Here is a 56,252-nt window from a genome sequence, read left to right on the forward strand (position 1 = left end):
CAAAGTTGGCTTAGAAACACTGATTTTTGCAGATGACCGCGAATCCTTAGAGCTCGGTATTGATAGCGCCGCACTTTTGCTAGTTGCACAGATTCGAGATGAGGCGCATCGTTTTGCCATTACCGGCATGCGGGCTAAGCGAGCTAAGGCAAGAACAGTTTCTCGTTTGGAGGAGATTGAAGGTATTGGCGCTAAGCGACGCCAAAAGCTGTTGGCTCGTTTTGGCGGTCTCAAGGGTGTGGCTAATGCCAGCATAGAAGAAATTGCTAGCGTAGAAGGGGTGTCACTCACCTTGGCAGAGCAAATTTACCGCCAATTACACTAGCGGTTGCCTGCCATATTTAGTTTATGCTTATCTAATGCCGTTCAATCTCCCCATTGCCCTTACCTGGTTGCGTGTTGCAGCAATTCCATTGCTGGTGGCAATTTTCTATCTTCCGAGTGATTGGTTTACGCCATTTGAGAAGAACTTGATTGCAGCGATTATCTTTATCTCAGCGGCAATTACCGATTGGTTGGATGGATTTCTTGCGCGCCGTTTAAAACAAGAATCTGCCTTTGGCCAGTTCTTGGATCCAGTTGCCGATAAATTAATTGTTGCGGCGGCATTACTTGTTCTTTTGAATATGGATCGTGTTCAGGTATGGGTTGCCTTAGTGATCATTGGTCGAGAAATCACGATCTCTGCTTTGCGAGAATGGATGGCTTTATTGGGTGCTGGCAAGAGCGTTGCGGTACATATGGTTGGTAAATTAAAAACAACAGCTCAATTGGTGGCAATTCCTTTTTTGCTGCTCAATGACACTTTGTTTGGGTGGTTAGATTGCGCCAGAGTCGGAACTTGGCTCATTTGGGTTGCGGCATTCTTGACGCTTTGGTCGATGTTTTATTACTTGAAAAAAGCCCTGCCGCAACTTGCAGGAAAAATCGACTAATTCCATCTAGACACCACCTGGTATAGCTTTGCGGGTAGGATCAATTCTGAGACTCTGCTGGATCACTTGGAATAATGCTTTCTTTTTGATTGTTTGTTAAACTATCGCCCTGTTATGCGGGAATAGCTCAGCTGGTAGAGCGATACCTTGCCAAGGTATAGGTCGGGAGTTCGAACCTCCTTTCCCGCTCCAAGTTCGATGGGAAGCCCTCAAAAGCTTCCCATTTTTGATTCAGGCATATGGCGCGTTGGCCGAGTGGTTAGGCAGGAGCCTGCAAAGCTTCGTACGGGGGTTCGATTCCCTCACGCGCCTCCAGTAATTTCGCTTGACGAAATAGGTGGAGCACCTAAAATACTTTCAGTCTGTTCCAGAAAGTCACATCACTTTTTTAAAGCGAAAAATGATCAAAATTCACACTCTTAAATTGAGCGCTCTCACATTGTTCATGACAGCATTGCTGGCTGCTTGCGCTAGCTCTGGCGACTCACCAACTGGAACGCAACAGGAAGTGCAAGAAGTTCAGACTCAGCTCTTGGGCGATATGCCTTTGCCTGCTGCATCAAAAATTATTGGCGGGGAGTCGTTGATTATTGGGCGGGGTGATAACTGGGTAGGTCGTGTTGTTCTGTCTGGCGTGCAAACCCCAACTGATATTTATGCCTTTTTCCAGTCAGAATACCCTCGAGCCGGTTGGACAACAGTCAGTGCAGTAAAGTCTAAAACCAGCATTTTGGTCTTTACTAAAGGTGATCGCACTGCTACCGTCGAATTAAATGAAGGTCCTTTGACTGGACCAAAAACCTTGATTACGATTACTTCATCTCCAAAGAATGCCAATGTCGTGGCGCCAAGCAAGCGGTAATCAAGTAGCAAGCAGTCATTAAGAAATCTGCAGGAAATAAAAAGGCCTCCACTGGAGGCCTTTTCTTATGGAGGAATGGGCTTACAAGCCTTCAGCCCTGATGAGGCCTACCGCTTGACCTTCAATTGCGAAGTTCGGTTGACGACTATCGACCACAATATTTTTGAAGTCTGGATTTTCTGCTTGCAACTCAATCACCATGCCGTTAGCTGTTTTCTTTTGCTGCCAGCGTTTGACAGTGACTTCATCATCAAGACGTGCAACAACGATATCGCCGTTACGTACTTCGGTGGTTTTTCTGACAGCTAAATAGTCGCCATCCAAAATGCCCGCATCGCGCATGCTCATCCCTTTTACTTTTAATAAGTAATCAGCGCCTTTGCTAAATAAACTTGGATCAATTGGGACTTGTTTCTCAATGTGCTCAACTGCCATGATCGGTGAACCTGCAGCAACGCGACCAATGAGTGGAAGCGTGAGTTGCTGTAATGCGCCAGATGGTAATGACAATTGACGATATTTGTTTGAGTGTTGTGCTTGATGAAAGCGTTGGGGGATGCGAATACCGCGCGATGTTCCTGGCGTTAGTTCAATATAGCCTTTTTTTGCGAGTGCGCGAAGATGCTCTTCAGCAGCATTTGCAGATGCAAATCCTAATTGCGTGGCAATCTCTGCGCGAGTCGGCGGCAAACCACTCTCATCAATTGCTTTGGTGATCAGTTCCAATATCTCACTCTGGCGTGCAGTGAGTTTGGGGAGGGCAGTTAGCTCCTCTAGATAATCGACTGTATTTATGTCCATACTGGGATTGTATACAGCACTTTTTGATAATTCAAGTAATTTAGGGAGATAATGGGATATGAACTCGATCCATGGTAATACTGAAAATATCCCCCATATTTTGGTTTTGGGGGTAGGTGGAACCATTGCTGGTTTAGCCTCTGATCCTGCCAATCCAACTGCATATCAATCGGGCCAAGTTGGTATTGAGACCCTCTTGGAAAAGATTCAAGAAAGTATTCCAGATGCTGTAAAAATAGTCTCTCAACAGCTGGCCAATATCGATAGTCGTGATCTTAGTGAGGATTTACTCACCCTGATAGGCAATACAGTTAAAGAATCTCTTCAAAATCCTGCTGTAAAAGGTGTAGTGATTACTCATGGCACCGACACCATTGAAGAAACTGGGTTTTTCTTACATGCTACCTGTGGCAGGCTTGCTGAAAAATTAGGCAAAAGGCTGGTCTTAGTCGGCGCCATGTTGCCTGCAAATGCACCTCAAGCAGATGGTCCAGCAAACCTCTTGGATGCCTTGAAATGGACATCAACCGCACCTGAAAACTGTCCTGGAGGGGTATTTGCAGTATTTGCTGGCAAAGTTTGCTTGGCACGGGATTTGGCTAAACGCCATAGTTCGGCGTTAAATGCGCCACTGATGGACTCGCCCAACAGCCCTATAGGCTTGATAAACCCCTCTTGGCTTTCTAGGGTCAAGGCAATTCAGGCTGCCTCAGTTGAGGATTTGCCCATTCCTGAGGTTTGGCCTTGGGTAGATATTCTGACTAGTCACGCTGGAGCGCGGGGGCAGACAATTGAGGCGCTTGTTGGCACAGGTGTCCAGGGCTTGGTTTTGGCTGGGACTGGTTTAGGTGGTTTTCATAAAACTTGGCTTGAGCCTTTGAAAAAGGCTCAAATGCAGGGCATCGCTTTGGTCAGAACGTCCCGAACTGGTGCCGGGGCAACTGTAGCCTCAAAAGATGAGCTTTCTTGTGAACTGGCAGGGGTTCTTTCTGCTCCCAGAGCGAGGATTGCACTGCAGCTGGCTTTAAATGCTGAAAAAGATCACAAAGCAAACCCTAAATCCCTGACTTGGCAGGATTTTTTTGCTAGAATAGCGGTCTTGCCTGAATTTAGGTGAGGACTTAAAAAGTGTTGTGAGCAGTACTTACAATTTGTTACTACCTTGTCACACTGGCGCCAATTTCAAAACCATCAGAAATTGGCAGACGCCCAGGTGACTTAATCCTAAAGGAGTGTTTGATGCGTCATTATGAAATCGTCTTTATCGTCCATCCGGACCAAAGCGAGCAAGTGCCAGCGATGATCGATCGTTACAAAGCTACATTAGCAGCTGCGGGCGGCAAAATTCATCGTATGGAAGACTGGGGTCGTCGTCAGATGGCTTACATGATCGACAAGCTTGCTAAAGCCCACTACGTTTGCATGAACATTGAGTGCGACCAGAAAACTCTGGAAGAACTTGAGCATGCGTTCAAATTTAACGATGCTGTTTTGCGTCACCTCATTATCAAGACTAAGAAAGCTGAAACAGAGCCTTCCATCATGATGAAAGAAGTGCAACGTGAAGAAGCTCGCAAATCAGCTCAAGCTGACGCTCCTGCAGCGGTAGCCTAAGTTAGAAATTTGAAGAGGAATACACAGACTAGAAAACGTATTAGAGAAGCGGGGCGGCGTTGAATCATTTCACTCTCACTGCAATCTTAGTTTCTAAAGACGCGATTCGATTTACACCTGCAGGAATACCAGTGATGCATTGCCAGCTAGAACATCGTGGCGAAGCGAACGAGGTAGGAGTGGCAAGGAAAATTCAGATGAGCGTTGAAGCCATAGCAATTGGTCCCATACAAAAGGATCTAGAGCGAATGGATTTAGGAGTTGAGGCAGTGTTTGAAGGATTCTTAGCACCAAAGACTCTACGTAATCAAAGACTTGTTTTCCATATTACCCATATTCAATTGAAAAATTAAAGAGGAAATCATCATGGCGTTTGGAAAGAAACCCGATTTCAAAAAGAAACCAGCTCAGAACCCATTGTTCAAGCGTAAGCGTTATTGCCGTTTCACTGTTGGTGGCGTTGAGCAAATCGACTACAAAGATGTAGATACATTGAAGGACTTCATTGGTGAAAACGCCAAGATCACTCCTGCTCGTTTGACAGGCACAAAAGCAAAGTATCAGCGTCAGTTAGACACTGCTATCAAGCGTGCTCGTTTCTTGGCTTTGCTGCCATTCTCCGATCAACATAGAAAATAATTGGGAGCCCTCAATGCAAATTATTCTTTTAGAAAAAGTAACCAACTTGGGCAACCTCGGTGACGTCGTTCGCGTTAAAGACGGTTTCGCTCGTAACTTCCTAATCCCGCAACGTAAAGCTCGTCGTGCAACTGAAGCAGCAATCGCTGATTTTGCAATACGTCGTGCCGAGTTAGAAAAATTGGCTGCTGAGAAATTGGCTGCTGCCCAAGCAGTTGGCGTGAAGCTCAAAGACTTGGTTCTCGAAATCGGTCAAAAAGCAGGCGTTGACGGTCGTTTGTTTGGTTCTGTAACTAACCATGACATCGCTGATGCATTGAAAGCGAAAGGCTTCACGATTGAGAAGGCTTCAATTCGTATGCCAACTGGCCCATTGAAAATGGTTGGTGATCATCCTGTTGCGGTTGCTGTACATACCGACGTAGTGGCTGACATCACGATTCGTGTAGTTGGCGAACAAGCTTAAGTTTTAAAACTCAGGCTTTAGGAACTTCGCTAGCCTCATGGCTGAATCCCGTTCACGTTCCGTGACGCTGAATCCCAGCATGATGGGTTCTGGGGATGCAGTCGTGCAGGCCTTAAAAGTTCCGCCGCATTCTGTAGAAGCCGAGCAATCATTGCTCGGCGGTCTACTGATCGATAACTCCTCTTGGGACAACCTGGGTGGGGTCTTAAACGATAAAGATTTCTATCGCCCTGAGCATGCATTGATTTATAAAGTCATTGCACGTTTAGTTAGCGACAACCATCCCGCCGACGTCATTACTGTTCATGATGCAATTAAGTCTGAGCAGGGTGGCGATTTGGTTAGCGTTGATTACCTCAATTCATTAGCGCAGAACACACCGAGTGCGGCGAACATTAAAGGCTACGCCGACATCGTTCGTGACCGCAGCATTCTGCGTCGCTTAATTGAGGTTTCAGACAGTATTGTGAACTCTGCTTTTGTTACAGAGGGCCGTCCAGTGAGAACGCTGTTGGATGAGGCAGAGGCTCGTATTTTGCAAATCGGTGAAGAAGGTAGTCGCAAAGCAGACTACCTCGAGATCGAACCACTCTTACGCTCGGTTGTGGCACGTATTGACGAGCTATACAACCGCCAAGGTGGTAGCGACATCACTGGTATTGCCACAGGCTTTATTGATTTGGATAAGCAAACCAGTGGTCTACAAAAAGGTGACTTAGTCATTGTTGCCGGAAGGCCTTCGATGGGTAAGACGGCTTTTGCATTGAATATTGCCGAGAATGTTGCTCTCGCAGAAGGTTTGCCTGTGGTCGTGTTCTCGATGGAGATGTCAGGTGAACAATTGGCATCACGCCTCCTCGGTTCAGTAGGGCGCGTTGATCAAGGTCGTATGCGTACCGGTAAGCTGCAAGATGATGAGTGGCCACGCGTGACTGATGCAATTGCCCGGTTAAGTAATACACAAATTTTGATTGATGAGACTGGCTCCTTATCAAGTCTAGAGTTGCGCACGCGCGCGCGCCGAATTGCCAGAAACTTTGGCGGCACTCTTGGTTTAGTAGTGATTGACTACTTGCAGTTGATGAGTGGCTCCGGTTCAGAGAACCGCGCAACTGAGATCTCAGAAATCTCCCGCTCCCTTAAATCGCTTGCAAAAGAATTGCAGTGTCCAGTAGTGGCGCTCTCACAGTTAAATCGTGGTTTGGAGCAACGTCCTAACAAGCGCCCAATCATGTCTGACCTGCGCGAGTCAGGCGCGATCGAGCAAGATGCTGACTTGATTATGTTTATTTATCGTGATGAGGTGTATCACCCTGATACTACGACCGATAAAGGTATGGCTGAGATCATTATCGGCAAGCAGCGTAACGGGCCAATTGGTACAGTCAGATTGAGCTGGCAAGGCCCGTATACCAAGTTCGATAACTTAGCGATGGGATCTATCGGCTACTCTTCTGGCGGTTATGAGCCGTTCTAAAATATCGATGAAGAATGAACACATCAAAAAGCCTCGCATTGCGAGGCTTTTTTACTGAGGCAGTGCGCTCAACCGAATTACTTATTTTCCACCTTCACATTTCTTAATGGAAGCAGCTTTAGCAGCGCCATATAGTGGCTTACCATCCTTGCTGACCGCTTTTGCTTCACAATCATTGGGTTTTGCATCGCCCATACATTTTTTAATGGAGGCATCTTTAGCGGCGCCATATAAAGGCTTACCATCCTTGCTCACAGCTTTTGCTTCACAGGCTGCCTGATCGGCAAAAGCATAGGTGGGAAGTGTAAAACTCAATGCGATGCTTAAAGCGATGACGATTTTCTTCATAGTGACCCCTTTTGTGAATACTTCAATGAATGACTTTCTTAAAACGATACTCTAATCAAAATTAAGCTATTGGGAAATATAGGGTAAATGCTATTTACCCTATAGGGATAGAGAGCTTAGGGTGCTATCCGACGAGCCTCAGTAAACTTAGCAGCCCAATAGGGTGCGGTAATGTAGTCAAGCCTTACAGTGCCACCTGCGCTTGGCGCATGCACAAACCTTCCTTGCCCCACATAGATGCCAGCGTGCGAGTATTTTTCACCGGTGGTATTGAAAAACACTAAGTCACCTGGTGCTGGTGGTTGGTTCTCAACACTCCTGCCTTGAGTACTCATTTGTTGGATGGTGCGGGGTAATTTAATATCCGCCGCTTTGTTATAAACATAAACAATGAGGCCGCTGCAATCAAAGCCACCCTTGGGCGTATTGCCCCCATAACGATAGGGAACATCTACTAAGCCTACGGCTGCAATAGAGATATCCTCGGTGCCGACACTAGTGTCTTGTTTGAATTGCGCCACTTTTGATGGGCCTGCTTTACTGCTGAATGTACTGCATCCCGATAATGCCAGGATCGAACAAATAAAAATGCCGCACCCAATGAGAGTGCGGCATGACCGGGTTTGCTTAGAGCGCGTCGGCAGCATGATCCGCAAGACGTGAGCGCTCGCCGCGCGCTAGGGTCACATGGCCGCCATGGCGCCAACCTTTAAAACGGTCAACGACATAAGTAAGACCAGATGAACCTTCCGTCAAGTAAGGTGTATCAATCTGTGCAATATTACCTAGGCAAACAATCTTCGTTCCTGGGCCCGCACGCGTTACGAGGGTTTTCATTTGCTTTGGTGTTAAGTTTTGCGCTTCATCGATGATCACAAATTTACTTACAAAGGTTCTACCGCGCATGAAGTTCATGCTCTTGACTTTAATTCGTGAGCGAATGAGCTCTTGAGTAGCAGCACGACCCCACTCACCAGCATCATCGTTACGTTGCAACACTTCTAGATTGTCATCAAAGGCACCCATCCAAGGTTGCATTTTCTCTTCCTCGGTACCAGGCAAGAAGCCGATATCTTCGCCAACGGGAACGGTGGCGCGGGTAATGATGATCTCGTTATAACGTTTGCTATCTAGGACTTGCTCAAGGCCTGCTGCTAGAGCTAACAAGGTTTTACCGGTACCAGCTTGCCCTAGGAGCGTCACAAAATCTACATCAGGGTTCATTAGCAAGTTCATCGCAAAGTTTTGCTCGCGATTACGTGCAGTAACACTCCATACATTGTTCTTCTGGTGGGAAAAGTCTCTGAGGGTTTGCAAGAGAGCAGTTCTGCCATTGATTTCTCGAACGTGGGCATAGAACGGTGTAGAGCCGTCTGGATTTTCTTGATAAACAAATTGATTGACTAGCATGCTTGGTACAGATGGTCCAGTAACTCTATAGAACATCGTGCCTGATTTTGAATCAGACCAGCTTTCCATATCTTTGCCATGCTTTGGCCAGAAGTCTGCAGGCAATGACATGACGCCTGAGTACATTAAGTCACGATCTTCAAGTACCTGGTCGTTGAAATAATCTTCAGCGGGCAAGCCCAAAGCACGCGCCTTTATACGCATGTTGATGTCTTTGGATACCAAGACTACTTCTTGACCATTGCGCGTTTTTTGAAGTTCGCTAACCACAGCCAAAATCATGTTGTCACCCTTACCTTCGGGCAGTCCCTCTGGCAAAGCTTGAGTAGCAAGTTTGGTTTGGAAATACAGGCGTCCGGAAACATCTTGGTTGCCAAGTTTGTTGAGCGGGATACCGTCATCTAAGGTGCCGCTAGTACCGGCAACCAACTGATCGAGAGAGCGGCTGACAGTACGTGCATTGCGGGCTACTTCGGTCATTCCTTTTTTATGATTGTCCAACTCTTCCAGAGTGGTCATAGGTAAGAAAAGGTCATGCTCCGAGAAGCGGAATAAAGAACTTGGATCATGCATCAAGACGTTGGTATCGAGTACAAATAAACTTGGGGGTCCTGTACGAATGACACGTTTTGGTTTTGCAGGAGTTGCTACATGATTTTCATTTCGGGTGGGGCTGCGGTCTGCTTTAATTTTTTCCAGAGCTACTTCTGCTGCAGATAAATCTTCCTCGACATCGTTTACCCAATCAGAGGTTTCTACCACCACTGGTTTTGCTGGAGCTGGGCGCTTCTTTAAGTCGGGAGTATCTTTCCGACTGAGCTTCACTTGATCAGCAATTTGAGTTGGGATGGGTGGCAATGGCATGCAGGCTCTCCTAAAAGAAAAAACCGCCAAGCGGAGTGCGTTGACGGTTTATTACGAAACTAGTTGCAAGGACTTCAAAAAAACGGAGGGGGTTGCTCCCCGAACCTGACTTCAGATGCTCAGGTTTCTGATTCAAACGGATTGTCAGACTTTCCCGTCGTTTACGGTGCATATGACTTCACTTTACCCCAAATTTTGGGCTTTGCAAGCACCCGAGAACAAATTGTTGCAAAAATTATTTGGTAGCTTGAGCCGCTTGTAATACCTCTGTCACATGACCAGGAACCTTCAGGCCGCGCCACTCTTTTACTAACGTCCCAGTAGAGTCAAATAGGAAGGTGCTGCGCTCAATTCCGCGGACCTGTTTGCCATACATATTCTTCATCTTGATGACTCCAAAGAGTTGACAGAGCTTTTCTTCGGTATCGGCAACTAGTTCAAATGGCAGTTGTAACTTGCTACGGAAATTGTCATGCGACTTGAGACTATCGCGAGAGACGCCAACCACCAAGGTATTTGCTTTAGTAAAGGCTTCGATATTGTCGCGAAACTCACCCGACTCGGCAGTGCAGCCTGGCGTCATATCTTTTGGATAAAAGTAGAGAACCAATTTTTTCCCTTTAGCGGATGCCGGAGAAAAAGTGAGGTTTGATGTCGCCGGAATAGCGCATGTTGGGATTGCTTGGCCGATAGCTACTGTCATGATGATCCTTTGTAATTTGTCTCTTAGTTTTACTTGCTTAATGATGCTGAATAATCAGTTCGCCACTTCGATTGGGTATCTCACCCCAGGTGAGTGGCAACACCGCTATTTTATCCAGTTGATTGGTGGCTTTCCAGGATTGGTGTAACTCGCCCATGGTGACTAGGTCATGACCTTGATTGAGCCATCCAGCCAATAGTTGCTCAAACGCTGGTAGTAGCTTCTGACCCTCTAATTCTGCATGCAGTGTGAAGACTTGGTCATTGGGATTGCTTTGGGTAATTTCAAGGAGTTTTTTGACAGCCCCAAACTCATCGGCATCATCGATCCCGATGAGTTCATCAAAAGTCGGTAGCGTGGTCGGGTACTGCACATGTTTTGCCTTACCTGAAGTAAGTCCTAGGCGATACGGTATCAAGTTCGGCTCTGCTCTTCCGTCAGAGGAATATGTAATCCCCCATTGATCCAGCTGCTCAAAAGCGGCTTCGTTCATTTGCCAGCCTGCTGCACCATAGGTTACTGGAGCGTGACCAAAGATCTCGACAAAGCGATCCCAGCTTTTTTGCATCATCGCCTTAGTCCATCCGGAGTCTTGATTGCGCACAGCATCTTGCCATGCAACGTGGTCCCAAGTGTGTATACCAGTTTCATGTCCAGCTTGATCAATTGCGCGCATTTCTGCAGCTGCTTTTTTACCAATGTCTGGGCCAGGAAGAAGAACGCCATAGAGCAGAGTTTTAATGCCGTAGTGCTCTACGACAGAAGTACGACTCACTTTTTTTAGAAAGCCGGGGCGAAAAACTCTTATTAAGGCCCAGCCAGTATGATCTGGTCCAAGGCTAAATAGGAAGGTGGCCTTTAAGCCAAAACGCTCAAGGGTTCTAGCTAGATTAGGGGCACCTTCTTTGGTGCCACGTAAGGTATCAACATCAACCTTGAGAGCAATCTTAGCCATGAATCCTTGAATCTAGTTCTGATTATTCTTTGTCGACTAAAGAGCGGGCTTTTTCCACGTCTTGACGATAAGCTTCAAAAATATTCTTGAGGGCATCTGCCATTGGCGTAGTCGGTTTCCAACCCAATTCACCCATAGTGTTGTCAATCGCTGGTACGCGGTTCTGAACATCTTGATAGCCTTCGCCGTAATATGCTCCAGAGGTTGTTTCCACTATCTTGACGTTATTCGCTGTTTTGGCGTACTCAGGGATGCTACGGGCAATCTCGAGCATTTGATTTGCTAATTCACGGACAGAGTGATTGTTCTTTGGGTTGCCAATGTTGTAGATCTTGCCATTAGCAACATCATCTTTATTGGCGATGATGCGCATGAGTGCGTCGATACCATCATCAATATAAGTAAAAGCACGTTTCTGTGCGCCACCATCTACTAGATTAATAGGTTCGCCACGCACGATGTGACCCAAGAACTGAGTCACTACGCGGGAGGAGCCTTCTTTTGGTGTGTAGATACTGTCGAGTCCAGGACCAATCCAGTTAAATGGGCGGAAGAGGGTAAAGCGCAAGCCTTCCATACCGTAACCCCAAATCACGCGATCCATCAATTGCTTGGAGCAAGCATAGATCCAGCGGGGTTTATTGATTGGACCGTAAACCATATTTGATTGAGACGGATCAAATTCGCCGTCTTCACACATGCCATAAACCTCAGAGGTCGATGGGAAGACCAGATGCTTTTTATATTTAACAGCAGAGCGCACGATCGGCAGGTTGGCTTCGAAGTCGAGCTCAAATACTTTAAGTGGTTGTTGTACGTAAGTTGCCGGTGTAGCAATCGCAACCAAAGGGAGGATAACGTCGCATTTGCGAATGTGATATTCAACCCACTCTTTATTGATGGTGATATCACCTTCAAAGAAGTGCATGCGAGGGTGATTGATCAAATCACCCAGGCGATCATTCTGCATATCCATGCCATAGACATCCCAATCGGTTGTCTCCAGAATGCGTTTGGAAAGGTGGTGACCGATAAAACCGTTAACACCAAGAATGAGTACTTTTTTCATCTCTACTGCCTCGTTTCAATCTAATTTGTATTTAATGCTTATTTGTTTGCTGGAAACCATTCCAAGACTTCAACTGCTTGGTGGTCGCCACAAATGCCGAATACCCGATTATCAACCACTTGGATACCAGTATCCCTAAGATCGAGCTTGGCTGGAAAGGGGCCTTTCAGGCTAGTGCGGGCTAGGATCATGGTTGCGCCATTGTGCTTAGTAAAGGCGCCTGGATAGGGGGGTGCAACGGCTCTCACGAGGTTATGGACTTGCTGTGCACTCTGATTCCAGTGAATTTGCCCATCAGCAGGCTTTCTGCCGCCAAAATAACTGCCTTTTTGGAGTTCATTGGGCTTGCAGGGAACTTTGCCTTGGAGGAGCTCTGGCAGAACTTGGTTGATCACTGCTACAGCAGCTTCACTGACTTTACCAAAGACATCTGTCGCGGTTTCGTCTGGACCAATGCTGACCTTTGCTTGTCCAACAATGTCACCAGCATCTGGTTTGACTTCCATGACATGGAGGGTGGCACCAGTTTCTGTCTCACCATGCAAGATTGCCCAATTGACTGGAGCTCGACCTCGGTACTTCGGCAGTAATGAGCCATGCATATTGAGTGCGGCAATCTTGGCGCAAGCCAAAATTTGCGCCGGAATCATATGGCGGTAGTAGAAGGAAAAGATATAGTCAGGCGATAGCGCTTGAAGCTTAGGAGTTAAATCATTTAACTCGCTAGCACTTGGCGTGATGTAAGGAATGTTTTTTTCAGTACAGAGTTTGGCGACGCTAGCGAACCAGACATTCTCATTGGGGTCGTCTTCGTGAGTAACTACCAGATCAACTTGGATACCCGCATTAAGAAGTGCTTTGAGGCAATTAACGCCAACATCGTGATATGCGAATACGACAGCGTGCAATTATTTTTTCTCTAAAACGGTTTGCACAACATAACGTGGGCGATTACGGATCTGCTGATAGATGCGGCCAATATATTCACCCAAAAGACCAAGGCCAAAGAGCATTACACCAATTAAGAAGAAAGTGAGTGCAAAGAGGGTGAAGACACCCTCAACCTCGGCACCTAAAACAAAGCGACGCACCAATAGGTATGCAAACAAGCTGCCGGCAGCGAGCGACAGTAACATGCCCAGAATCGAGAAGATCTGCAAGGGCATGATAGAAAAGCCAGTAACCAAATCAAAGTTCAAGCGAATCAGTTGATAGAGGCTGTATTTGGATTCACCAGCGAAGCGCTCTTCATGCTTGACGCTTATTTCAATGGGGTTGGCAGCAAAGGTATAAGCCAGCGCAGGAATAAAGGTATTGTTCTCGTCACATTGACGAACGAGATCAACGATGCGACGGCTATAGCCCCGCAGCATGCAGCCCTGATCGGTCATTGTGATACGGGTAATATTTTCACGTAAACGATTCATCGCGCGTGAGGCAAATTTTCTGAAGAAGCTATCGCGACGATCTGCACGAATAGTGCCGACGTAATCATGACCCTTTAGCAATTGCTCAGTGAGCGCATCAATTTCTTCGGGAGGATTTTGTAAATCTGCATCCAAGGTGATGATGTGTTCACCTTTCGCGTATTCAAAACCAGCCATGATGGCCATGTGCTGGCCAAAGTTGCTATGAAATAACACTGCACGTGTAACGTCAGGACGCAACTCCACTTGTCTAGCCAGAATCCCTGCTGAGCGATCCTTACTGCCATCGTTTACAAAAACAATCTCATATGCAACATTGCGTTTGGTAGCGAGCGCATCTAATGCAGGATAAAGGCGATCAAATAAAGCCTGAAGACCGTCTTCTTCGTTGTAAACGGGAATAACGATGCTGAGTTTTGGATTGGCAGCTAAATTTGCGGTCATGCTGCAATTTTGCCTGATTCTGGGGATTTAACCCAATAAGACTAGTTTTTACGGTGTTTCTTGAGGATTCCGACTAATCCACTGGCTATACGACGAATATCCTCATCAGCCATTCCAGGAAATAGCGGGAGAGTGAGAATAGAGCGACCAATACGTTCTGCAATAGGAGTATCACTCGTTTTATAGCCTTGATCTTTGTACAGAGTAAAGCCGGTGATGGCAGGGTAGTGCACACCAGTGCCAATGCCGAGGGCTTTTAATTCCATCATGACTTGGGCGCGATCACAATTGAGTTGATCTAGTGGCAGCACTACTTGATACATGTGCCAATTACTCTCTGTGAAATTTTCAACTGGAAGCTCTAACTTAAGATGATCCAGGTCTGCAGATTTGAGTTCGGTACGGATCACATCAAAGTATTGATGTGCAAGTGTAGCGCGACGTGTTTGATAAGCTGGCAATTGTTTGAGTTGTTGTAAGCCAATGACCGCATTAACGTCGGTCAAATTATCTTTGCCGCCCAACACATCCACATCCATGCCATCCATGCCTTGACGAGTTAAACCCTGTAGACGAAACTTTTCAGCAAGCTTGGTTTCATCTGCATTATTGAGTACAAGACAACCACCTTCAACCGTACTGAGATTCTTATTGGCTTGGAAACTAAAGCTCACTAGATCACCAAAGCTACCAATCTTCTTGCCTTTCCATTGCGATCCAAACGCTTGTGCAGCATCTTCAATCACGCGCAGCTTGTATTGCTTGGCTAATGCGTAGAGCTGATCCATATCAACTGGTAAGCCAGCCAAATACACTGGCATGATGGCGCGAGTCTTGGGAGTGATTGCAGTAGCTACTTTATTGAGATCAATATTGCGGGTAACAGGATCAATATCCACAAAGACTGGTTTGGCACCAACACTTAAAATCACATTCGAAGTGGCTACCCAAGATATCGGTGTGGTAATTACTTCATCGCCCTCGCCAATACCAGCCACTTGCAATGCAATCTTCATAGTTGCCGTGCCATTAGCAAAACAACGCACCGGGCGACCACCAAAGTAGTCGCTGAGGGCTGCTTCGAACTCCGCTAACTTTGGTCCCGAGGTTACCCACCCCGAGCGCAATACCTCAGCAACGGCATCAATCGTTTCTTGATTAAAGCTGGGGCGCGTAAACGGAATAAATTCGGGAGTAAAAGTAGGTGCAGTGTTTGCCATAATGCTTATATTACTTTGATTGCTGCGAGCTACTTGTAGTTTCTGGATGTTTGACAATCACTCGACGAGAATCACGATCTACTTCTTGCATCGGTATCTTTAAGTCCTGCAGGGCAATATATTGCTCGGGAACCATCAGTGCATAGGCGGTTTGATCTTCTTTCCAACGAGTAATGAAAGCATCGAGGGTCGGCATCCACAGATCAGGTTCTTGATTAACACCAAATTCCAGCTCATCAGGTGATTCGACCATGATCATAGTTCTACCAAGATAAAACGGCACAGTGTGATCTAGTAGGCGCACAGAGTAGAAATTGACTTTTTCTGGAATAGATATTTTGACGCGGTTAACGAGATCAATGCCTGATACTGCACGCCCCAAAGTTTCATGACCAGTTCCAGCGATGATGGCGCACAAGAAAAAGCCACAGGCAAAACTCACAATGCTTTGGATGCCATTGCGTTTAGATTGCAGAGCTGCATACGAGCTAAAGATAATGAGCGCAACTAATGCAGCAATGACCCATTGGGTATATTGCGCATAGGATTCAATTTCATCAGGCCTTGCTTGCTTGCTAATTTCTGATAAGAAGAAAAAGCCTATACAACCCAGCAGAGCAAATCCAAGGGTTTGTAATTTCCAAGGGATTGCCATGGAGTTCGTTTGACCTAATAAACGATCTAAGCGATTACCAATCAATAGGGCTAGTGCAGGAAAGATCGGGATGATATAACCAGGAAGCTTGGAGCGGGACACGCTGAAGAACGCAAAGATCACTACAAACCAGCACACCAGTAACCATCCGCTGGAGAACTCTCGTCTGCGTTCTTGCCAAGCCTGTGTCAGTGCCCCGGGGATTTGTAATACCCAAGGAAGTATGCCGATTAATAGCAGTGGTACGAAGTAATAGATGGGACCAGTTCTACTATGGGCATCCTGTGTAAATCGTTGTAGGTGTTCGTGAATAAAGAAAAATTCTAGGAACTCGGGATTACGTTGTGCCACCAAAATAAACCAAGGTGCTGTAATAGCTAAGAACAAAATCAACCCACTAAACAAACGTAAGCGAGTCCAAATTTTCCAATCCCAAGTGCTAACAGAGTAGGCGATAAAAACCATGGCTGGGATGGCTGCGCCAATCACGCCTTTTGATAAGGTAGCCAGTGCCATAAACACCCAGCAAGCCCACATCCAATTGCGACAACTGGATTTACTCTGAGCAGTTTGTGCCAGCAATAAGCTGCAAAGCGCCGCCACTAAAAAAGAAGAGAGCCCCATGTCGAGAGAATTGAAGTGGCCGCTAATGATCCACATTGGACTTGATGCTAAAACGACTGCAGCCAACCAACCTGCTCTCGTATTAAAGATGCGAGCGCCAGTAAAGCCAATGGCGAGAATGGTCAGAAATCCAGTGAGTGCTGTCCAGAGCCTCGCTTGCCAATCGCCAATACCAAATACTTTAAATGCTGCTGCAGTTGCCCAAGCTTGGAGTGGCGGTTTCTCAAAATACTTGTAGCCGTTGTAGCGCGGTGTTACCCAATCACCAGTGACCAACATCTCTCTGGCGATTTCTGCATAACGTCCTTCATCGGATGGAATGAGGTGGCGATAGTTCAGAGTGCCAAACCAGAGCAGGGCATAAATGAGTATTAACAGCAACATTTTGCTGGGGTGCAGGGCAGAAGATTGCCGAATTTGCCCAAACTGCATTAAGTCGGCTCCACGATCAAGGCTAAGAGGACTTGACGCCCTTCGCCTACCAAGATGTTGTAAGTACGACAGGCAGCTTGAGAATCCATGATTTCAAAGCCAATTTTGGCTTGAATCAGGGCTTTTAGGAGTTCTGGCTTAGGAAAGTGTTGGCGACTGCCGGTCCCAATGAGAATCAATTCAGGCTTGAGATCGACCATTTGGGTGAAATGGCTGGCTTCTAGGTCATCAAAGGACTTTGCGGGCCACTCTGAAATAGCCCCGTCTGAGCTCAATAAGACCGCATGGGCATATGGGACCTTGTTGATCTCTACGTAGCCATCGCCATAGCCGGTAATCGAATTGCCTCCAGAATGGGGGTCAGATTGAAGCTTCAAGTGGACTCTCTGTCATAATTATGTGGATTATAGCTAGCTGTTTTTTCTAAGATTTCAAGAACTTACCCTTTAATTTATTGTGAAACCCATCCTAAAGTCCCAAAAACTCGATAACGTCTGTTACGACATTCGTGGTCCAGTGCTCGAGCTTGCTCAGCGCATGGAGGAAGAAGGTCACAAAATCATCAAATTAAACATCGGAAACGTCGGGGTTTTCGGTTTCGATCCTCCCGAAGAGATTCAGTTGGACATGATCCGCAATTTGAGTAATGCCTCTGCTTATTCTGATTCCAAAGGTATTTTTGCGGCACGTAAGGCCATCATGCAGTACTGCCAAGAAAAGGGTATTCAGGGCGTGGCATTAGATGATGTTTATACCGGTAACGGTGTGTCTGAGCTCATCGTACTTTCCATGAACGCCCTTCTGAATGATGGCGACGAAGTGTTGGTGCCTACGCCAGACTACCCACTATGGACTGCTGCTGTGAGTTTATCCAGCGGCACACCCGTTCATTATCTGTGTGATGAGTCAAAAGATTGGGCGCCAGACTTAAATGATCTGCGCAAAAAAATTACCCATCGTACTAAAGCGATTGTGGTCATTAACCCAAATAATCCAACTGGTGCGATTTATTCTAAAGAAGTGTTGCTTGAGTTGACGCAAATTGCTCGCGAGCACGGTTTAATTTTGTTTGCTGATGAGATTTACGACAAGATGTTGTACGACGGTGAGAAACATATCTCGCTTGCATCCCTGTCTCATGATGTTGTCATCATTACTTTTAACGGGCTATCTAAGAACTACCGCTCATGTGGCTACCGCGCAGGCTGGATGGTAGTTTCTGGTGATAAAGAAATGGTGCGGGACTATATCGAAGGTCTCAATATGTTGGCCTCGATGCGCTTGTGTGCAAATGTACCAGGCCAATACGCAATTCAAACTGCATTAGGCGGATATCAAAGTATTAATGACTTAGTGAGCGAAGGCGGTCGGCTTGCAAAGCAGCGCGATCTTGCTTGGAAACTCATCACAGAAATTCCTGGCGTCACTTGCGTAAAACCCAAGTCAGCTCTGTATTTATTTCCGAAGTTGGATTCTGAGGTTTATCCCATTAAAGATGATCAACAGTTTGTTGCCGATCTTCTTAAAGAGGAAAAGGTATTGTTAGTACAGGGTTCCGGTTTTAACTGGGGTAAACCTGATCACTTCCGCGTAGTGTTCTTACCTCATGAAGATGTGCTCACGGAGGCGATTGGTCGCCTCGCGCGTTTTCTGGAGCGTTATCGCAATAAGCATGGTCGTAAGGCTTCTTCAACCGCTGCAAAGGCATCATGAAACCGATTCAAGTAGGTCTATTAGGTATTGGCACCGTAGGCGGTGGTGTATTCACTGTTCTAGAGCGCAACCAAGACGAAATCACTCGTCGTGCCGGTCGTGGCATTCGCATTCATACTGTTGCTGATCTAAATGTAGAGCGCGCCAAAGAGATCGTGAAAGATCGTGCGCAGATCGTCAACGATGCTCGTGCCGTGATCAATAACCCAGAGATTGATATCGTAGTTGAGCTGATTGGCGGCTATGGCATCGCTAAGGACTTGGTTTTAGAGGCAATTGCAGCTGGCAAACACGTGGTAACGGCTAACAAGGCTTTAATTGCGGTTCATGGCAATGAGATTTTTAAAGCAGCGCACGCCAAGGGTGTGATGGTTGCATTTGAGGCAGCAGTTGCTGGCGGTATTCCGATTATTAAAGCTTTGCGTGAAGGCTTAACGGCCAATCGTATTGAATGGATTGCAGGCATCATCAACGGTACTACCAATTTCATTCTTTCTGAAATGCGGGACAAAGGCTTGGACTTTGAAACCGTTCTCAAAGAGGCGCAACGCTTAGGTTACGCAGAAGCAGATCCAACCTTCGATATTGAAGGTATTGATGCTGCTCATAAAGCAACCATCATGAGTGCAATTGCATTTGGTATTCCAATGCAATTTGATAAGGCACATGTTGAAGGTATTACTAAGCTAGCGGCGATTGATATTCGTTATGCTGAGCAATTGGGTTATCGCATCAAGCTACTCGGTATTGCTAAGAAAACACCAACGGGCGTCGAGTTACGTGTGCATCCCACTTTAATTCCTGCTAAGCGTTTAATTGCAAACGTAGAGGGAGCCATGAATGCGGTCCAAGTATTTGGCGATGCTGTTGGCACTACCCTCTACTACGGTAAAGGTGCTGGTTCAGAGCCAACCGCTTCTGCAGTAATTGCCGACCTGGTTGATATCACTCGTTTATTAAGTGCAGATCCTGAACATCGTGTTCCATACTTGGCGTTCCAACCAGATGCAGTCCAAAACACGCCTATATTACCGATTGGCGAGATCACGACCAGCTACTACTTACGTATGCGCGTTGCTGATCAGGCAGGTGTGCTCGCTGATATTACGAAGATCTTGGCTTCCCATGGCGTTTCTATTGATGCGCTCTTGCAAAAAGAAGCTGATGAAGGTGAAAGTCAGACTGACTTAGTGGCCTTAACTCACGAAACCAAAGAGAAGAACATGCTTGCCGCAATTAAAGAGATTCAGAATCTCAAGACGGTGGCTGGTGAAGTAGTGAAGATTCGTTTAGAAAATCTGTCTTAATTTAATCTATGCGTTACCAATCTACTCGTGGCAATAGCCCAGAACAATCCTTCTTAGAAATTTTGTTAGGTGGGTTGGCGCCAGATGGCGGCCTGTATTTGCCGACGCAATACCCAAAGGTGACTGCGGAGCAGTTAGATTCATGGCGCGATTTATCTTACGCAGACCTAGCCTATGAGGTGTTGAGTTTGTATTGCGACGATATTCCTGAGGCTGATTTGCGCGCACTGCTGCGCAAAACCTATACCGAGCAAGTCTATTGCAATGGTCGTCCACAAGATAATGCAAAAGATATTACGCCTTTGCATTGGTTAGGTGAAGAGCATGGCACACGTATTGGCTTATTGAGTCTCTCTAATGGCCCAACTCTCGCCTTTAAAGATATGGCGATGCAGTTACTCGGCAATCTTTTTGAATACGCGCTAAAGCGTGCTAGCCAGAAACTGAATATCTTGGGTGCCACTTCTGGCGATACTGGTAGTGCTGCCGAATATGCAATGCGTGGCAAAGAGGGCGTGAAGGTATTCATGCTTTCACCGCGCGGCAAGATGAGCGCATTTCAATCTGCCCAAATGTATTCTTTGCAGGACCCCAATATTTTTAACTTAGCAGTAGCCGGAGTCTTTGATGACTGCCAGGATATTGTTAAGGCGGTGAGTAACGACCTTGTTTTTAAAGCTCATCAGCAAATTGGCACCGTGAACTCCATCAATTGGGGGCGCGTTGTTGCGCAGGTGGTGTATTACTTCCAAGGCTATCTACTAGCAACCAACGCTAGCTCTGAAAAAGTCTCCTTTACTGTGCCCTCTGGCAACTTCGGTAATGTTTGCGCTGGTCATATCGCTCGCATGATGGGGTTACCGATTGAGCATTTGATCGTCGCTACAAATGAGAACGATGTACTCGATGAGTTCTTCCGCACTGGTGTTTATCGTGCGCGCAAATCTGCCGAGACTTTGCATACCTCTAGTCCCTCAATGGATATCTCGAAGGCCAGTAACTTTGAGCGTTTTGTATTTGATTTTATGGGTCAAGATGGCAAGGCGACTGCTGCGATGTTTAATCAAGTCGATACTACTGGTGGCTTCGATATCTCTCAAGATGCCATCTTCAAAGAGCTTGGCAAGTATGGGTTCCAATCTGGACGCAGTAATCATGCCAATCGTTTAGAAACGATTCGTGATGTCGACAAACGTTATGGCGTGATGATTGATACTCATACTGCTGATGGTGTCAAAGTAGCGCGTGAGCACTTGCAAGCTGGTATTCCGATGCTAGTGCTGGAGACGGCCTTGCCCATTAAGTTTGAAGAAACGATTCAAGAAGCCTTGGGTCGTCCTGCCGAGTGTCCGCCTGCGTTTAAAGATATCAAATTAAAGCCACAGCGCGTAGAAAATATCAATGCGGATGTAAATCAGGTTAAAGATTTCATTACAGCGCATCTCAACTAGATTTTTTAATCAACACAAAGTAACAACCCATATTGCTATGACTAAGCCACCGATGTTGACTGCGCAGCAGGCTTTAGATCATTTACTCTTCCATGCCAAGCCAGTAGAGGAGAGTGAAAGCATTTCGATGCAAGCAACACTTGGTCGTGTGCTTGCAGAAAACGTCAGTAGCTTGGTGGATGTGCCACCGCTAGATAACACTTCGATGGATGGTTATGCGGTTCGCACTGCGGATACCCAAAATTCTGGAAGTATCCTCAGAATCGCGCAACGCATCCCAGCAGGTTCAGTTGGCATTCAACTAGAGCCTGGTACGGCAGCACGGATTTTTACGGGAGCTCCCATACCTCCTGGCGCTGACGCAGTCGTTATGCAAGAAGATTGTGCCGTTCCTGAAGGGGTAGCGGATCAAGTGCAGGTCAATATTGCTCCAGTATCAGGCCAGTGGATTCGCCGCAAAGGTGAGGATTTAAGCGCTGGCAAAATGGCATTAACTGCTGGAACATATTTGCGCCCTCAAGAGTTGGGTGTAGCAGCATCTGCAGGATTAACTCACTTAAACGTGAAGCGTCGCGTCAAAGTGGCCACCTTTTTTACCGGCGATGAATTAGCCTTACCAGGTGAACCTTTAAAGCCAGGTGGCATCTACAACTCCAATCGCGATACCTTATTAGCCTGTCTCCGATCCTTGGGTTGCGACGCTACCGATTTGGGGATTGTTCCGGATCGTTTGGATGCTACTCGCGCCGCATTGCGCAAAGCAAGTAAAGATCATGATTTGATTATTACTTCAGGTGGCGTGTCTGTTGGCGAAGAAGATCATATTAAGCCTGCAGTGAATGCTGAGGGTAGATTAGATCTTTGGCAGATTGCTATCAAGCCGGGTAAGCCATTAGCATTTGGCGCGGTTCGCAAATCGGATGAGCCAAAAGAGGGTGAGGCTTGGTTTATTGGATTGCCTGGCAACCCAGTATCTAGCTTTGTCACCTTTCTGCTGTTTGTGCGCCCTTTTATTTTGAAGTTGCAGGGGCGTGAGGCTAAGCTGCCACAGTCTTATTTAATGCGTGCTGATTTTGATTGGCTGAAAGCAGATCGTCGTAATGAGTTCTTGCGGGTAAAGATCAATGCAGTGGGCGGTTTAGATGTATTCCCGAACCAAAGTTCTGGAGTGCTCACTAGTGCTTCATGGGGCGATGGCTTGGTAAATTGCCCGCCAGGACAGCCCATCAAAAAGGGTGATATGGTCAAGTACATTCCTTTTGATGCGCTTCTTAAGTAATCGGTTTACGATGCTCTAATGAAACTTGAATTACGATTCTTTGCCTCATTGCGTGAAGCCCTCGAGACTTCGCAAGAAAGCATTGATGCTCCAGCAACCGTTAAGACCATCGCTGATCTCAGAATCTTTCTGGCGCAACGCGGTGGAGCTTGGGCTCAGGCATTGGCCGAAGGAAAAGCGTTGCGTTGCGCACTCAATCAACATATGGTGGATGCAAACACAAGCTTGCAAGAAGGTGCTGAAGTAGCTTTTTTCCCACCGGTGACTGGTGGCTAATATGCCAATCAGAATTCAAGAAAACGATTTTGATCTGAGCGCAGAGATTGCAGCGCTTCGTCAGGATGATCCAAGAGTGGGCGCAGTAGTCACTTTCTTGGGCACTGTCCGCGACATGAATGATGGCAGTCAAGTCAAAGAGATGGCCTTAGAGCATTACCCCGGGATGACCGAAAAGGCCTTAGAAGAAATCATTACTGAAGCTAAAGCACGCTGGGATATTTATCAAGCCTTAGTCATTCATCGAGTTGGTCCGCTATTACCAGAAGATCAAATCGTTTTGGTTGCTGTAACTAGCGCCCATAGAGGGGAGGCTTTTGCTGCTTGTGAATTTATGATGGATTACCTAAAAACTGCCGCCCCATTTTGGAAAAAAGAAGATACTCCTGGGGGTGCTCGCTGGGTAGATGCTCGTGTCACAGATGATGCTGCAATGGCGCGCTGGAAGAAGAATTAAAACCTCTTAAGCCCTATTTAAAAAATCCTAACTTTTCTGATCTTGGCAGTTGTTTTAATTTCATCTCGGCCTTAGAGGCCTCGGAGCGATCTGGGTGCTCTTGGGTCGCCAAGAGGACAACTGGTCTTCGTGATCGGGTGTAGCGAGCGCCTTGCCCTGAATTATGGGCTTCCAGGCGATGCTCCAAGCGATTGGTAATGCCAGCGTAGTAGCTACCGTCTGAGCACTCTAGTAAATAAACAAGCCAAGTCAAAATAGCTCACATTTAGGGTTAAAAAGGGCATAAATAGCCTTGAAATTGTCATTATTGCCCTTATATTCTATAGATAGAAATACATGGAATACATGAGGCATAAAAATGAGAATAGATAAATTAACAACCAAATTTCAAGAGGCTTTAAGTGAAGCGCAAAGCATCGCTTTAGCTAAAGATAATCAATACATCGAGCCACCCCATGTCTTGTTAGCAATGTTGCGTGACTCTGATAGTTCTGCAAAGAGCTTATTAACCCGTGCAGGCGTCAATGTTCCAGGCCTTGAAAAAGGCGTGGAGAAAGTCATTAGCAATTTGCCTGAAGTGCAGGGTACTAGTGGTGAAGTGCAAGTGGGTCGTGATTTGAGTAATTGGCTCAACCTATGCGAAAAAGAGGCGAATAAGCGTAATGATCAATTTATCGCTGGCGAGTTGTTCTTGCTAGTGGTGGCTGATGATAAGGGCGAGCTTGGCAAGGTAGCCCGCGAGAATGGTTTAAATCGTAAATCGTTAGAGGCGGCTATTGATTTAATACGCGGAGGAGAATCAGTGAATAGTGCAGATGCTGAAGGTCAACGTGAAGCCTTAAAAAAATACACAATCGATTTAACTGAGCGCGCTCGTATGGGTAAGCTCGACCCCGTCATTGGTCGTGATGATGAGATTCGTCGCACCATTCAGATCTTGCAACGTCGCGGTAAAAACAACCCAGTGTTGATTGGTGAGCCTGGTGTAGGTAAAACCGCTATTGTGGAAGGCTTGGCACAGCGAATTGTGAATGGCGAAGTACCTGAGACTTTAAAAAATAAACGTGTCTTAGTTTTGGATATGGCTTTGCTATTAGCAGGCGCTAAGTATCGAGGTGAATTTGAAGAGCGTCTGAAAGCGGTCTTGAGTGATGTAGCTAAGGACGAAGGTCAAACCATCATCTTTATCGATGAAATTCATACGATGGTAGGTGCTGGTAAGGGGGATGGCGCAATGGATGCCGGCAATATGCTCAAGCCTGCATTAGCGCGTGGTGAATTGCATTGTATCGGTGCGACCACATTAGATGAATACCGCAAGTACATTGAGAAGGATGCTGCACTCGAGCGCCGCTTCCAAAAAGTGATGGTCGAAGAGCCCAGTGTTGAAGCGACGATTGCGATCTTGCGTGGATTACAGGAACGCTATGAGCTCCATCATGGAATTGAGATTACCGATCCTGCGATCGTTGCTGCTGCAGAGTTATCCCACCGCTATATTACCGATCGTTTCTTGCCAGATAAGGCAATTGATCTGATTGATGAGGCGGGTTCACGTATTCGGATGGAAATTGATTCCAAGCCAGAGGTGATGGATAAGCTAGAGCGCCGATTAATTCAGCTCAAGATTGAGCGTGAGGCCGTTAAGAAGGAAAAAGATGAGGCTTCACAAAAGCGCCTTGCTTTAATTGAAGATGAGATCAAGCGTCTAGGTGCTGAATATGCAGACCTAGAAGAGATCTGGAAAGCAGAGAAGGGTGCTGTATTGGGCGCTGCCAATCTGAAAGAAGAGATTGAGAAAGTGCGCGGAGAAATTGCTAAGTTGCAACGTGAAGGCAAGCTAGAGAAGGTCGCTGAATTGCAATATGGCAAATTGCCAGAGCTTGAAGCGAAGCTTAAATCTGCAACTGCTGCTGAAGCAAAGGGCGGTAAAGACGGCGTTGTCAAGAACAAGTTGTTACGTACTCAAGTAGGCGCAGAAGAAATCGCCGAAGTCGTTTCTCGTGCGACGGGTATTCCGGTATCGAAGATGATGCAAGGTGAACGTGACAAACTTCTCAAGATGGAAGAGTTGCTGCATAAGCGCGTAGTTGGCCAAGAAGAGGCTATCCGTGCAGTATCCGATGCTATCCGTCGCTCGCGCGCTGGCTTGGCTGAAGAGAATCGTCCTTATGGATCATTCTTATTCTTAGGGCCAACAGGTGTTGGTAAGACAGAGCTTTGCAAAGCCTTAGCTGGCTTTTTATTCGATAGTGAAGACCACTTGATTCGGATCGACATGAGTGAGTTCATGGAGAAGCATAGCGTTGCCCGTCTGATTGGCGCGCCTCCAGGCTACGTTGGTTACGAAGAGGGTGGCTACTTAACAGAGCAAGTCCGCCGTCATCCATACAGCGTCATCTTGTTTGATGAAATCGAAAAGGCGCACCCAGATGTCTTTAACGTCCTTTTGCAAGTACTTGATGATGGCCGTTTAACGGATGGTCAAGGCCGCACTGTAGATTTCAAGAACACTGTGATCGTGATGACGAGTAACATTGGCTCTCATTTAATTCAGTCAATGACGGATAAGAAGCAAGCTGAAATTAAAGAAGCCGTATTTGAAGAGTTAAAGAATCATTTCCGTCCAGAGTTCTTAAATCGAATTGATGAGATTGTGGTGTTCCATGGCTTGGACAAAGGTAATATTGCTAATATCGCAAAGATCTTGCTCAAAAACTTATCGGATCGTTTGGCTAAGGTCGATATGCAGCTTGAGGTTAGTGATGCAGCCTTAAGCAAGATTGCGGAAGTCGGTTTTGATCCAGTATTTGGTGCGAGACCACTGAAGCGTGCCATTCAGCAGCATATTGAGAACCCCGTTTCCAAGATGATTTTGGAGGGTAAGTTCGGTCCTAAGGATGTTGTGCCAGTGGATGTGGATAAAAAAGGCGACTTTAGCTTTACTCGTCAGGTTCACTAGTACTCCAATAGTATTTCTGCAGGAATATTCCTGCGCCAGTAAACTCGACACATGACTGTTGCGCTTAGTAGGCGTGCCAGTGATGTCCGGGTGATTGGTCTTATTAGCCTGGCGCACGGCAGCTCACACTTCTTTCATTTAGTTCTTCCTCCCATGTTTCCATGGTTGAAGGACGCATTTGCTCTGAGCTTTGCTGAGCTTGGCTTACTGATGTCCATCTTTTTTGTGGTCTCCTGTGTTGTGCAGGCATCCTCAGGATTTTTAGTCGATCGTATTGGGGCGAGACCAGTTTTATTTGCAGGGGTCGGTTTACTTGCGCTTGCAGCCTTAACGTATTCTCAAAGTAACGGCTATCTCATGTTGATCATGGGCGCTGTCATTGCTGGATGTGGTAACGGCATCTTTCACCCAGTTGATTACACTCTGATCAATCATAAAATTTCTCCACCAAACTTACCTTATGCCTATTCTATGCATGGGGTAACAGGTTATTTGGGATGGGCTGCCGCACCTGCATTTATGGTGGGTATTGCGCAGCTTTCTGACTGGCGTATTGCTTTCCTATCGGCCGCTTTGCTTGAGGCCATCATTCTCATGATTCTTTGGGTTAATAAAAACCAGTTACTAGATAACGTCAAAGAGCGTCATGAGAGTAGCCATGCCAGTGCTCAAGCCGCCAATCCTGGTGGTGCACCAGAGAGTGCATTTGCTTTCTTAAAATTGCCAGCTGTGTGGTTTTGCTGGATGTTCTTTTTTTTCAGCATGGCCTCCACTTCAAGCTTACAGTCTTTTGCCCCAAGCGCACTCTTTAGTATCTATGAGCTGCCATTAACGACGGGTAGTTATTACATTACGCTTCTGGCATTGGGTAGCGCTGGAGGTGTTTTGTTCGGAGGGTATTTAGCTGCTAAATTGCAAGCCCCAGAGCGCATAGTGTCAACTTGTTTATCTGTGACGGTAGTCATGTGCTTGCTGCTAGCTACGGGCTTTATTTCGCTTGAACTGATTCCAATTATTTTCTTTGCGCTAGGCTTTGGATACGGTGTAGTGGCACCATCACGAGATCTATTGGTTAAGAAAGCAACGCCGCAAGGCGTAGCGGGTCGTGTGTATGGGATTGTTTATTCAGGCATTGATTTGGGTGCAGCAGTGGGACCTTTTATCTTCGGCCTCTTTATGGATGCTGGATTGCCGAAAGCCTTATTCATTGGCATTGTGGTGTTTCAGCTGATGATTATTCCCACGGTCTTTAAAGTCTCTTCAGACATTGCTCCTAAAGCAAAATAGCGACTGTTTAATATTTCATGATGTGAAATGTTATTACACTGAGTAAAATGCAGTGCAATATAAACAAGGCAACTCAATTTCGTGCCATGGTTAATCATTTCGTATTACAAAATAAAATTTATAAGTAATTGAATTTAAACAGTTAAATAATTTATATAAAGTTTGTAATTCCCCTTTCCCCCATTTTTTAAACTCTCTAAACTCTTATATAAGACATAAGACTTGAATGGGTCTTAACCGGTCTCAAATTTTGAAGTACTTGTTTAACTTAGGGAGAAAACCATGGCAGATCGCAAAGCAGAAATCGCAGCCTTACAGAAGGATTGGGATACCAACCCACGTTGGAAAGGTATTACTCGTGGTTATACGGCTGAAGATGTTGTCCGTCTTCGTGGCTCATTGAAGATTGAGCACACTTTAGCCAAGCACGGCGCAGAAAGTCTTTGGGAGTTGGTGAATAACGAAGCTTATGTCAACTGTTTGGGAGCCTTGACTGGCGGTCAAGCGATGCAACAAGTGAAAGCTGGTATTCAGGCAATTTACTTATCTGGTTGGCAAGTTGCTGCTGACGGGAATTCATATGCAGCGATGTATCCTGATCAATCCTTATATCCAGTCGATTCAGTTCCAAAAATGGTTGAGCGTATTAATAACTCATTCCAGCGTGCTGATGAAATTCAGACTGCAAAAGGGATCAATAAAGGCGATGTTGGTTATATCGAGTACTTTGCGCCGATCGTTGCTGATGCTGAAGCAGGTTTTGGTGGTGTATTAAATGCGTTTGAACTAAGTAAAGCATTAATTAAACAAGGTGCGGCTGGCGTTCACTTCGAAGACCAATTATCTTCGGTGAAAAAGTGCGGTCACTTAGGTGGCAAAGTATTGTTGCCAACGACAGAGTCTGTACAAAAGTTGATCTCTGCACGTTTAGCTGCTGACGTGATGGGTGTGCCAACGATTATTCTGGCTCGCACTGATGCTGAAGCTGCTGACTTATTGACCTCTGACTATGATGAAAACGATAAGCCATTCTTGACTGGCGAACGTACCCCAGAAGGTTTTTATAAAACACGTAAGGGCTTAGATCAGGCAATCTCACGTGGTCTGGCATATGCTGCATACGCTGATATGGTTTGGTGTGAAACAGGTACGCCTGATCTTGATTTTGCTCGTAAATTTGCTGAAGCCATTCGTGCGAAGTTCCCAGGCAAGATGTTGGCTTATAACTGTTCACCCTCTTTCAACTGGAAGAAAAACTTGGATGATGCAACGATTGCGAAGTTCCAACGTGAGTTGGGTGCAATGGGTTACAAATATCAATTTATTACTCTCGCTGGCATTCACTCGATGTGGTACAACATGTTCGACTTGGCGCAAGACTACTCTAAGCGTGGCATGACTGCTTATGTTGAGAAAGTGCAAGAGCCCGAATTTGCTGCCCGTGACCGTGGTTACACATTCGTTTCACATCAGCAAGAAGTGGGTACCGGCTACTTCGACGATGTCACTACCGTCATTCAAGGTGGTAAGTCTTCTGTGACTGCGTTGACTGGTTCTACTGAAGAAGAGCAATTCCATTAAGAATCCCTAAGCAGTTTTGAAGTAGTAGCACCCTTACTACTGCGGCATCTAAATTACCCCACAAGGGTGACTTAGATGCCGTTTTCGTATACATTCTTCCCATGGCAAATTGCGTACTCTGTAAAGACGATCTCAGACCCGAAGAGGGTGAACTCATTTGGCGCGGTGATGACTGTCGAGTCATTCTGGTGAATGACCCTGATTTGCCAGGATTCTGTCGTGTGATTTGGAATCGGCATATCGCAGAGATGTCAGATCTCACTTATGGTGAGCGTGAGCATGTCATGAGCCTGGTATTTGTAGTTGAAGAGGCAGTGCGTCATGTCATGCATCCAGACAAGGTCAATTTAGCAGCCTTAGGTAATATGGTCCCGCATATTCATTGGCACATCATTCCTAGATACCAAGACGATGCTTTTTTCCCAGCTTCGGCCTGGTCAGCTAGAACTCAAGAGATCTCGAAATCCACATTAGAGAGTAGAAGGGCGCTGTCTAAGCAGCTGCCATTAGCAATTAAAGAGGCAATTTCTCAGTTATATTAGTATTAAATTTAAGCAATACCCTCCCTCATAAAATTCAACTGGAGACAAAAATGAGTTTGCAATTCATAAAGCATTCCAAGTCCTTGATTGCTGTGTTATTTGGCTTTTGGGTTCTGAGCGCTCAAGCCCAAACTAAATGGGATTTGGCAAGCGCCTACCCAGTTAGCAATTTTCATACAGAAAATCTGCAGCAATTAGCTGCTGACGTAGAAAAAGCTACAGGGGGCTCGTTAAAAATTGTTGTGCATCCTAATGGCTCTCTGTTTCCTGCAAATGGAATTAAGCGAGCAGTTCAAACTGGGCAGGCGCAGATGGGAGAGGTTTTAATCTCCGTGCTTGCTAATGAGAATCCGATTTTTGGCGTCGACTCCATTCCATTCTTAGCAACAAGTTATAAAGATTCTGAAAAGCTTTGGAAACTTTCAAAAAATGCCACAGAGTCTGCACTGCAAAAACAGGGTTTGAAAGTAGTTTATGCAGTACCTTGGCCTCCGCAAGGTCTTTACTCCAAAAATCCAATTAACTCCGGCGCTGATATGAAGGGCTTGAAGTGGAGGGCTTACAACCCAGCGACATCGAAGATTGCAGAATTGGTTGGCGCTCAGCCAGTAACAGTTCAGGTTGCTGACTTAGCGCAAGCGATGGCAACAGGAACGATTAATTCAATGATGACTTCTGGTGCTACTGGCGTAGATATTAAAGCTTGGGAGAGCTTAAAGTATTACTATGAAGTTGATGCTTGGTTGCCTAAGAATATTTTGATGATTAATCAAAAAGCTTTTGACTCCTTAGATAAACCCACTCAGACTGCATTATTGAAAGCATGTGCTGAAGCTGAAAAACGGGGCACAAAAGTTTCCGAGGAAAAAACCAAGCTTTACAACGAAACTTTGGCAAAAAATGGCATGCTTGTACAAAAGCCATCCACCCAATTAAAGAATGATCTAGATAGGGTGGGTCGTATTATGGTCGCTGAGTGGATTCGAAGCGCAGGCGATGAGGGTCAAAAAATTATTGAAGACTTTAAGAAATAAAATTGATGCCAGCCTTGCGAAGTCTGTATGGTCGTTTGCTTGATAGCTTAATACATTGGGCCGCCGTTTTGGCGGCCTTATGCATTCTGAGTATTTGTGTTTTGATGGTATCAATGTCGTTATCCCGAGAATTTGGCATTAATCTGCGTGGCGCTGATGATTTGATTGCTTGGTTCTGCGCTGCATCTGCATTTTTAATTTTAGGGCAAACCTTTCAGCATGGCGGTATTGTCAGAGTCGAAATATTTTTAAGTAGACTTGGCCCAATCTGGAAAAATCGCCTGGAGATATTTGGCCTTGCAGTAATGTCTGGATTTTGCTTGTTTGCACTCTTAGCTTTTTCATTATTCGTCTACCAGAGTTGGGAATTTAATGATGTTTCTCAGGGTCAAATCATTGTGCCACTCTGGATTCCTCAGATTTTTGCTGCGCTGGGATGCTTGATATTTTTCTTAGCAGTTTTAGATGAGTTTTTTAGAGTGCTACGTGGAGGTAAACCTCGTTATCAGCAAATGGCTGAGGAGCGTTTAAGCGCTGGCGATTTTGGAGAGACTCTTTGAGTATTACTGTAATCGCATTGATATTGTTGGTATTGATGACCTTCTTATTGCTGATGGGAATTTGGATTCCAGCAGGTGTAGCAATTACGGCTTGGTTTGGCTTAGCTGTCTTTTCTGATAAAGACACCATGATGAATTTGGCTAATGTCTGGTGGAATTCAAGTTCATCCTACACTTTGGCCTCACTTCCATTATTTGTTTGGATGGGAGAAATTTTATTTAGAACAAAGCTCTCAGAACAAATGTTTACTGGATTATCTCCTTGGCTGAATTGGTTGCCAGGTAGGTTGATGCATGTGAATATTTTGGGTTGTGGAATTTTTGGCTCTGTATCTGGATCATCTGCTGCAACGTGCGCGACGATTGCAAAATCTGCTCTGCCTGAATTAACTAAGCGTGGTTATGACGAAAAGATTACCCTGGGGTCCTTATCCTGCGCTGGTACTTTGGGAATTTTGATTCCCCCGTCAATTACGATGGTGGTCTATGCTGTAGCAGCGGATCAATCCATCATTCGTATTTTTTTGGCAGGATTTATACCCGGCGCTATCTTGATGGGCTTATTCTCCGGGTACATCATTGTTTGGGCGCTACTCAATCCCGATAAGACGCCTCCTGCAGAAAGGTATTCTTGGCAGCAGCGCATTCATTCAATTGGGCAATTAATACCCTGTACTGCCTTAATTATCTTTATTGCATGGTTGATGTTGGCTGGATACTCGACTGCAACTGAGGCTGCTGCTTATGGGGTAGTGGGGTCGTTGATTTTAGCGGCAGCTGGCAGAAACTTATCATGGAGTAATTTTTGGCAAAGTCTTCTATCGGCTACAAGGCTGACTGCAATGATTATGTTTGTTTTGGGGGCGACCTCTTTTTTGTCAATTGTCATGAGTTACACCGGAATCCCAAGGGGGCTTGCTGAGTGGGTGCAAAGTATGCACCTTTCACCTTGGGCCCTTATTTTTGTTTTGACAATTATTTACATCTTATTGGGAACGGCATTAGATGGCATTTCAATGATTGCCCTAACAACGGTAACTGTCCTGCCTATGGTTCAGCAGGCTGGATTTGATTTGGTATGGTTTGGGATCTTTATTGTCTTGTTGGTCGAGATTGCAGAAGTGACGCCACCGGTTGGTTTTAACTTATTTGTTTTGCAGAGTATGACCGGCAAGGATAGTAATTACATCGCTAAGGTCTCGCTACCTTTTTTTGGCATGATGGTATTGGCAGTGGCTTTAATCACCATTTGGCCTGATTTGGTGACATGGTTACCCGATCAGTTTTTGCAAAAAGAAATTAAGTAATGCCCGATGGCTTTAAAGAGTTCTCAAAAGTCTTCTAGTGAAATCAATATCTTAGATGTGGGTGATGCAGCCTTCTTAGTCGATTTTCGGGGGCAAAGTAATGCGCTGACTAAAGTTCATCAATTGTGTGAGCTTTTATTGTCCAATTCTCCTCCTTGGTTGCTCGACGTTATTCCGGGTATTGACAGTCTTGTGGTCTGTTTGAATTTTGAAAGCCTTGAATTTGCGCAGACACGTTCGAGTGCGCGGATTGCTTTGCAGGCTGCTCTCAAAGACATTTCCAGCTCAAGTAAATTACCAGAAAAAAATGAGCTGACATATCGTATTCGAGTTTGCTACGACCCTGAGGTGGCTCCTGATTTATTAAGTAGTGCGCAAAAATGTAAGATGACGGTTCGGGAATTTATCAATCGACATAAAAACTCAGAAACATATGTCGACATTTTGGGTTTTATGCCTGGTTTTGCATACTGTAGCGGCTTAGATCCAGCCTTAAGATTGCCTCGCCTTGAATCCCCGCGGACTGCCGTGCCAGCTGGCTCTGTGGCTATTGCTGAGTTACAGACTGGGCTGTATCCAAAATCTACTCCAGGGGGCTGGAACGTTATTGGGAGAACGCCAGATATCTTGTTCGACGCTACAAGAGTGCCACCTAATTTATTGACCCCCGGCGCTCGAGTTGAATTTATTGAGATCAGCTTAGATGAATATAAAAAGATTCAATTAGAGGCAACGCAAAACTCCTTGCAATTAGAAAATTTAGTACTAAGTAAAGTCAATACAGTTGATGTTATTACCTCTGGTACTTTAACCACCATTCAGGATCTTCCGCGCCATGGTTATGCACATTTAGCACTTAGCTCGGGTGGCCCCGTCGATGTAGATAGCGCAGCTTTAGCAAACGCACTCATTGGTAATTCAACAAGTGCCGCAGGGCTGGAGATTACAGGCATTGGGCCTCAATTGTTGTTTCATACTGATACTTGGGTTGCTTGGGTGGGCGCCTATTGTGAGGCGAAAATTGATGGGAGGCGTGTCTTTGGTAATCGCCCAATCCGAATTCATCAGGGTCAAATCCTTCGTTTTTCCTCAATGCAACAAGGCTATAGAATTTTCTTGGCGATTGCTGGAGGCATTCTGACGAAATCTATTCTGGGGGGCGGTAGTTCACATTTGAGTTCGGGTATTGGAAGTAAGCCGATACAAAAAGGGGATGTCCTCTATTTATCGCAACCTCATTATTCTGATGAAAAGCCACTACTAGAAAATATGATGAAGCGTGGTGCGGACTCTACGAAGTGGTTTATTGCTTCTCCAAGCATTCCTACTCATGAAGCTCAATTTATTGCAGCAATCCCAAGCTTGCACTTGGATTTACTCAGTGATCAAGATCAAGAATTGCTTTGGAAGACGGTTTGGACGGTTTCATCGCAAAGTAATCGTATGGGCATGCGATTGGATAGTCACTTCAAAATTTCTAGTTCTATTGCTGGCATACCTTCGCAAGGTATCTGGTTTGGCACGGTTCAGTTACCACCTTCTGGACAGCCAATCTTGATGTTATCCGAACATCAGACTACGGGTGGCTACCCTAGATTATTAGAGGTAGTGCGCTCTGAACGTTCAAAATTGGCACAATTAAAGCCTGGAGATAAATTCCAATTTATAAGAGCTACACTGGAAGATGCCGATAAGATAAATGCTTTGTACTTTGCTAACCAGATTAAAACCTTGAATAATATTGAGTCTGCTCTATTGGGTAAGTTATGACAAAGAAAATTGATCTGAATTGCGATATGGGTGAGGGGTTTGGGGTCTGGCAGATGGGCGATGACTTTTCGCTGCTCGACCACATAGACTCTACCAATATTGCTTGTGGCTGGCATGCTGGTGATCCTGAACGGATGAAAAATTTAGTCGCCGCTGCAATTCAGAAAAATGTTTTTATTGGGGCTCACCCGAGCCTGCCAGACTTAATTGGTTTTGGTCGAAGAGATTTGGCCATTACCCCTAATGACGCCTATAACTACGTGATGTATCAGGCAGGGGCTCTGAAAGCTTTTATTGATTCCATGAATGGCAACTTGCATCATGTCAAGCCACATGGAGCTCTTTATAACCAGGCCGCCAAAGATATAGAGTTGGCTAAAGCAATTGCTCTGGCTGTCAAAGATTTGGGAGGGGATGTCATTTTGTATGGCTTAGCAGGTAGTTGCTATGTTGAAGCTGCAAATGCGGTAGGTGTTCAATTATGGCAAGAGGTTTTTGCGGATAGACGTTATACCTCTCAAGGATATTTAGTGCCACGCTCTGAAGTAGGTGCATTAATAGAGGATGAAGATGAGGCTGCGCAGCAAGCTGTTCGGATGGCTTCTAGCAACGAAGTGCTCTCGATTGATCAAAAGCTTGTCAAGCTACAGGCCGACACACTTTGCATTCATGGAGATGGCCCCTCCGCCCTTGATTTTGCAAGAAAGATCAGATCTTTACTCTGATGCATTAAATTAGTAGAAATTGGGCAAAAAGCTGAAAAGCGGTACCCATAAAAAATAGATGGAGACAGGTAGTGATAGACAAAATCATTCCTAGCGTGGCGCAGGCTGTGCAGGATATTAGTGATGGCTCAACCATTTTGGTTTCGGGTTTTGGTGGTGCAGGCCTCCCCATTTACTTATTGGATGCTTTAGCAGAGCAGGGCGCGAAGAATCTGACGATCGTCAGCAATAATGCCGGCAACTCTGGCATTGGTATATCCAAATTGATTGGAGCTGGACAGGTTAAGAAGATGGTTTGTTCTTTTCCCCGTCAACCAGAATCTGGCGCATTTGATGATCTCTATCGTGCGGGTAAGATTGAATTAGAGCTCGTTCCGCAAGGCACTTTGGCAGAACGTATTCGTGCTGGTGGTGCAGGTATCGGTGGTTTTTATACACCAACGGGCTTTGGTACCGAGCTTGCGAAGGATAAAGATACGCGCGTAATTGACGGTGTGAATCATATTTTTGAAACTGCCATTAAAGCGGACTATGCATTGATAAAAGCTGACAAAGGTGATCGTTGGGGAAATCTAACCTATCACCGTACTGGTCGCAACTTTGGTCCGATTATGGCTACAGCCGCTCGTTGCACCATTGCGCAAGTCAATGAAGTTGTCGAGCTCGGCACATTAGATCCAGAGAATGTAGTGACTCCCGGAATTTTTGTGAAACGCGTGGTACCTGTTGGAGGTAAATCATGATTGATCTCTCTAAAGTACAAAAGCGTTCAACCGCCGACATTGCCAAGCGCATTGTTCAAGATATACCAGACGGTGCTCATGTCAACTTGGGTATTGGTCAGCCCATGACGATTTGTAATTATTTACCTGCAGATAAAGAAATCTTGATGCATTCTGAGAATGGACTGCTTGGTATGGGCCCATTAGCGAAAGACCACGAAATCGATGAAGAGTTGGTGAATGCAGGTAAGCAGCCTGTCACCATGTTACCTGGCGCCTCGCTATGCCATCATGCCGATTCCTTCGTGATGATTCGTGGCGGGCATATTGATATCTGTGTATTGGGTGCCTTTCAAGTTTCTGTCAAAGGCGACATTGCAAACTGGCGAACTGGTGACCCTAAGGCAATTCCAGCGGTGGGTGGTGCAATGGATTTAGCTCTTGGTGCCAAGAAGTTATTTGTGATGATGGAGCACCTAACTAAGTCAGGGGAATCTAAGTTCGTTCAAGAATGCACTTATCCTCTCACTGCTTTGGCAGCGGTAGATTGCATCTACACCGACTTAGCAACGGTTGCTGTAACACCAGAAGGTTTAGTAGCGGTCGATTGGATCGATGGCCTTAGCTTTGAAGAGTTGCAAGAGCTAAGTGGTGTACCAATGCGTCAGCTTGAGAAATAATTTGGTTTCTAGCTTGCAATCTAAAAAGTTTTTCTCAGCCCTGATATTTTGGATGGGATTGAGTTCAGCCTTTGCTGCTGATAGCGTATCCACGTATCCCAATAAACCTATTCATTTAATTGTTGGCTTTTCTCCTGGCGGCTCGGCTGACACGGTAGGGCGCGCCCTGGCGGAGGGCTTATCGAATCGACTGGGGCAAGCTGTTGTGGTTGAGAATAAGGCCGGCGCTAACGGCAATATTGCTGCAGAGTTAGTAGCTCGCTCTGCTCCAGATGGCTATACCTTGTATTTCCCATCCATTGGTCATGCAGTGAATGCGTCTCTGTATAAAAACTTGCCCTATGACCCGGTGAAGGATTTCACAGCCATCGGTGGAGTATTTTCAGCTCCCAATATCCTAATCGTTCCAGCGAACTCACCCTATAAATCAGTTGGTGAATTGATTGCAGCAGCTAGAGCAAACCCTGGCAGACTGACCTTTGCCTCTAGTGGCAGCGGAACATCTGTCCATCTCTCAGCCGTACTATTTGAAAAAATGGCTAAGATTGACATGATTCATGTGCCATACAAAGGCACTGGCAGTGCCATGCCTGATGTGATCTCTGGTCAAGTAGACATGAGTTTTCCGAACTTACCAAGTGGTCTGCCCCATGTGAAGTCGGGTAGTTTAAGAGCGCTAGGGATTACTACTGCAAAACGATCTAGCGCTGCACCCAATATTCCAACCATCGCAGAATCTGGCTTGCCTGGTTATGACATGGCAACCTGGTATGGCTTGGTTACTCCTGCAAACTTACCAGTAGAGATTCGCAATCGCTTGAACAAAGAATTGCAAAGTATTTTGGCGGATCCTAAATTTAAGGATAAGCTGATTGCACAGGGTGCTGATCCTATGCCAGGAACATCCGAACAGTTTTCTGCATTTATTAAAAGTGAAATTGAAAAGTGGCGTAAGCTAATTGCGCAATCACAAATTACGATTGATTAATGATCGATTTAAGAATTTACTAAAGGAAGATTCATGTCATTTACATCGAATGCCTGTATTGCTGGAATATATGAGCATCCCCTCAGGGTAGCGCCCGATCATACGGTTGCTCAGCTGCATGCGGAAGTAGCGCGTGGGGCTTTGCAAGATGCCGGCCTAACACTAGATGATGTTGATGGTTATTTTTGTGCAGGTGACGCGCCTGGTATGGGTCCTGTATCCATGGCAGATTATTTGGGTTTGAAAAAACTCACGTATTTAGATTCAACGGATACTGGCGGATCTTCCTATTTAACCCATGTGAACCATGCCGCTCGTGCGATTGCAACAGGCCAGTGCAAGGTAGCTTTAATTACCTTGGCCGGACGGCCGAAGTCTGAAGGCTCTAGCGGTACACAAGTTCGTAGTCAATGGGCTAGCGCTCCTGATTTTGCTTTTGAAAAACCCTATTCACCAGCGCCATTAAATACTTATGCCATGTGTGCTATGCGCCATATGTATGAGTTTGGCACTACCAGTGAGCAGCTTGCATGGATCAAGGTAGCAGCTTCACATCACGCACAACATAATCCTCATGCAGCATTGAAAGATGTTCTGACTGTTGAGGATGTCTTGAACTCCCCAATGATTGCTGATCCTTTACATCGTGCTGACTGCTGTGTAGTAACAGATAGCGGCGGTGCTTTGGTCGTAGTTCATCCCGATATTGCGAAGACCTTGAAAAAACCGGTAGTGACCATGATGGGCGCCGGTGAAACGACGAAAGGTCAGATGGGTGGCAAGGTCGACCTTACTTATTCTGGGTTAGCTTGGGCTGCACCCTTAGCATTTAAGGAGGCCAAGTTAACACCTGAGAAAATTCGGTATGCATCTATTTATGACAGCTTCACCATTACCGTCCTGATTCAGTTGGAAGATCTGGGGTTCTGTAAGAAGGGTGAGGGTGGCAAGTTTGTTGAAGGTGGTCAATTAATTTCAGGCAAAGGACAGTTAGCTTTTAATACTGATGGAGGCGGCTTATGTAATAACCATCCAGCTAATCGCGGCGGTATGACTAAAGTCATTGAAGCAGTCAGACAGTTGCGTGGTGAAGCGCATCCAGCAGTACAAGTCCCCAATTTAGAGTTTGCACTTGCCTCAGGTATTGGTGGCGCACTGGGTACTCGCCATGGTGCAGCAGTATTAATTTTAGGGAGACTGTCATGAGTCAAGTAAATGAAAAAAATTCGGCTAATACAGAATATCGTTTGCCAAGCCCAATTGCTAATCCTGAAAATAAGGCTTTCCTAGAAGCTGCGCAGAACAACCAATTGGTCTTAAAGCATTGCAATGCTTGCAAAGAAGTGCATTACTATCCACGCACGATTTGTCCGCATTGCGGCAGTAATGATACGACTTGGGTGAAATCTGCCGGCCTGGGTGAAATCTACTCCTATACCGTAATGAGACGTGGTGTCGAAGTGCCGTTTGCGATGGCCTATGTGCGCTTAAATGAGGGCATCTCCATACTGACTCATTTGACTCATTGCGATTTTGATTCGATTCGCGTTGGGCAAAAGGTGAAGGTGGTATTTCAGGAAACACAAGATGGGCAAAAAACCCACCTCTTTGAACCTGTCTAAAAAGGTCAATACCTAAATTAGTCTATTCAGGGCCTCGAGATAGTTCTCGGGGTTCAGTGCTTTACCTTCTCGCTGTGCTTCCCACATAACTTGACCCAAGCATTCCATCATCAAGTGTTGAGCTTCGTGTTCAGAGCCTAATTTCTTACTGAGTTTTTCAGCGATCGCTTTAATGCCAGGTGGTTGATTAATGGAGATCTGTTCGCTAATAGATAAATGCATAGATAGATGCAAGAAGGGATTGGTTTCACCCCGCTCTGGTGTGTAATCTTGCTCTAAGGCAGCTTCAGGATCAGTTAATAATGCGTGGTATTCAGGATGTTGCTCTATCCAGTCGCTAGCAAGTGTCTCCATCGGATCCAGGATGTGGTTCTCAGTTTTCTTTTTCCAGGTATCACAGAAAAAGCGGCGCACTTCTTCACGAGTTGGATTAAATATCGCCACGAACTTTTCCTTTGCCAGTTTTTTGTTTAAAGCCACAGAGTGGCTCGACGATACATTGAGCACACTCAGGATTGCGTGCTTTACAAGTGTATCTGCCATGCAGAATAAGCCAATGATGTGCGTCTAGTAGATACTCCTTAGGCACTCTTTTGAGTAATTGCTCTTCGACTTTGACGACATCTTTACCAGGCGCAAGACCGGTGCGATTAGATACGCGAAAGATATGGGTATCAACCGCAATGGTTGGTTGACCAAAAGCAGTATTCAGAATGACATTCGCTGTTTTTCTGCCAACCCCTGGAAGTGCTTCAAGATCTTCCCGATTTTGTGGGACTTTACCACCATGCTTTTCAATCAATAATTGGCAAGTCTCTTGAATATGTCTGCCTTTAGCATTGAAAAGGCCAATGTGTTGGATGTAAGGACGAACACCTTCTTCACCAAGATCTAAAAGGGCTTGGGGCGTATTGGCAACTTTAAACAACTGCTTGGTTCCCTTGTTTACCGATACGTCGGTTGCTTGAGCTGATAAGAGCACTGCAATCAACAGTTCAAAAGGAGAGCTGTACTCTAATTCGGTAGTAGGTTTGGGGTTGTTGGCTTTGAGCTGTTCAAAGAAAGCGCGCCGCTTATCAAGATTCATCATTTCTGTTGCTGTGCCCTGGCAATCGCTGCCGCAATGATGGCGCGTTTGCGCTCTTGCTCTTTTTCCTCTTGTGCGGTGGTAGGCTGTTCTGCATTGACCGCTACTAATTTAGCTGCCGCTTTTTTGGCTAAACGTTCATCATTCTCTTTTTGCTCACGATCAAGTCTATGTTCGCGGTCGTGATAGCGCTTGCGTGAGAGCTCAGCTAATTCAGGAGCCCAAGCATTCCAACCTGTTGTCTCAGTGACATCAACCATACTGATGCAATCAACGGGGCACGGTGGAATGCAGAGATCACAACCAGTACACCACTCAGTGAGCACCACGTGCATTTGCTTAGATGCGCCCACAATGGCATCAACTGGACAGGCCTGAATACAGAGTGTGCAACCAATACATTTTTGCGGATCAATCAATGCAACCGGTCTAGGACGTTCTTTACCGCACTCTGGATCAATTGTGTCATTAAGATCAAAAGCATCTTGAGGGTAAATGGGTGTCAGAACTTGGCTGAGTCTTTTAATGCCTTCAACACCGCCTGGTGGGCAGCGATTGGGTAGCGCTTCTCCGCTAGCTAAAGCTTCTGCATACCCTCTGCAATCTGGATAGCCACATTTTGTACATTGGGTTTGAGGAAGGAGATCCTCTAGGCGATCCGTGAGCTCGTTCGCCGGTTTTGTTTTCATTGCCTAGAAAGTTTAAAAAGTGAGGGCGTAGACCCCCACTGATGTTGACTTAGTCAGAACCCTCTAGTGCAGGGGGTCTTGCCTTAGTTTTTTTATTCACCACTTGGTGCTCACGAATAAAGTTTTTGATTTTTGGATAAACCTTATTGCGCCAACGACGACCGGCAAAAATACCGTAGTGACCAGCACCAGCGACTTCATAGTGATCTTTATGTTCTTTCGGGATGCCAGCACACAAACCATGCGCAGAACGAGTCTGCCCACTTCCAGAAATATCATCTAACTCACCCTCAACTGTGAGCAGCGCCGTTTTCTGAATATCCTGCGGCTTAACCAGTTCTCCCGCAACCTTCCAAGTACCGTTTGGCAATGCGTAGTCTTGGAATACAGTTTTGATTGTGTCTAAGTAGAACTTCGCATCTAAATCCAATACCGCGTTGTATTCGTCATAAAAGCGAATATGGGATGCAGCATCCTGCTCATCACCCTTCACCAGATTCTGGAAGTAGTCCCAGTGCGATTGGAGGTGATTTTGTGGGTTCATGGCCATAAAGCCAGTGTGCTGTAAGAAGCCTGGGTAAACGCGGCGACCAGCACCCGGATAGGTTGGCGGTACTTTGTAAATCACATGACTTTCAAACCAGTCAAAAGATTTTTGTTCTGCTAAGTTATTTACGGCAGTAGGTGATTTACGAGCATCAATAGGGCCACCCATCATGATCATCGAAGCAGGAGTTACTTCACCAGCAGATGCCATCAATGAAATAGCACCTAAGGTTGGCACGGTGGGTTGACATACTGAGATCACATGTAAATCTTCGGCGCCAATAGAGCGAATAAATTCTTGAATGTAATGAACATAGTCATCGAGACTAAATTCACCTTCACTCACTGGGACATTGCGAGCATCAATCCAGTCGGTAATGTAAACCTTGTGGTCTTGCAAGAGGGTTCGTACAGTGTCACGCAATAGTGTGGCGTGATGTCCAGACATTGGAGCCACTACCAGTACTGAAGGATCTTCTTTTAGTTTGATGATGGTATCGACATCATCAGAGAAGCGCTTAAAGCGAATCAAATTACAGAATGGCTTAGAAATCTTGGTGATTTCATGAACGGCTACTTCATGACCATGCGCTATGACTGAACGAATATCAAATTCTGGTTTCTTGTAGTCTTTGCCGAGGCGATAGAGAAGTTCGTAGCTGGCAGCTAAACGCTCTGATCCTGGAACCTTTGAAGCTGGATTGGAGGCATTAATCAAAGCCTCAGAAGCAGCGCGTGCCCATGAACTCATGGGTTGAAGTAAGGCTTTTTGGAACTCGTGTAACTGATAAAGCATGGTACCCCCTGTAATTCTATATAGCCGCTTATTATGCTTTTTGAGCTAATACGCGGGCGATTGCTTTGGCTACTTTATCAATATTTTTTGTATTGAGTGCCGCCACACAAATGCGTCCAGTAGAGAGGGCATAAATGCCATCTTCTTTCTGTAAGCGATCAACTTGCTCAGCAGTTAAGCCTGAGTAAGAAAACATACCACGCTGCTTTTCAATAAAAGCAAAATCTTGCTTCACACCAGCAGCAGCCAATTTTTCAACCAAACCATGACGCATGGCTTTAATGCGATCACGCATTTCTGCTAATTCATCTTCCCAGAGCTTGCGTAACTCAGGAGAGTTCAGAACCGCTGCTGCGATTGCAGCACCGTGTGTTGGTGGATTGGAATAGTTAGTACGAATCACGCGCTTTAATTGTGAAAGCACACGAGTAGATTCATCTTTGTTTTGGGTCACGATCGACAGGGCGCCGACACGCTCACCGTAAAGTGAGAATGATTTAGAGAAAGAACTGGACACAAAGAAGGACATGCCAGATTCAGCGAAAAGGCGAACCGCAATGCCGTCTTGTTCAATCCCAGATGCAAAGCCTTGGTAAGCCATATCCAAGAATGGAATCAAACCTTTGTGCTTACAAATCTCGATCACTTGACGCCATTGCGCCTCAGTAATATCTGCACCAGTTGGGTTATGACAGCATGCATGCAAGAGCACAGTCGTGTGTTTTGGGAATGATTCTATGGATTTGACCATGCCGTCAAAATCAACACCACGGGTTGTGCCATCAAAGTAGGTGTACTCCAGCACTTCAAAGCCAGCGGATTCAAAAATACCGCGATGGTTTTCCCAGGTTGGATTGCTGATTGCGCAAGGTGCGTTTAAATTGAGACGCTTAATAAAGTCAGCGCCAACACGTAATGCACCAGTACCTCCTAAACATTCAGCAGTGACTACGCGACCGTCTTTAATCAGAGCAGAGTCTGCGCCAAACAATAAATTTTGTACTGCGCTGTTATAGGGGTTTGGACCCTCGATTGGAATATAGCTTCGTGGTGAATGTTTTGCCACAATCGCCTCTTCCGCCTTGATCACTGCTTTTAAGAGAGGCACTTTGCCTTCATCTGTGTAGTACACGCCAACACCGAGGTTCACTTTGTCGGGACGTTGATCCGCAACGTAGGCTTCTGTGAGGCCAAAAATAGGATCTTTAGGGGCTAATTGAACTGAGGCAAACAGGGTCATTTGGGGTCGGGTATAGTAGTTTAAGGATAGTTTTGCTATTAATTGTCTGTTTTTGAAGTCAGAACCAACTATTTCTAAATAAAAACGGCAAAATCATTGTTTGTACAAAATTCGCTGTGAAGATATCTCACAGATGAAATGATAGCCGAGATGCCCCCTAAGTCGTCCAAAATTGGATCAAAACCCGAAGTAAAAGAAGCACCCAAAACCCCCATGGCTGATCCCTTGGGTGAGGTAGGTCACGACCTTGATCCTGCGAAGTTTGTCACCTTCCCAGACTCCCCTTACCAGCTTTATCAGCCTTTTGCGCCCGCTGGCGACCAGCCAGCAGCGATTGATGGCTTAGTGGAGGGGATAGAGGATGGTTTAACCTTCCAGACGCTTTTGGGGGTAACGGGGTCAGGAAAGACTTTTACGATGGCCAATGTCATCGCTAGAACAGGGCGTCCAGCCATCATTTTTGCCCCCAATAAGACGCTGGCTGCCCAGCTTTACAGTGAATTTAGGGAGTTTTTTCCTAAAAATGCGGTGGAGTACTTCGTCAGTTACTACGACTACTACCAGCCTGAGGCTTATGTGCCTCAGCGCGACCTCTTTATTGAGAAAGACTCCTCTATTAACGAACACATCGAACAGATGCGTTTGTCAGCAACCAAGAGTTTGCTGGAGAGACGCGATGTCATCATCGTCGCAACGGTATCTGCCATTTACGGTATCGGTAACCCTGGTGACTATCACAGCATGGTGATGACACTACGCCCTGGTGACAAGATGAGTCAGCGTGATATTTTGATGCGACTGATTGCCATGCAGTATGACCGTAATGAAACTGATTTCAAACGCGGCGTGTTTCGTGTGCGCGGTGACACGATTGATATTTTCCCAGCCGAACATAATGAATTAGCGGTCCGCGTAGAGTTGTTTGATGACGTAGTCGAGAGTTTGCAATTCTTTGATCCACTGACTGGAAAAATACGCCAAAAGATTCCTCGCTTTACCGTCTACCCAAGTTCGCATTATGTGACACCTCGCGAAACCGTTCTCAAAGCGATTGAAACTATTAAGACAGAGTTGCGAACTCGTCTCGATGAGTTTGTAAAAGATGGTAAGTTGGTAGAGGCGCAGCGTCTAGAACAGCGCACTCGTTTTGACTTAGAGATGCTCAATGAATTGGGCTTCTGCAAGGGTATTGAGAACTACTCTCGCCACCTCTCAGGAGCGGCTCCTGGCGAGGCCCCGCCTACGCTGGTGGACTATCTGCCCAATGACGCACTGATGTTTTTAGATGAGAGTCATGTCTTGATTGGTCAGTTGAATGCTATGTATAACGGGGATAAATCTCGTAAACATACTTTGGTAGAGTTTGGCTTCCGTTTGCCTTCTGCAATGGATAACCGGCCACTCAAATTCACCGAGTTTGAAACCAAAATGCGTCAAACCATTTTTGTTTCTGCAACGCCGGCTGATTATGAAAAAGAACATCAAGGTCAAGTAGTTGAACAAGTGGCAAGACCAACAGGTTTAGTTGATCCTGATATTGAGGTCTTACCAGCTAGCACTCAAGTCGATGATTTGCTCAGTCAGATTCATGAGCGTGTGAAAGTGGGTGAACGTGTTTTAGTCACCGTGCTTACCAAACGTATGGCAGAGCAGCTCACTGACTATCTTTCAGATAATGGTGTGAAGGTGCGCTATGTTCATTCTGATATTGACACTGTTGAACGCGTCGAAATTTTGCGGGATCTACGTTTAGGTGTATTCGATGTTTTAGTGGGCATTAATTTATTGCGCGAAGGTTTGGACATTCCAGAGGTTTCCTTAGTAGCAATTCTGGATGCTGATAAAGAAGGTTTCTTGCGTTCTGAGCGCTCCTTAATTCAGACGATTGGTCGTGCCGCCCGCAATGTGCGAGGCAAAGCTATTTTGTATGCCGATCGGATCACCGATTCAATGAAACGGGCCATGGGCGAGACAGAAAGACGTCGCACCAAGCAAATTGCCTTTAATAAACTTCATGGAATCGAGCCCAAAGGCGTTCAGAAACGCATTAAGGACATCATTGACGGGGTCTATGACGTCAAAGAGAAACGCCAGGAGATGCAGGTGGAGCAAGAGCGGGCTCGCTATGAGGATATGAGCGAGAAAGATTTGGCTAATGAAATCAAGCGCTTAGAGAAGCAGATGAACGCTGAAGCCAAGAATCTCGAGTTTGAAAAGGCCGCCAGCACTCGAGATCGACTCACCAAGGTCAAAGAAATGGCTTTTGGGGCTAGGTCTAGAGACTCAATAAGCTAATTCCAGGCTTGCAATGGGGATTTTTGGGATAATTCCCGAGCAGTTTGCTGGGTCATATGGTAAAGTTGAGTGGAATGGTCGGGTATTACCCGCCTGCCCATGAGCTGTCCATAACAATCCATTACCAAGGTGACATATGAGACTTACAACTAAAGGTCGTTTTGCAGTAACCGCAATGATTGATTTAGCCCTGCGTGAAACGCATGGTCCTGTAACTTTGGCCGGAATTAGCCAAAGACAAAAGATTTCCCTTTCTTACCTCGAGCAGTTGTTCGGCAAATTGCGCCGTTTCAATATCGTGGAAAGCACACGCGGCCCTGGAGGTGGATACACCTTAGCGCGCCCATCCCATGAAGTCAGTGTTGCTGACATCATTGTGGCAGTTGATGAGCCATTGGATGCCACTCAATGTGGTGGTAAAGGCAACTGTCATACCGAAGAAGAGGGCCATGGTCGTTGTATGACTCATGATCTATGGAGCAATCTCAATTCCAAAATGGTGGAGTACTTAAGCTCAGTGAGCTTAAAAGATTTAGTGCAGCAGCAAGAAGGGCGCGGCATTGTGATTCAAGACATGCGCCAAAAGAAAATGAAAGTTGAAAGTGTCAAGGCTGAAAAACCAGCTCCAGCACTTGCAGCGAAAAAAGAAGTTGTTCCCAAAGCGCCATTAGTGAATTCTGTTTTTAATTTAGCGCGGCAAAGCTAAGCGAATTAAGCGAATTTAATCAGTAGTCCTACATACCTAGAAATACCATATGAACGCACCACAAGACCTTCCTTTGCAACCGGTTCCGATGTTTAGTCCTAAGCACTTTCCGGTGTACATGGACTATTCGGCTACAACACCGATTGATCCTCGTGTGGTTGACAAGATGTTGCCGTATTTGCGTGAGCAATTCGGTAATGCGGCTTCCCGCAGTCATGCCTATGGCTGGGCTGCAGAAGAAGCAGTGGAGTGGGCGCGTTCAGAAGTAGCTCAATTAGTGCATGCTGATCCAAGAGAGATCGTTTTTACTAGCGGCGCTACTGAAAGTATTAACTTAGCTCTCAAGGGGGCTGCCCATTTTTATAAAGAGCGCGGTAATCACATCATCACTGTGAAGACCGAGCACAAGGCAACTTTAGACACCTGTCGCGAACTCGAGCGCGAAGGTTTTGAAGTGACCTACTTAGATGTTTTGCCCAACGGCTTGATTGATTTTGCGCAGTTAGAAACTGCCATGAAGCCGGGTACGATTTTGACATCAGTAATGTATGTCAATAATGAAATCGGTGTAGTTCAAGATATTCCTCGCCTTGGCGATTTGTGCCGTTCACGTGGTGTAATTTTCCATGTGGATGCTGCGCAAGCGACTGGCAAAGTAGCAATTGACTTAGAGAAGACCAAAGTTGATTTGATGAGTTTTTCTGCTCATAAGACTTATGGACCTAAGGGTATCGGCGCTTTGTTTGTGCGTCGCAAGCCCCGTATTCGTATTGAAGCTCAGATTCATGGCGGTGGTCATGAGCGCGGTATGCGTTCTGGCACATTAGCCGTTCATCAAATCGTCGGTATGGGTGAGGCGTTCCGCATTGCTCGTATTGAGATGGCCGAAGAAAATAAGCGTATTCGTGGGTTGCGTGACCGCTTATTGGCTGGCTTGAAAGATATTGAAGAAGTCTATGTCAACGGTGATATGGACGATCGTGTTCCTCATAACCTCAACATTAGTTTTAACTATGTTGAAGGTGAGTCGATGTTGATGGCGCTTAAAGATTTGGCTATCTCATCTGGCTCTGCGTGTACTTCTGCATCCTTAGAGCCCTCGTATGTATTGCGTGCATTGGGTCGTAACGATGAGTTGGCGCATAGCTCGATTCGTTTTACCTTAGGCCGTTTTACAACTCAAGAAGAAGTAGATTTCACCATTAAGTTAGTAAAAGAAAAGATTGCGAAGTTGCGTGAGCTCTCCCCATTATGGGAAATGTATAAAGACGGAATCGACTTGAGCACGATTCAATGGGCTGCACACTAAAAGAAATATCTAGATAAAGAAATTAAAGAGGAAATACCATGGCATATAGTGAAAAGGTCATCGACCATTATGAAAACCCCCGTAACGTTGGCTCCTTTGAGAAGGGCGACGATAGCGTGGGTACTGGTATGGTTGGCGCGCCTGCTTGCGGCGACGTGATGAAGCTGCAGATTCGCGTGAACGATCAAGGCGTGATCGAAGATGCCAAGTTCAAGACTTATGGCTGCGGCTCTGCGATTGCTTCATCTTCATTGGTAACCGAGTGGGTTAAGGGCAAGACCTTGGATCAAGCTTTAGAGATTAAGAACTCATTAATTGCTGAAGAGCTAGCATTACCACCAGTGAAAATTCATTGCTCTATCTTGGCTGAAGATGCCATTAAGGCTGCAGTTGCTGACTACAAAGAAAAGCATCCAGCTAAATAAACGGAATTAGAAAAAGATATGGCAATCACCCTGACTGAAAAAGCTGCAAAGCACGTTAACCGCAATCTTGAGAAGCGCGGCAAAGGTTGCGGCCTACGTTTGGGCGTCCGCACTACGGGTTGCTCTGGCTTAGCTTATCAGCTGGAATATGTCGATGAGCCTGCCACTGAAGATCAGGTGTTTGAATCCAATGGCGTGAAAGTATTTGTTGATCCAAAGAGCTTGGCTTATTTGGATGGTACTGAATTGGATTTCGTACGTGAGGGTTTGAACGAGGGATTTAAGTTTCAAAATCCAAACGTAAAAGATGAGTGTGGTTGTGGCGAATCCTTCCGCGTCTGACGATTACTTCCACTTCTTTGGTTTACATCAGCAGTTCAAGATCGATTTGCCTGCTCTTGATCAGGCTTATTTAGCAATCCAGAAGGAAGTTCATCCTGATCGCCATGCTCGCGGGAGTGAGACCGAGCAGCGATTGGCAATGCAAATGGCTACATTTGCTAATACCGCCCTTCAGACACTAAAACACCCTATTCAACGTGGTTTGTATTTGTGCCAGCTTCATGGTGTTGATGCCAAACTAGAAACCAATACTGCGATGCCAGCCGCTTTCTTGATGAAGCAAATGGAATGGCGCGAGCTTCTAGATGAACAAGCAGAAGATTTGCCCGCTCTTGAAGCCTTGATGGCTGAAGTAGAGCAATCCAAGGCAGATATTCTTGCTGAAATCACTCAAGCCATCGATGGTGCAAAAAATTATCAGCGTGCCGCAGAACTTTTACGTGGCTTGTTATTCATTGATAAGTTTGCGCTTGAGCTTGATGACACTATTGCAGCTTTGATCTAGACCATACGTAAACGACTCTCTATTTCTTATGGCCTTATTACAAATCTCTGAACCTGGTAAATCGCTTGCGCCTCATCAGCGCCGCATTGCTGTCGGCATTGATTTAGGCACCACGAATTCTTTGGTCGCTATTGTGAAAGATGCCTTGCCTAAAGTACTTCTGGATGAACAAGGGCGCGAGTTGCTTCCTTCGGTAGTTCGTTATCTGCCAAATGGTCTTACCCAAGCAGGATTTGAGGCGCTTGAGAGTGTGGTGATCGATCCAAAGAACACGATTGTTTCGGTTAAGCGTTTCATGGGTCGTGGCTTACATGATGTAGAGCATATTGAAAGCACTCCCTATGATTTTGTAGATCAGCCTGGCATGCTCAAGCTCAGAACCGTTGCTGGTGATAAAAGTCCCATTGAAGTCTCTGCAGAAATCCTCGCGCGTTTACGTCAATTGGCCGAAGACTCCGTAAACGATGACATTGTGGGAGCTGTGATCACCGTACCCGCCTATTTTGATGATGCCCAGCGTCAAGCTACGAAAGATGCAGCGAAGTTAGCGGGCATTGAAGTGTTGCGTTTACTCAATGAACCAACTGCCGCTGCGATTGCTTATGGATTAGACAATGCCTCTGAAGGCACCTATGCAGTCTATGACTTGGGTGGCGGTACTTTTGATATTTCTATTTTGCGCATGAGTAGGGGTGTATTTGAAGTACTCTCTACCGGTGGTGACTCTGCATTGGGTGGTGATGACTTTGATCATCGTTTGTATTGCTGGGTGATTGAGCAATCTAAATTACCCCCTTTATCGATTCATGATCACCGTACCTTGCTTCAAGCCTGTAGGCATGCCAAAGAGTCGCTGAGCCACAACCCTCTAGCGCGTGTGCATGAGACTCTCTCAGACGGAACGGTCGTCAATGTGGGTGTTAGTCAAGCACAGTTCTTTGAGATTACTCAAAACTTGGTGGCTAAGACTTTGACATCATGTAAAAAAGCGCTGCGTGATGCCGGCTTAAAGGCTGAGGATGTTAAAGGTGTAGTGATGGTAGGCGGTTCAACCCGCATGCCCAATGTGCAGCGCGCGGTTGGTGAGTTGTTTGGCACAAAGCCATTAAACAATTTAAATCCTGACCAAGTCGTAGCGCTGGGTGCAGCGATGCAAGCAGATTTATTAGCAGGCAATCAGAGTAAAGATGATGAGTGGCTTTTATTAGACGTCATACCGCTCTCTCTCGGTATTGAAACGATGGGTGGCCTGGTGGAGAAAATTATTCCTCGCAATACACCCATTCCAGTAGCAAGAGCACAGGATTTTACGACCTTCAAAGATGGTCAAACTGCCTTAGCTATCCAAGTCGTACAGGGCGAACGTGAATTAGTACAAGACTGCCGCTCTCTTGGTCGTTTTGAGTTACGCGGTATCCCACCCATGGCTGCAGGTGCAGCCCGCATTCGGGTGACATTTCAGGTGGATGCTGATGGCCTATTGTCTGTAAGCGCCACTGAGCAAGGCTCTGGCGTTCAAGCGTCGATAGATATTAAACCTTCTTATGGCCTAACCGATGCAGAAATTACCCGCATGCTGCAAGATGGATTTGCCTCAGCCCAAGAAGATTTGCTTTCTAGATCTTTGCGTGAAGAACAGGTGAATGCGCAGCGTTTATTAGATGCCGTACAAACTGCGCTAGCCAGTGATCGAGATCTTCTTAATGCAGTAGAGCAAAAGGCGATTGATCAAGAGATGGCGGCGCTACAAAAGATTTTGAATGAAGAGACTGATAGTGCCATTGTGCGCAAAGCAGTGGATCATGCGGCCAAAGCGACTGATGAATTTGCCCAGATACGTATGAACGCGAGTATTCAGAAAGCCTTATCTGGCAAGAATGTTGCCGAGATCTAAAAATACATACATAAATAGAAACCAAGTAAACGCCATGACCCAAATTGTTGTTCTTCCCCATAGTGAATATTGCCCAGAAGGTGCAGTAGTTGAAGTCGCTCCAGGCACCTCGATTTGTGAGGCCCTGCTTGAAAATGACATTCCGATTGAGCATGCCTGTGACATGGTCTGTGCTTGCACGACTTGCCACGTGATTGTGAAAGAGGGATTGAATAGCCTCAACCCTCCAGATGAGAATGAGGAAGATATGCTAGATCGCGCTTGGGGTCTTAACTCCCAGTCCCGTTTATCTTGCCAAGCCATTGTTGCCAGAGAAGACTTGGTGATTGAAATACCTAAATATTCAATCAACCACGCCAAAGAGAACCATTAACGGCACTAAATTGGTGCAGTAAGCTCATAAGCATGCATCAAGGTTAAAAGGCCAAAAGTGAGAAGACTAATATGATCTTGTAGTTCATTTTTGTAATACCTCCATAGATTTCTTTTAAGCCATCCTTCGGGGTGGCTTTTCTTTTAAGGCTTAAGCCTTTTGGTGGCGCCTGATAAAAATTGTTGCTTGATGAGTTGAGTAACATTTTGTCGGCTGTGTTTTTTGCGTTCTAGTAAACCAACTTTTCTAAATATGGTTTTTCCTTGCAGTTCACGTATTTTGAGTTGCGCATCTTTTTCCCAGGAGATATTCGCCAGCTTTGGAACGATCGAATAGCCAAGACCTTGGCGTACTAACTCAATGATAGCCTCCACAGAGTTGAGCTCCATGCCTTCTTGTATAGAAAGTTTATTAGCCTTAATCGTTTGATCAACTAGGTGTCCCGTCCAAGTATTACGCTCAAAGCGAATGAAGGGTAGCTTGGAATCTGCATGCGAGGCGTTTGATTTTTGTTTTGATGAAGATGCTGGGCTGATCAAGATCATGGGCTCTTTATATAACTCAGTCCACTGCACGTTCTGCGGTAATGCGTATGGCGACTCAGTCACAATTGCGGCATCAAGAGTGCCATCTAACACTTGATCTAGAAAGTCGCTCGATAGACCAGCAATTAATTTCACCTCAAGGCTGGGAAAACTTTGCTTTAATTCATTTAAAGTTTTTCCAAATGCACCCATGAGAGTGGATACCAGCGCCCCCAAAACAATAGTGCCGCTGAGATCGGATTTGAGGTTCGAGCCAAGAGCCTCATAGCGAGCCACAATTTCTTGAATCGGCTCGATTAGCGATCTTCCATGCGCATTTAAGCTAAGAGAACGTTTGGTGCGATCGAAGAGCTCGAGGCCAATTTCTTTTTCCAGTTGCTGTAGCTGTTGGCCTGCTGCAGCTGCGGTCAAGCCGATTTCTCGGGCGGCGGCTGCAACACTCTTATGGCGAGTGATTGCTAAGAAGTTTTTCAGGGTTTTAATACTGGACATGGTTTTATTATAAATAATTTCTTTATCTCAAAGAAAAATTAATTCGATTTATTTTTTACTATTCATCAATATAATGGGAGCATGTCAAATACTGATCTCAAAGTAAAGGTATGGCGCGGCTCCCACGAAGGGGAGTTTGTTGAGTACTTGGTGCCTCGTAACCCCAATCAAACTGTTTTGGACGTGGTTACCTATATCCAGAGAAAACTGGATCCTACCTTGAGCTATCGCTTTGCTTGCCGAGTTGGCATGTGTGGTTCGTGTGCTATGACTGTGAATGGTGTGGCTCGCTGGACTTGCCGTACCCACGTATCTCAGATTCTTCAGGGCGATTCACTAGAAATTGCTCCTTTAAATAACTTACCGGTTATTAAAGATCTCGCCACAGACATGCGCGAGTTTTTTAACAAGTGGAAGGGTGCGGTTGGTTTTTTTAAGGGCAATCAAACTCGCCATGATGACTTTGCAAAAATTGAGCCAAATTCTGAAGAGCGCCAGTTAGCCAATGCCGGGATTGAGTGTATTGGTTGTGGTGTTTGCTATGCATCCTGTGAGGTGGTTGAGTCTAGACCTAACTACCTCGGGCCTGCCGCACTAAACCGTGCATGGACCTTAACAAACGACGTAAGAGATGTTCAGCAGCTAGAGCGTATGCGTGCTGTCGCAGGGGATGCAGGTTGCCACGCATGTCACTCGCAAGGATCTTGTACGGAGCGTTGTCCTAAGGCGATAGAGCCAACCGCAAGCATTGCTGGACTCAAAAAGCTAGTCGCTAGAGCTGCCGTTCGCGGTAGTAAGTGGGGCAAGCTATGAGTGCCGGTGTATTGCAAGCCAAGCTTTGGTATGCGCAGAGAATCAGCGCCATGGTGCTTGGTATTTGTGTTGCGATACATTTACTGATCATTTTTTACGCCATCAGGGGTGGTTTGAGTGCGCAAGAGATATTAGGCCGCACTCAGGGCAATTTATTGTTTGCCATTTTTTATGAAGTATTTGTCCTTGCCTGTTTTGTGCATGCGCCAATTGGTTTAGCGAATATTTTGCAAGAGACTTTTCCAAAGACTGGAATAGCTCGGCCTTTATCTTGGATTTTGGCTCTAATGATTTTGATTCTTGGTACTACTGCTGTTGTGGGTGTTTTTACAGGTGGTCAGATATGAGTTCTAGACCAAGATTGGATTACCGTGCTAAAAGTCACCTATCTTATTTCGCCTATGCTTGTCATCGTTTCTCTGGCTTGTTGTTGGCATGCTTTATTCCGCTGCACTTTCTGATGCTGTCCCAATCTTTGCGGGGCGCTCAAGGCTTTGAGCAATCCCTTGCTCTGACGGATATCTGGATATTTAAATTTGGTGAGTGGGTCCTCGTTATTTTGCTAGCTATTCATTTGGCTGGTGGGGTACGCCTGTTAATGATTGAGTTTGGACCGTGGAATGGATTGCGTAAGGGCTGGATTCAGCTATCCATCTTGTTCGCTATCGCTTGCGGACTCTTATTTTTATATTTTGCTAATTGATTAGGTTGATATGCAATTACAAATGAATTTAGTAGAAGAGGCTTGCAAAGAGCTTTATATTCGAGCACTCAAAGTGTTGCCCGATGACATTAAGGCTGGTATTGATCGATTGGATAAGGCGGAGACGGATGCCCGTGCTCAGGTGGTGTTAAAGACCATGATTACCAATATCTCGGTAGCAGAGCGCGAAGACAATCTGCTTTGCCAGGACACAGGCCTGCCGATCTATAACGTCAAGATTGGTAGTAATGTGCAATTTGATGGCATGGCTTTAAAGGCGGCCATTCGGAAGGGGTGTGAACGTGCCACCAAAGAGTACCCTCTGCGATCTTCAGTAGTACATCCTATTACCAGAAAAAATAATCACACCTCTTGTGGCATTGATATGCCAGCTATTCATATTGATTTTTTTGATCAAGCAGAGTCAGTTGAAATTGAAATGGTACCTAAGGGAAGCGGTTCAGAGAATAATTCTTTTTTAAAGATGGCAATACCTGCAGATGGTATCAATGGTGTTAAAGCGTTTGTGATTGATAGTGTTGTCTCTGCTGGCGGTAAGACTTGCCCACCAACGATTGTGGGTGTTGGTGTTGGTGGCACATCTGATCAATGCGTAGCTATGGCAAAGCGGGCAGCAACTCGTGAGTTGGGTAGTGTTTGTAGTGACGAAGAGGGTGCCAAGTTAGAAAAAGAGCTCAGTGCTGCTGTGAATCAACTTGGGATTGGCCCACAGGGGCTCGGTGGCGATGGCACCGCTTTTGCGGTTCAGGTTGAATTGGCTCATACCCACATTACTTTGAATCCCGTTGCAGTCAATATGCAATGTCACTCAGCTCGCAGAGCACGTGCCACTTTTACGCCTACTGGCGTGACCTACGGATTCTAGGAAAAGACTGATGGCACATTACAACCTTGCAACGCCTGTTAGCGAAGCAGATATCCGCAAGCTTCGCATTAACGATACTGTGACTTTGCAAAATACATTGTTTGGCATTCGCGACGCAACCCAAATTCATATGTTTGATCATGATCGCAAGACACGTTTTGATTTAAATGGGCATGCTGTCATTCATACAGCGCCGAATGTTCGTAAAGTACCAGTGAGTGCAGAGTTCCCTGCAGGATATGAGCCTATTTGTATTGGCACAACCACTTCAGATCGTATGGAGCGCTTCACACGACCTTTGATGACACAGAATGGTGTGCGCATGATTGTAGGTAAAGGAGGTATGCGCGAAGGATCTGCTCAGGCCTTTAGCGATCTAGGTGGCGTATATCTTGCCATTATTGGTGGCACTGCAGCACTTGAAACAACCTGGATCGAGCAGATTGAAGATGTGGATATGGATGATCTCAATCCAGAGTCTTTATGGCGCTTCAAGATTAAAGATTTTGGTCCATTACTCGTTGCAATGGATAGTCATGGTGGCAGTATTTATCAAGAAGTGAAGAGCGATGTTGCCAGTAAAAAAGCAGCGGTACTGAAAAGTCTTGGAATCACTTCATGAGCGCAATTCCAACCATTGATACCGATATTCTGATTTTAGGATCCGGCGGTGCCGGCCTCTTTGCTGCCTTACATGCTCATCAAGCTAATCCCAATTTAAATATCACGATCGCAGTAAAAGGATTGTTGGGCAAATCTGGTTGTACGCGGATGGTGCAAGGTGGTTATAACGTGGCATTGGCTGAGGGGGACTCGGTTGAGCGCCACTTCATGGATACGATTGAGGGTGGTAAATGGCTCTCTGATCAAGATCTAGCTTGGACATTAGTGAGTAAAGCAGTTGAACGCATCCATGAATTAGAAAATGAGCTGGGCTGCTTTTTTGATCGCAATCCTGATGGTACGGTTCATCAAAAAGCATTCGCAGGCCAAACCTTTGACCGAACCGTTCATAAGGGTGACTTAACTGGTATTGAGATTATCAATCGCTTAGCTGAGCAGGTCTGGGCAAGAGGAATTAATCGTCTTGAAGAGCATCGTGCAATTGAGTTAATTCACAGCAAGGACGGTAAATCCCTTGCAGGTGTCTTGATGCTCAACATGCAGACGGGTCAATTTGTACTGGTGCGTGCCAAGGCTGTCTTGCTAGCTACTGGCGGTGGTCCAACCATGTACAAATACCATACCCCATCTGGCGATAAGAGTTGTGATGGTTTGGCGATGGCATTGCGTGCGGGTCTCACTTTACGTGATATGGAGATGGTGCAATTTCATCCAACAGGATTATTGGCTGGCCTTGGAACCCGGATGACGGGAACTGTTCTAGAAGAGGGTCTC

General features: G+C 45.8%; 61 protein-coding genes, 2 tRNA genes and 1 pseudogene (2 of these 64 only partly in view). 45 read left to right on the forward strand and 19 right to left on the reverse strand.

The features are described 5' to 3' along the window. The 5 genes from uvrC to ICN21_RS09160 form a co-directional block, all read left to right on the forward strand. A protein-coding gene (gene uvrC / locus ICN21_RS09140; RefSeq protein WP_216178193.1) for an excinuclease ABC subunit UvrC crosses the window boundary here: on the forward strand, window positions 1–325 show its end. Its footprint begins 1,598 nt before the window's first position; the window shows 325 of its 1,923 coding nt (coding positions 1,599–1,923); its start codon lies off the left edge, out of view; the stop codon is at window positions 323–325. 34 nt (window positions 326–359) lie between these two features. After that, entirely contained in the window at window positions 360–935 is a 576-nt protein-coding gene (gene pgsA / locus ICN21_RS09145) for a CDP-diacylglycerol--glycerol-3-phosphate 3-phosphatidyltransferase (protein WP_215296432.1), read from the forward strand. A 116-nt stretch (window positions 936–1,051) separates the two neighbouring features. Beyond that, window positions 1,052–1,127, forward strand: a tRNA-Gly gene (locus tag ICN21_RS09150). 49 nt (window positions 1,128–1,176) lie between these two features. After that, a tRNA-Cys gene (locus tag ICN21_RS09155) sits at window positions 1,177–1,250 on the forward strand. An 85-nt stretch (window positions 1,251–1,335) separates the two neighbouring features. Further along, complete coding sequence (locus tag ICN21_RS09160; RefSeq protein ID WP_216124450.1) at window positions 1,336–1,797, forward strand: hypothetical protein; 462 nt, start codon at window positions 1,336–1,338, stop codon at window positions 1,795–1,797. 81 nt (window positions 1,798–1,878) lie between these two features. Here ICN21_RS09160 and lexA read toward each other — a convergent pair whose 3' ends face one another. Next, a complete protein-coding gene (gene lexA, locus ICN21_RS09165; protein ID WP_215296434.1) occupies window positions 1,879–2,598 on the reverse strand; it encodes a transcriptional repressor LexA in 720 nt (239 codons plus the stop codon). A 58-nt stretch (window positions 2,599–2,656) separates the two neighbouring features. Between lexA and ICN21_RS09170 the strand changes: the two genes are divergently transcribed. The 6 genes from ICN21_RS09170 to dnaB all read left to right on the forward strand — a co-directional run bounded on the left by ICN21_RS09170 (window position 2,657) and on the right by dnaB (window position 6,794). Beyond that, entirely contained in the window at window positions 2,657–3,715 is a 1,059-nt protein-coding gene (locus tag ICN21_RS09170) for an asparaginase (protein WP_216178194.1), read from the forward strand. Window positions 3,716–3,837: 122 nt separating this feature from the next. After that, on the forward strand, window positions 3,838–4,212 hold the full coding sequence (gene rpsF / locus ICN21_RS09175; protein ID WP_216124447.1) for a 30S ribosomal protein S6: 375 nt from the start codon (window positions 3,838–3,840) through the stop codon (window positions 4,210–4,212). Between the two features lie 59 nt (window positions 4,213–4,271). Next, a complete protein-coding gene (gene priB / locus ICN21_RS09180) occupies window positions 4,272–4,565 on the forward strand; it encodes a primosomal replication protein N (RefSeq protein WP_215319753.1) in 294 nt (97 codons plus the stop codon). A 13-nt stretch (window positions 4,566–4,578) separates the two neighbouring features. Continuing rightward, a complete protein-coding gene (gene rpsR / locus ICN21_RS09185; protein ID WP_215296438.1) occupies window positions 4,579–4,851 on the forward strand; it encodes a 30S ribosomal protein S18 in 273 nt (90 codons plus the stop codon). A gap of 13 nt (window positions 4,852–4,864) precedes the next feature. Further along, window positions 4,865–5,317 (forward strand): 50S ribosomal protein L9, encoded by a 453-nt coding sequence (gene rplI, locus ICN21_RS09190; protein WP_215296439.1) that lies wholly within the window; start codon window positions 4,865–4,867, stop codon window positions 5,315–5,317. Between the two features lie 37 nt (window positions 5,318–5,354). After that, window positions 5,355–6,794: a replicative DNA helicase gene (gene dnaB, locus ICN21_RS09195; protein ID WP_370624082.1), complete on the forward strand. Its 1,440-nt coding sequence runs from the start codon at window positions 5,355–5,357 to the stop codon at window positions 6,792–6,794. 81 nt (window positions 6,795–6,875) lie between these two features. On the opposite strand, the gene ICN21_RS09200 is transcribed toward dnaB, so the two are convergent. The 11 genes and pseudogenes from ICN21_RS09200 to ICN21_RS09250 form a co-directional block, all read right to left on the reverse strand. Then, window positions 6,876–7,142: a hypothetical protein gene (locus tag ICN21_RS09200; protein ID WP_215296440.1), complete on the reverse strand. Its 267-nt coding sequence runs from the start codon at window positions 7,140–7,142 to the stop codon at window positions 6,876–6,878. Between the two features lie 119 nt (window positions 7,143–7,261). Next, window positions 7,262–7,663, reverse strand: a pseudogene (locus ICN21_RS09205) (C40 family peptidase); the annotation flags it as partial. A 106-nt stretch (window positions 7,664–7,769) separates the two neighbouring features. After that, complete coding sequence (locus ICN21_RS09210; RefSeq protein ID WP_215296442.1) at window positions 7,770–9,416, reverse strand: PhoH family protein; 1,647 nt, start codon at window positions 9,414–9,416, stop codon at window positions 7,770–7,772. Between the two features lie 235 nt (window positions 9,417–9,651). Beyond that, window positions 9,652–10,119, reverse strand: a complete 468-nt coding sequence (locus ICN21_RS09215) for a peroxiredoxin (protein ID WP_215296443.1) — start codon at window positions 10,117–10,119, stop codon at window positions 9,652–9,654. A gap of 37 nt (window positions 10,120–10,156) precedes the next feature. Continuing rightward, complete coding sequence (locus tag ICN21_RS09220) at window positions 10,157–11,074, reverse strand: polysaccharide deacetylase family protein (protein WP_216178196.1); 918 nt, start codon at window positions 11,072–11,074, stop codon at window positions 10,157–10,159. A 22-nt stretch (window positions 11,075–11,096) separates the two neighbouring features. Then, a complete protein-coding gene (locus ICN21_RS09225; RefSeq protein WP_216178197.1) occupies window positions 11,097–12,143 on the reverse strand; it encodes a bifunctional UDP-4-keto-pentose/UDP-xylose synthase in 1,047 nt (348 codons plus the stop codon). Window positions 12,144–12,181: 38 nt separating this feature from the next. Then, window positions 12,182–13,051 carry a formyltransferase gene (locus tag ICN21_RS09230; protein WP_216178198.1) on the reverse strand — a complete coding sequence of 290 codons (870 nt, stop codon included), beginning with the start codon at window positions 13,049–13,051 and terminating at the stop codon, window positions 12,182–12,184. Then, the gene (locus ICN21_RS09235) at window positions 13,052–14,014 is read right to left on the reverse strand and encodes a glycosyltransferase (RefSeq protein WP_215296447.1); all 963 of its coding nucleotides are present in this window, start codon (window positions 14,012–14,014) and stop codon (window positions 13,052–13,054) included. Window positions 14,015–14,055: 41 nt separating this feature from the next. Further along, the gene (locus ICN21_RS09240; protein WP_216178199.1) at window positions 14,056–15,234 is read right to left on the reverse strand and encodes a DegT/DnrJ/EryC1/StrS aminotransferase family protein; all 1,179 of its coding nucleotides are present in this window, start codon (window positions 15,232–15,234) and stop codon (window positions 14,056–14,058) included. A gap of 10 nt (window positions 15,235–15,244) precedes the next feature. After that, window positions 15,245–16,945 carry a glycosyltransferase family 39 protein gene (locus ICN21_RS09245; protein WP_216178200.1) on the reverse strand — a complete coding sequence of 567 codons (1,701 nt, stop codon included), beginning with the start codon at window positions 16,943–16,945 and terminating at the stop codon, window positions 15,245–15,247. Beyond that, window positions 16,945–17,322 (reverse strand): Mth938-like domain-containing protein, encoded by a 378-nt coding sequence (locus ICN21_RS09250; RefSeq protein WP_215319763.1) that lies wholly within the window; start codon window positions 17,320–17,322, stop codon window positions 16,945–16,947. The genes ICN21_RS09245 and ICN21_RS09250 overlap by 1 nt, the downstream gene beginning before the upstream one ends. A 79-nt stretch (window positions 17,323–17,401) precedes the next feature. Here ICN21_RS09250 and ICN21_RS09255 point away from each other — a divergent pair, with 79 nt between their 5' ends. From ICN21_RS09255 to moaE, 6 genes are read left to right on the forward strand one after another with little or no spacing between them, the layout of a single operon-like run. Next, on the forward strand, window positions 17,402–18,658 hold the full coding sequence (locus ICN21_RS09255) for an aminotransferase class I/II-fold pyridoxal phosphate-dependent enzyme (protein ID WP_216178201.1): 1,257 nt from the start codon (window positions 17,402–17,404) through the stop codon (window positions 18,656–18,658). Continuing rightward, window positions 18,655–19,965: a homoserine dehydrogenase gene (locus ICN21_RS09260; protein ID WP_215296452.1), complete on the forward strand. Its 1,311-nt coding sequence runs from the start codon at window positions 18,655–18,657 to the stop codon at window positions 19,963–19,965. The genes ICN21_RS09255 and ICN21_RS09260 overlap by 4 nt, the downstream gene beginning before the upstream one ends. 8 nt (window positions 19,966–19,973) lie before the next feature. Then, window positions 19,974–21,416, forward strand: coding sequence for a threonine synthase (thrC, locus tag ICN21_RS09265; RefSeq protein ID WP_216178202.1), 1,443 nt, complete (start codon window positions 19,974–19,976; stop codon window positions 21,414–21,416). A 52-nt stretch (window positions 21,417–21,468) separates the two neighbouring features. Continuing rightward, a complete protein-coding gene (gene glp, locus ICN21_RS09270; RefSeq protein ID WP_216178280.1) occupies window positions 21,469–22,695 on the forward strand; it encodes a gephyrin-like molybdotransferase Glp in 1,227 nt (408 codons plus the stop codon). A gap of 18 nt (window positions 22,696–22,713) precedes the next feature. Beyond that, window positions 22,714–22,971 (forward strand): molybdopterin converting factor subunit 1, encoded by a 258-nt coding sequence (gene moaD, locus ICN21_RS09275; RefSeq protein ID WP_215296454.1) that lies wholly within the window; start codon window positions 22,714–22,716, stop codon window positions 22,969–22,971. Between the two features lies 1 nt (window position 22,972). Next, the gene (gene moaE / locus ICN21_RS09280; protein WP_216178203.1) at window positions 22,973–23,428 is read left to right on the forward strand and encodes a molybdopterin synthase catalytic subunit MoaE; all 456 of its coding nucleotides are present in this window, start codon (window positions 22,973–22,975) and stop codon (window positions 23,426–23,428) included. Between the two features lie 13 nt (window positions 23,429–23,441). Here the strand turns inward: moaE and ICN21_RS09285 are convergent, their stop codons facing one another. Next, on the reverse strand, window positions 23,442–23,681 hold the full coding sequence (locus ICN21_RS09285; RefSeq protein WP_216178204.1) for a GIY-YIG nuclease family protein: 240 nt from the start codon (window positions 23,679–23,681) through the stop codon (window positions 23,442–23,444). Window positions 23,682–23,786: 105 nt separating this feature from the next. On the opposite strand from ICN21_RS09285, the gene clpB reads away from it, so the two are divergent. The 14 genes from clpB to ICN21_RS09355 all read left to right on the forward strand — a co-directional run bounded on the left by clpB (window position 23,787) and on the right by ICN21_RS09355 (window position 39,208). Further along, complete coding sequence (clpB, locus tag ICN21_RS09290) at window positions 23,787–26,390, forward strand: ATP-dependent chaperone ClpB (protein ID WP_216178205.1); 2,604 nt, start codon at window positions 23,787–23,789, stop codon at window positions 26,388–26,390. A gap of 51 nt (window positions 26,391–26,441) precedes the next feature. Continuing rightward, complete coding sequence (locus ICN21_RS09295; protein ID WP_216178206.1) at window positions 26,442–27,677, forward strand: MFS transporter; 1,236 nt, start codon at window positions 26,442–26,444, stop codon at window positions 27,675–27,677. A 282-nt stretch (window positions 27,678–27,959) separates the two neighbouring features. Beyond that, a complete protein-coding gene (gene aceA, locus ICN21_RS09300) occupies window positions 27,960–29,258 on the forward strand; it encodes an isocitrate lyase (RefSeq protein ID WP_216178207.1) in 1,299 nt (432 codons plus the stop codon). Window positions 29,259–29,359: 101 nt separating this feature from the next. Beyond that, the gene (locus ICN21_RS09305; protein ID WP_216178208.1) at window positions 29,360–29,800 is read left to right on the forward strand and encodes an HIT family protein; all 441 of its coding nucleotides are present in this window, start codon (window positions 29,360–29,362) and stop codon (window positions 29,798–29,800) included. 50 nt (window positions 29,801–29,850) lie between these two features. Then, window positions 29,851–30,834, forward strand: a complete 984-nt coding sequence (locus ICN21_RS09310) for a TRAP transporter substrate-binding protein (RefSeq protein ID WP_215296461.1) — start codon at window positions 29,851–29,853, stop codon at window positions 30,832–30,834. Window positions 30,835–30,839: 5 nt separating this feature from the next. Then, window positions 30,840–31,394, forward strand: coding sequence for a TRAP transporter small permease subunit (locus tag ICN21_RS09315; protein ID WP_216178209.1), 555 nt, complete (start codon window positions 30,840–30,842; stop codon window positions 31,392–31,394). Then, window positions 31,391–32,701, forward strand: coding sequence for a TRAP transporter large permease (locus ICN21_RS09320; protein WP_216178210.1), 1,311 nt, complete (start codon window positions 31,391–31,393; stop codon window positions 32,699–32,701). Before ICN21_RS09315 ends, ICN21_RS09320 begins: the two co-directional genes overlap by 4 nt. A 6-nt stretch (window positions 32,702–32,707) precedes the next feature. Then, window positions 32,708–34,471: an urea amidolyase family protein gene (locus ICN21_RS09325; protein ID WP_216178211.1), complete on the forward strand. Its 1,764-nt coding sequence runs from the start codon at window positions 32,708–32,710 to the stop codon at window positions 34,469–34,471. After that, a complete protein-coding gene (locus ICN21_RS09330) occupies window positions 34,468–35,196 on the forward strand; it encodes a 5-oxoprolinase subunit PxpA (protein ID WP_216178212.1) in 729 nt (242 codons plus the stop codon). Before ICN21_RS09325 ends, ICN21_RS09330 begins: the two co-directional genes overlap by 4 nt. Before the next feature lie 71 nt (window positions 35,197–35,267). After that, window positions 35,268–35,939 (forward strand): 3-oxoacid CoA-transferase subunit A, encoded by a 672-nt coding sequence (locus tag ICN21_RS09335; protein ID WP_216178213.1) that lies wholly within the window; start codon window positions 35,268–35,270, stop codon window positions 35,937–35,939. Beyond that, the gene (locus ICN21_RS09340; RefSeq protein ID WP_216178214.1) at window positions 35,936–36,598 is read left to right on the forward strand and encodes a 3-oxoacid CoA-transferase subunit B; all 663 of its coding nucleotides are present in this window, start codon (window positions 35,936–35,938) and stop codon (window positions 36,596–36,598) included. The genes ICN21_RS09335 and ICN21_RS09340 overlap by 4 nt, the downstream gene beginning before the upstream one ends. 52 nt (window positions 36,599–36,650) lie before the next feature. After that, window positions 36,651–37,586, forward strand: a complete 936-nt coding sequence (locus ICN21_RS09345) for a tripartite tricarboxylate transporter substrate binding protein (protein WP_216178281.1) — start codon at window positions 36,651–36,653, stop codon at window positions 37,584–37,586. Between the two features lie 33 nt (window positions 37,587–37,619). Then, entirely contained in the window at window positions 37,620–38,792 is a 1,173-nt protein-coding gene (locus tag ICN21_RS09350) for a thiolase domain-containing protein (RefSeq protein ID WP_216178215.1), read from the forward strand. Then, entirely contained in the window at window positions 38,789–39,208 is a 420-nt protein-coding gene (locus ICN21_RS09355) for a Zn-ribbon domain-containing OB-fold protein (RefSeq protein ID WP_216178216.1), read from the forward strand. Before ICN21_RS09350 ends, ICN21_RS09355 begins: the two co-directional genes overlap by 4 nt. A 12-nt stretch (window positions 39,209–39,220) precedes the next feature. Here the strand turns inward: ICN21_RS09355 and ICN21_RS09360 are convergent, their stop codons facing one another. The 5 genes from ICN21_RS09360 to ICN21_RS09380 are packed head-to-tail and all read right to left on the reverse strand — an operon-like array spanning window position 39,221 to window position 43,566. Beyond that, on the reverse strand, window positions 39,221–39,646 hold the full coding sequence (locus tag ICN21_RS09360; protein WP_216178283.1) for a DUF1841 family protein: 426 nt from the start codon (window positions 39,644–39,646) through the stop codon (window positions 39,221–39,223). Then, window positions 39,639–40,295, reverse strand: a complete 657-nt coding sequence (gene nth, locus ICN21_RS09365) for an endonuclease III (protein ID WP_216178282.1) — start codon at window positions 40,293–40,295, stop codon at window positions 39,639–39,641. Before nth ends, ICN21_RS09360 begins: the two co-directional genes overlap by 8 nt. Then, window positions 40,295–40,984 (reverse strand): electron transport complex subunit RsxB, encoded by a 690-nt coding sequence (rsxB, locus tag ICN21_RS09370; RefSeq protein ID WP_216178217.1) that lies wholly within the window; start codon window positions 40,982–40,984, stop codon window positions 40,295–40,297. The genes nth and rsxB overlap by 1 nt, the downstream gene beginning before the upstream one ends. 49 nt (window positions 40,985–41,033) lie before the next feature. After that, the gene (locus ICN21_RS09375; protein ID WP_215296472.1) at window positions 41,034–42,326 is read right to left on the reverse strand and encodes a polyhydroxyalkanoate depolymerase; all 1,293 of its coding nucleotides are present in this window, start codon (window positions 42,324–42,326) and stop codon (window positions 41,034–41,036) included. Between the two features lie 31 nt (window positions 42,327–42,357). Beyond that, window positions 42,358–43,566: an amino acid aminotransferase gene (locus ICN21_RS09380; protein ID WP_216178218.1), complete on the reverse strand. Its 1,209-nt coding sequence runs from the start codon at window positions 43,564–43,566 to the stop codon at window positions 42,358–42,360. 213 nt (window positions 43,567–43,779) lie between these two features. Here ICN21_RS09380 and uvrB point away from each other — a divergent pair, with 213 nt between their 5' ends. From uvrB to fdx, 8 genes are all read left to right on the forward strand, one after another. Continuing rightward, window positions 43,780–45,861 (forward strand): excinuclease ABC subunit UvrB, encoded by a 2,082-nt coding sequence (gene uvrB, locus ICN21_RS09385; protein WP_216178219.1) that lies wholly within the window; start codon window positions 43,780–43,782, stop codon window positions 45,859–45,861. Between the two features lie 136 nt (window positions 45,862–45,997). Then, window positions 45,998–46,567, forward strand: a complete 570-nt coding sequence (locus ICN21_RS09390; protein ID WP_216178220.1) for a Fe-S cluster assembly transcription factor — start codon at window positions 45,998–46,000, stop codon at window positions 46,565–46,567. Between the two features lie 49 nt (window positions 46,568–46,616). After that, the gene (locus ICN21_RS09395) at window positions 46,617–47,876 is read left to right on the forward strand and encodes an IscS subfamily cysteine desulfurase (protein WP_370624083.1); all 1,260 of its coding nucleotides are present in this window, start codon (window positions 46,617–46,619) and stop codon (window positions 47,874–47,876) included. Between the two features lie 38 nt (window positions 47,877–47,914). Next, complete coding sequence (iscU, locus tag ICN21_RS09400) at window positions 47,915–48,301, forward strand: Fe-S cluster assembly scaffold IscU (protein ID WP_068322308.1); 387 nt, start codon at window positions 47,915–47,917, stop codon at window positions 48,299–48,301. 18 nt (window positions 48,302–48,319) lie between these two features. After that, window positions 48,320–48,643 carry an iron-sulfur cluster assembly protein IscA gene (gene iscA, locus ICN21_RS09405; protein WP_215296476.1) on the forward strand — a complete coding sequence of 108 codons (324 nt, stop codon included), beginning with the start codon at window positions 48,320–48,322 and terminating at the stop codon, window positions 48,641–48,643. After that, entirely contained in the window at window positions 48,621–49,148 is a 528-nt protein-coding gene (gene hscB / locus ICN21_RS09410; protein WP_251372103.1) for a Fe-S protein assembly co-chaperone HscB, read from the forward strand. Before iscA ends, hscB begins: the two co-directional genes overlap by 23 nt. 28 nt (window positions 49,149–49,176) lie before the next feature. After that, window positions 49,177–51,042 carry a Fe-S protein assembly chaperone HscA gene (gene hscA, locus ICN21_RS09415; RefSeq protein WP_216178221.1) on the forward strand — a complete coding sequence of 622 codons (1,866 nt, stop codon included), beginning with the start codon at window positions 49,177–49,179 and terminating at the stop codon, window positions 51,040–51,042. Between the two features lie 34 nt (window positions 51,043–51,076). After that, complete coding sequence (fdx, locus tag ICN21_RS09420; protein ID WP_216178222.1) at window positions 51,077–51,415, forward strand: ISC system 2Fe-2S type ferredoxin; 339 nt, start codon at window positions 51,077–51,079, stop codon at window positions 51,413–51,415. A gap of 143 nt (window positions 51,416–51,558) precedes the next feature. Here the strand turns inward: fdx and ICN21_RS09425 are convergent, their stop codons facing one another. Further along, the gene (locus tag ICN21_RS09425; protein WP_216178223.1) at window positions 51,559–52,452 is read right to left on the reverse strand and encodes a LysR family transcriptional regulator; all 894 of its coding nucleotides are present in this window, start codon (window positions 52,450–52,452) and stop codon (window positions 51,559–51,561) included. 81 nt (window positions 52,453–52,533) lie between these two features. Between ICN21_RS09425 and ICN21_RS09430 the strand changes: the two genes are divergently transcribed. The 6 genes in view from ICN21_RS09430 to ICN21_RS09455 are tightly spaced (at most 22 nt apart) and all read left to right on the forward strand, a layout consistent with a single transcriptional unit that may run on beyond the window. Beyond that, the gene (locus ICN21_RS09430; protein WP_216178224.1) at window positions 52,534–53,265 is read left to right on the forward strand and encodes a succinate dehydrogenase/fumarate reductase iron-sulfur subunit; all 732 of its coding nucleotides are present in this window, start codon (window positions 52,534–52,536) and stop codon (window positions 53,263–53,265) included. Continuing rightward, window positions 53,262–53,612, forward strand: coding sequence for a succinate dehydrogenase (locus tag ICN21_RS09435; protein WP_216178225.1), 351 nt, complete (start codon window positions 53,262–53,264; stop codon window positions 53,610–53,612). The genes ICN21_RS09430 and ICN21_RS09435 overlap by 4 nt, the downstream gene beginning before the upstream one ends. Continuing rightward, entirely contained in the window at window positions 53,609–53,968 is a 360-nt protein-coding gene (gene sdhC / locus ICN21_RS09440) for a succinate dehydrogenase, cytochrome b556 subunit (RefSeq protein ID WP_216178226.1), read from the forward strand. Before ICN21_RS09435 ends, sdhC begins: the two co-directional genes overlap by 4 nt. A gap of 22 nt (window positions 53,969–53,990) precedes the next feature. After that, window positions 53,991–54,854 (forward strand): fumarate hydratase, encoded by an 864-nt coding sequence (locus tag ICN21_RS09445; RefSeq protein ID WP_370624084.1) that lies wholly within the window; start codon window positions 53,991–53,993, stop codon window positions 54,852–54,854. 10 nt (window positions 54,855–54,864) lie between these two features. Beyond that, window positions 54,865–55,476 carry a fumarate hydratase C-terminal domain-containing protein gene (locus tag ICN21_RS09450; protein WP_215296485.1) on the forward strand — a complete coding sequence of 204 codons (612 nt, stop codon included), beginning with the start codon at window positions 54,865–54,867 and terminating at the stop codon, window positions 55,474–55,476. Continuing rightward, on the forward strand, window positions 55,473–56,252 hold the 5' end (the start) of the coding sequence (locus ICN21_RS09455; protein ID WP_216178227.1) for an L-aspartate oxidase. It continues 942 nt past the right edge of the window; the window shows 780 of its 1,722 coding nt (coding positions 1–780); its start codon is at window positions 55,473–55,475; its stop codon lies beyond the right edge, outside the window. The genes ICN21_RS09450 and ICN21_RS09455 overlap by 4 nt, the downstream gene beginning before the upstream one ends.

This window comes from Polynucleobacter sp. AP-Feld-500C-C5, assembly GCF_018882265.1.
Lineage (GTDB): Bacteria > Pseudomonadota > Gammaproteobacteria > Burkholderiales > Burkholderiaceae > Polynucleobacter.

What these genes read in the sequence shown, in the direction of transcription:
- pgsA (WP_215296432.1), top strand. Translation starts at nt 360, where the DNA reads ATGCCGTTCAATCTCCCCATTGCCCTTACCTGGTTGCGTGTTGCAGCA.
- ICN21_RS09160 (WP_216124450.1), top strand. Translation starts at nt 1,336, where the DNA reads ATGATCAAAATTCACACTCTTAAATTGAGCGCTCTCACATTGTTCATG.
- lexA (WP_215296434.1), bottom strand. Translation starts at nt 2,598, where the DNA reads ATGGACATAAATACAGTCGATTATCTAGAGGAGCTAACTGCCCTCCCC.
- ICN21_RS09170 (WP_216178194.1), top strand. Translation starts at nt 2,657, where the DNA reads ATGAACTCGATCCATGGTAATACTGAAAATATCCCCCATATTTTGGTT.
- rpsF (WP_216124447.1), top strand. Translation starts at nt 3,838, where the DNA reads ATGCGTCATTATGAAATCGTCTTTATCGTCCATCCGGACCAAAGCGAG.
- rpsR (WP_215296438.1), top strand. Translation starts at nt 4,579, where the DNA reads ATGGCGTTTGGAAAGAAACCCGATTTCAAAAAGAAACCAGCTCAGAAC.
- rplI (WP_215296439.1), top strand. Translation starts at nt 4,865, where the DNA reads ATGCAAATTATTCTTTTAGAAAAAGTAACCAACTTGGGCAACCTCGGT.
- dnaB (WP_370624082.1), top strand. Translation starts at nt 5,355, where the DNA reads ATGGCTGAATCCCGTTCACGTTCCGTGACGCTGAATCCCAGCATGATG.
- ICN21_RS09200 (WP_215296440.1), bottom strand. Translation starts at nt 7,142, where the DNA reads ATGAAGAAAATCGTCATCGCTTTAAGCATCGCATTGAGTTTTACACTT.
- ICN21_RS09210 (WP_215296442.1), bottom strand. Translation starts at nt 9,416, where the DNA reads ATGCCATTGCCACCCATCCCAACTCAAATTGCTGATCAAGTGAAGCTC.
- ICN21_RS09215 (WP_215296443.1), bottom strand. Translation starts at nt 10,119, where the DNA reads ATGACAGTAGCTATCGGCCAAGCAATCCCAACATGCGCTATTCCGGCG.
- ICN21_RS09220 (WP_216178196.1), bottom strand. Translation starts at nt 11,074, where the DNA reads ATGGCTAAGATTGCTCTCAAGGTTGATGTTGATACCTTACGTGGCACC.
- ICN21_RS09225 (WP_216178197.1), bottom strand. Translation starts at nt 12,143, where the DNA reads ATGAAAAAAGTACTCATTCTTGGTGTTAACGGTTTTATCGGTCACCAC.
- ICN21_RS09235 (WP_215296447.1), bottom strand. Translation starts at nt 14,014, where the DNA reads ATGACCGCAAATTTAGCTGCCAATCCAAAACTCAGCATCGTTATTCCC.
- ICN21_RS09240 (WP_216178199.1), bottom strand. Translation starts at nt 15,234, where the DNA reads ATGGCAAACACTGCACCTACTTTTACTCCCGAATTTATTCCGTTTACG.
- ICN21_RS09245 (WP_216178200.1), bottom strand. Translation starts at nt 16,945, where the DNA reads ATGCAGTTTGGGCAAATTCGGCAATCTTCTGCCCTGCACCCCAGCAAA.
- ICN21_RS09260 (WP_215296452.1), top strand. Translation starts at nt 18,655, where the DNA reads ATGAAACCGATTCAAGTAGGTCTATTAGGTATTGGCACCGTAGGCGGT.
- thrC (WP_216178202.1), top strand. Translation starts at nt 19,974, where the DNA reads ATGCGTTACCAATCTACTCGTGGCAATAGCCCAGAACAATCCTTCTTA.
- glp (WP_216178280.1), top strand. Translation starts at nt 21,469, where the DNA reads ATGTTGACTGCGCAGCAGGCTTTAGATCATTTACTCTTCCATGCCAAG.
- moaD (WP_215296454.1), top strand. Translation starts at nt 22,714, where the DNA reads ATGAAACTTGAATTACGATTCTTTGCCTCATTGCGTGAAGCCCTCGAG.
- moaE (WP_216178203.1), top strand. Translation starts at nt 22,973, where the DNA reads ATGCCAATCAGAATTCAAGAAAACGATTTTGATCTGAGCGCAGAGATT.
- clpB (WP_216178205.1), top strand. Translation starts at nt 23,787, where the DNA reads ATGAGAATAGATAAATTAACAACCAAATTTCAAGAGGCTTTAAGTGAA.
- ICN21_RS09295 (WP_216178206.1), top strand. Translation starts at nt 26,442, where the DNA reads ATGACTGTTGCGCTTAGTAGGCGTGCCAGTGATGTCCGGGTGATTGGT.
- aceA (WP_216178207.1), top strand. Translation starts at nt 27,960, where the DNA reads ATGGCAGATCGCAAAGCAGAAATCGCAGCCTTACAGAAGGATTGGGAT.
- ICN21_RS09305 (WP_216178208.1), top strand. Translation starts at nt 29,360, where the DNA reads ATGGCAAATTGCGTACTCTGTAAAGACGATCTCAGACCCGAAGAGGGT.
- ICN21_RS09310 (WP_215296461.1), top strand. Translation starts at nt 29,851, where the DNA reads ATGAGTTTGCAATTCATAAAGCATTCCAAGTCCTTGATTGCTGTGTTA.
- ICN21_RS09315 (WP_216178209.1), top strand. Translation starts at nt 30,840, where the DNA reads ATGCCAGCCTTGCGAAGTCTGTATGGTCGTTTGCTTGATAGCTTAATA.
- ICN21_RS09325 (WP_216178211.1), top strand. Translation starts at nt 32,708, where the DNA reads ATGGCTTTAAAGAGTTCTCAAAAGTCTTCTAGTGAAATCAATATCTTA.
- ICN21_RS09330 (WP_216178212.1), top strand. Translation starts at nt 34,468, where the DNA reads ATGACAAAGAAAATTGATCTGAATTGCGATATGGGTGAGGGGTTTGGG.
- ICN21_RS09340 (WP_216178214.1), top strand. Translation starts at nt 35,936, where the DNA reads ATGATTGATCTCTCTAAAGTACAAAAGCGTTCAACCGCCGACATTGCC.
- ICN21_RS09345 (WP_216178281.1), top strand. Translation starts at nt 36,651, where the DNA reads ATGGGATTGAGTTCAGCCTTTGCTGCTGATAGCGTATCCACGTATCCC.
- ICN21_RS09350 (WP_216178215.1), top strand. Translation starts at nt 37,620, where the DNA reads ATGTCATTTACATCGAATGCCTGTATTGCTGGAATATATGAGCATCCC.
- ICN21_RS09355 (WP_216178216.1), top strand. Translation starts at nt 38,789, where the DNA reads ATGAGTCAAGTAAATGAAAAAAATTCGGCTAATACAGAATATCGTTTG.
- nth (WP_216178282.1), bottom strand. Translation starts at nt 40,295, where the DNA reads ATGAATCTTGATAAGCGGCGCGCTTTCTTTGAACAGCTCAAAGCCAAC.
- rsxB (WP_216178217.1), bottom strand. Translation starts at nt 40,984, where the DNA reads ATGAAAACAAAACCGGCGAACGAGCTCACGGATCGCCTAGAGGATCTC.
- ICN21_RS09375 (WP_215296472.1), bottom strand. Translation starts at nt 42,326, where the DNA reads ATGCTTTATCAGTTACACGAGTTCCAAAAAGCCTTACTTCAACCCATG.
- ICN21_RS09380 (WP_216178218.1), bottom strand. Translation starts at nt 43,566, where the DNA reads ATGACCCTGTTTGCCTCAGTTCAATTAGCCCCTAAAGATCCTATTTTT.
- uvrB (WP_216178219.1), top strand. Translation starts at nt 43,780, where the DNA reads ATGGCTGATCCCTTGGGTGAGGTAGGTCACGACCTTGATCCTGCGAAG.
- ICN21_RS09390 (WP_216178220.1), top strand. Translation starts at nt 45,998, where the DNA reads ATGAGACTTACAACTAAAGGTCGTTTTGCAGTAACCGCAATGATTGAT.
- ICN21_RS09395 (WP_370624083.1), top strand. Translation starts at nt 46,617, where the DNA reads ATGAACGCACCACAAGACCTTCCTTTGCAACCGGTTCCGATGTTTAGT.
- iscU (WP_068322308.1), top strand. Translation starts at nt 47,915, where the DNA reads ATGGCATATAGTGAAAAGGTCATCGACCATTATGAAAACCCCCGTAAC.
- iscA (WP_215296476.1), top strand. Translation starts at nt 48,320, where the DNA reads ATGGCAATCACCCTGACTGAAAAAGCTGCAAAGCACGTTAACCGCAAT.
- hscA (WP_216178221.1), top strand. Translation starts at nt 49,177, where the DNA reads ATGGCCTTATTACAAATCTCTGAACCTGGTAAATCGCTTGCGCCTCAT.
- fdx (WP_216178222.1), top strand. Translation starts at nt 51,077, where the DNA reads ATGACCCAAATTGTTGTTCTTCCCCATAGTGAATATTGCCCAGAAGGT.
- ICN21_RS09425 (WP_216178223.1), bottom strand. Translation starts at nt 52,452, where the DNA reads ATGTCCAGTATTAAAACCCTGAAAAACTTCTTAGCAATCACTCGCCAT.
- ICN21_RS09430 (WP_216178224.1), top strand. Translation starts at nt 52,534, where the DNA reads ATGTCAAATACTGATCTCAAAGTAAAGGTATGGCGCGGCTCCCACGAA.
- ICN21_RS09435 (WP_216178225.1), top strand. Translation starts at nt 53,262, where the DNA reads ATGAGTGCCGGTGTATTGCAAGCCAAGCTTTGGTATGCGCAGAGAATC.
- sdhC (WP_216178226.1), top strand. Translation starts at nt 53,609, where the DNA reads ATGAGTTCTAGACCAAGATTGGATTACCGTGCTAAAAGTCACCTATCT.
- ICN21_RS09445 (WP_370624084.1), top strand. Translation starts at nt 53,991, where the DNA reads ATGAATTTAGTAGAAGAGGCTTGCAAAGAGCTTTATATTCGAGCACTC.
- ICN21_RS09450 (WP_215296485.1), top strand. Translation starts at nt 54,865, where the DNA reads ATGGCACATTACAACCTTGCAACGCCTGTTAGCGAAGCAGATATCCGC.